Annotated in this window: 69 protein-coding genes, 2 tRNA genes and 5 pseudogenes (2 of these 76 running past the window's edge); 43 read left to right on the forward strand and 33 right to left on the reverse strand. The window is 65.3% G+C overall.

The window, feature by feature from the left end:
• The 3 genes in view from KZO24_RS10900 to KZO24_RS10910 are tightly spaced (each overlapping or abutting the next) and all read right to left on the reverse strand, a layout consistent with a single transcriptional unit that may run on beyond the window.
• Window positions 1–554: the start of a DnaB-like helicase C-terminal domain-containing protein gene (locus KZO24_RS10900; protein WP_486487168.1), read on the reverse strand. Its footprint begins 709 nt before the window's first position; 554 of the gene's 1263 nt are visible here — the first part of the coding sequence; it begins with the start codon at window positions 552–554; its stop codon lies off the left edge, out of view.
• On the reverse strand, window positions 437–1411 hold the full coding sequence (locus KZO24_RS10905) for a replicative DNA helicase (RefSeq protein ID WP_486486190.1): 975 nt from the start codon (window positions 1409–1411) through the stop codon (window positions 437–439). The genes KZO24_RS10900 and KZO24_RS10905 overlap by 118 nt, the downstream gene beginning before the upstream one ends.
• Window positions 1408–1653, reverse strand: coding sequence for a carph-isopro domain-containing protein (locus KZO24_RS10910; protein WP_486486191.1), 246 nt, complete (start codon window positions 1651–1653; stop codon window positions 1408–1410). The genes KZO24_RS10905 and KZO24_RS10910 overlap by 4 nt, the downstream gene beginning before the upstream one ends.
• A 299-nt stretch (window positions 1654–1952) precedes the next feature.
• Between KZO24_RS10910 and KZO24_RS10915 the strand changes: the two genes are divergently transcribed.
• The 18 genes from KZO24_RS10915 to KZO24_RS11000 all read left to right on the forward strand — a co-directional run bounded on the left by KZO24_RS10915 (window position 1953) and on the right by KZO24_RS11000 (window position 10417).
• Window positions 1953–2594, forward strand: a complete 642-nt coding sequence (locus tag KZO24_RS10915; RefSeq protein WP_486486192.1) for a S24 family peptidase — start codon at window positions 1953–1955, stop codon at window positions 2592–2594.
• A gap of 182 nt (window positions 2595–2776) precedes the next feature.
• Window positions 2777–3010, forward strand: coding sequence for a hypothetical protein (locus KZO24_RS10920; RefSeq protein WP_486486193.1), 234 nt, complete (start codon window positions 2777–2779; stop codon window positions 3008–3010).
• 3 nt (window positions 3011–3013) lie between these two features.
• Window positions 3014–3190 carry a hypothetical protein gene (locus tag KZO24_RS10925; protein ID WP_486486194.1) on the forward strand — a complete coding sequence of 59 codons (177 nt, stop codon included), beginning with the start codon at window positions 3014–3016 and terminating at the stop codon, window positions 3188–3190.
• Window positions 3191–3193: 3 nt separating this feature from the next.
• Complete coding sequence (locus tag KZO24_RS10930; RefSeq protein ID WP_486486195.1) at window positions 3194–3475, forward strand: hypothetical protein; 282 nt, start codon at window positions 3194–3196, stop codon at window positions 3473–3475.
• Window positions 3476–3477: 2 nt separating this feature from the next.
• A complete protein-coding gene (locus KZO24_RS10935; protein ID WP_486486196.1) occupies window positions 3478–3726 on the forward strand; it encodes a hypothetical protein in 249 nt (82 codons plus the stop codon).
• Between the two features lie 2 nt (window positions 3727–3728).
• Window positions 3729–4154, forward strand: coding sequence for a hypothetical protein (locus tag KZO24_RS10940; RefSeq protein WP_486486197.1), 426 nt, complete (start codon window positions 3729–3731; stop codon window positions 4152–4154).
• Entirely contained in the window at window positions 4151–4960 is an 810-nt protein-coding gene (locus KZO24_RS10945; RefSeq protein ID WP_486486198.1) for a hypothetical protein, read from the forward strand. The genes KZO24_RS10940 and KZO24_RS10945 overlap by 4 nt, the downstream gene beginning before the upstream one ends.
• Before the next feature lie 305 nt (window positions 4961–5265).
• On the forward strand, window positions 5266–5532 hold the full coding sequence (locus KZO24_RS10950) for a hypothetical protein (protein ID WP_486486199.1): 267 nt from the start codon (window positions 5266–5268) through the stop codon (window positions 5530–5532).
• Window positions 5533–5540: 8 nt separating this feature from the next.
• Window positions 5541–6353, forward strand: a complete 813-nt coding sequence (locus KZO24_RS10955) for a hypothetical protein (protein WP_486486200.1) — start codon at window positions 5541–5543, stop codon at window positions 6351–6353.
• Between the two features lie 1110 nt (window positions 6354–7463).
• On the forward strand, window positions 7464–7706 hold the full coding sequence (locus KZO24_RS10960; RefSeq protein WP_486486201.1) for a hypothetical protein: 243 nt from the start codon (window positions 7464–7466) through the stop codon (window positions 7704–7706).
• Window positions 7703–7903: a helix-turn-helix transcriptional regulator gene (locus KZO24_RS10965; RefSeq protein ID WP_486486202.1), complete on the forward strand. Its 201-nt coding sequence runs from the start codon at window positions 7703–7705 to the stop codon at window positions 7901–7903. Before KZO24_RS10960 ends, KZO24_RS10965 begins: the two co-directional genes overlap by 4 nt.
• Window positions 7904–8006: 103 nt before the next feature.
• Window positions 8007–8165, forward strand: a complete 159-nt coding sequence (locus tag KZO24_RS10970) for a helix-turn-helix transcriptional regulator (RefSeq protein WP_486486203.1) — start codon at window positions 8007–8009, stop codon at window positions 8163–8165.
• Between the two features lie 142 nt (window positions 8166–8307).
• A complete protein-coding gene (locus tag KZO24_RS10975; protein WP_486486204.1) occupies window positions 8308–8595 on the forward strand; it encodes a hypothetical protein in 288 nt (95 codons plus the stop codon).
• A gap of 3 nt (window positions 8596–8598) precedes the next feature.
• Window positions 8599–8856 carry a helix-turn-helix transcriptional regulator gene (locus KZO24_RS10980; protein WP_486486205.1) on the forward strand — a complete coding sequence of 86 codons (258 nt, stop codon included), beginning with the start codon at window positions 8599–8601 and terminating at the stop codon, window positions 8854–8856.
• Window positions 8857–9396: 540 nt separating this feature from the next.
• The gene (locus KZO24_RS10985) at window positions 9397–9513 is read left to right on the forward strand and encodes a helix-turn-helix transcriptional regulator (RefSeq protein WP_486487169.1); all 117 of its coding nucleotides are present in this window, start codon (window positions 9397–9399) and stop codon (window positions 9511–9513) included.
• Window positions 9489–9869, forward strand: a complete 381-nt coding sequence (locus tag KZO24_RS10990; RefSeq protein ID WP_486486206.1) for a hypothetical protein — start codon at window positions 9489–9491, stop codon at window positions 9867–9869. Before KZO24_RS10985 ends, KZO24_RS10990 begins: the two co-directional genes overlap by 25 nt.
• Entirely contained in the window at window positions 9870–10154 is a 285-nt protein-coding gene (locus KZO24_RS10995) for a hypothetical protein (RefSeq protein WP_486486207.1), read from the forward strand.
• Window positions 10154–10417: a hypothetical protein gene (locus KZO24_RS11000; protein WP_486486208.1), complete on the forward strand. Its 264-nt coding sequence runs from the start codon at window positions 10154–10156 to the stop codon at window positions 10415–10417. Before KZO24_RS10995 ends, KZO24_RS11000 begins: the two co-directional genes overlap by 1 nt.
• Here the strand turns inward: KZO24_RS11000 and KZO24_RS11005 are convergent.
• From KZO24_RS11005 to KZO24_RS11020, 4 genes are all read right to left on the reverse strand, one after another.
• Window positions 10401–10592, reverse strand: a complete 192-nt coding sequence (locus tag KZO24_RS11005; protein ID WP_486486209.1) for a hypothetical protein — start codon at window positions 10590–10592, stop codon at window positions 10401–10403. The genes KZO24_RS11000 and KZO24_RS11005 overlap by 17 nt on opposite strands.
• Window positions 10561–11496, reverse strand: a complete 936-nt coding sequence (locus tag KZO24_RS11010; protein ID WP_486486210.1) for a tyrosine-type recombinase/integrase — start codon at window positions 11494–11496, stop codon at window positions 10561–10563. The genes KZO24_RS11005 and KZO24_RS11010 overlap by 32 nt, the downstream gene beginning before the upstream one ends.
• A 14-nt stretch (window positions 11497–11510) precedes the next feature.
• Window positions 11511–11855, reverse strand: coding sequence for an Arm DNA-binding domain-containing protein (locus KZO24_RS11015; RefSeq protein ID WP_486486211.1), 345 nt, complete (start codon window positions 11853–11855; stop codon window positions 11511–11513).
• A 163-nt stretch (window positions 11856–12018) separates the two neighbouring features.
• Window positions 12019–12108 (reverse strand) — tRNA-Ser (locus KZO24_RS11020).
• Window positions 12109–12263: 155 nt separating this feature from the next.
• Here KZO24_RS11020 and hspQ point away from each other — a divergent pair.
• A complete protein-coding gene (hspQ, locus tag KZO24_RS11025; protein WP_008832682.1) occupies window positions 12264–12644 on the forward strand; it encodes a heat shock protein HspQ in 381 nt (126 codons plus the stop codon).
• Window positions 12645–12663: 19 nt separating this feature from the next.
• On the opposite strand, the gene KZO24_RS11030 is transcribed toward hspQ, so the two are convergent.
• From KZO24_RS11030 to KZO24_RS11040, 3 genes are all read right to left on the reverse strand, one after another.
• Window positions 12664–13329, reverse strand: coding sequence for an EAL domain-containing protein (locus tag KZO24_RS11030; RefSeq protein WP_486487170.1), 666 nt, complete (start codon window positions 13327–13329; stop codon window positions 12664–12666).
• Window positions 13238–14878 carry a diguanylate cyclase domain-containing protein gene (locus KZO24_RS11035; RefSeq protein ID WP_486486212.1) on the reverse strand — a complete coding sequence of 547 codons (1641 nt, stop codon included), beginning with the start codon at window positions 14876–14878 and terminating at the stop codon, window positions 13238–13240. Before KZO24_RS11035 ends, KZO24_RS11030 begins: the two co-directional genes overlap by 92 nt.
• Window positions 14879–14981: 103 nt before the next feature.
• A complete protein-coding gene (locus KZO24_RS11040) occupies window positions 14982–15884 on the reverse strand; it encodes an ABC transporter permease (protein WP_271181897.1) in 903 nt (300 codons plus the stop codon).
• Between the two features lie 93 nt (window positions 15885–15977).
• Here KZO24_RS11040 and KZO24_RS11045 point away from each other — a divergent pair, with 93 nt between their 5' ends.
• Together KZO24_RS11045 and KZO24_RS11050 are read left to right on the forward strand one after the other, a co-directional pair.
• Window positions 15978–16676, forward strand: coding sequence for a GcrA family cell cycle regulator (locus KZO24_RS11045; protein WP_271181898.1), 699 nt, complete (start codon window positions 15978–15980; stop codon window positions 16674–16676).
• Window positions 16677–16705: 29 nt separating this feature from the next.
• Window positions 16706–17370: pseudogene (locus KZO24_RS11050) on the forward strand (peptidylprolyl isomerase).
• A 16-nt stretch (window positions 17371–17386) separates the two neighbouring features.
• On the opposite strand, the gene KZO24_RS11055 reads toward KZO24_RS11050, so the two are convergent.
• The 8 genes and pseudogenes from KZO24_RS11055 to KZO24_RS11090 form a co-directional block, all read right to left on the reverse strand.
• Window positions 17387–17944, reverse strand: a complete 558-nt coding sequence (locus tag KZO24_RS11055) for an SIMPL domain-containing protein (protein WP_486486213.1) — start codon at window positions 17942–17944, stop codon at window positions 17387–17389.
• Window positions 17945–17961: 17 nt separating this feature from the next.
• Entirely contained in the window at window positions 17962–18147 is a 186-nt protein-coding gene (locus KZO24_RS11060; RefSeq protein WP_486486214.1) for a hypothetical protein, read from the reverse strand.
• A gap of 145 nt (window positions 18148–18292) precedes the next feature.
• The gene (pnp, locus tag KZO24_RS11065) at window positions 18293–20596 is read right to left on the reverse strand and encodes a polyribonucleotide nucleotidyltransferase (RefSeq protein WP_271181901.1); all 2304 of its coding nucleotides are present in this window, start codon (window positions 20594–20596) and stop codon (window positions 18293–18295) included.
• Between the two features lie 205 nt (window positions 20597–20801).
• A complete protein-coding gene (gene rpsO / locus KZO24_RS11070; protein WP_271181902.1) occupies window positions 20802–21071 on the reverse strand; it encodes a 30S ribosomal protein S15 in 270 nt (89 codons plus the stop codon).
• Window positions 21072–21076: 5 nt separating this feature from the next.
• Window positions 21077–21982, reverse strand: a complete 906-nt coding sequence (truB, locus tag KZO24_RS11075; protein WP_271181903.1) for a tRNA pseudouridine(55) synthase TruB — start codon at window positions 21980–21982, stop codon at window positions 21077–21079.
• Window positions 21982–22485, reverse strand: a complete 504-nt coding sequence (locus tag KZO24_RS11080) for a DUF2239 family protein (protein ID WP_036530221.1) — start codon at window positions 22483–22485, stop codon at window positions 21982–21984. Before KZO24_RS11080 ends, truB begins: the two co-directional genes overlap by 1 nt.
• 259 nt (window positions 22486–22744) lie before the next feature.
• A pseudogene (locus tag KZO24_RS11085) lies at window positions 22745–23336 on the reverse strand (thymidine kinase).
• Between the two features lie 73 nt (window positions 23337–23409).
• Complete coding sequence (locus tag KZO24_RS11090; RefSeq protein WP_486486215.1) at window positions 23410–23733, reverse strand: hypothetical protein; 324 nt, start codon at window positions 23731–23733, stop codon at window positions 23410–23412.
• A gap of 164 nt (window positions 23734–23897) precedes the next feature.
• On the opposite strand from KZO24_RS11090, the gene KZO24_RS11095 reads away from it, so the two are divergent.
• On the forward strand, window positions 23898–25058 hold the full coding sequence (locus KZO24_RS11095) for a DUF1963 domain-containing protein (RefSeq protein WP_486486216.1): 1161 nt from the start codon (window positions 23898–23900) through the stop codon (window positions 25056–25058).
• A gap of 12 nt (window positions 25059–25070) precedes the next feature.
• On the opposite strand, the gene KZO24_RS11100 is transcribed toward KZO24_RS11095, so the two are convergent.
• Together KZO24_RS11100 and rbfA are read right to left on the reverse strand one after the other, a co-directional pair.
• Window positions 25071–25799 carry an alpha/beta fold hydrolase gene (locus KZO24_RS11100; protein ID WP_271181906.1) on the reverse strand — a complete coding sequence of 243 codons (729 nt, stop codon included), beginning with the start codon at window positions 25797–25799 and terminating at the stop codon, window positions 25071–25073.
• A 96-nt stretch (window positions 25800–25895) separates the two neighbouring features.
• Entirely contained in the window at window positions 25896–26288 is a 393-nt protein-coding gene (rbfA, locus tag KZO24_RS11105; protein ID WP_271181907.1) for a 30S ribosome-binding factor RbfA, read from the reverse strand.
• Between the two features lie 111 nt (window positions 26289–26399).
• Here rbfA and KZO24_RS11110 point away from each other — a divergent pair, with 111 nt between their 5' ends.
• On the forward strand, window positions 26400–26747 hold the full coding sequence (locus KZO24_RS11110; protein WP_271181908.1) for an RcnB family protein: 348 nt from the start codon (window positions 26400–26402) through the stop codon (window positions 26745–26747).
• A gap of 49 nt (window positions 26748–26796) precedes the next feature.
• On the opposite strand, the gene KZO24_RS11115 is transcribed toward KZO24_RS11110, so the two are convergent.
• The 7 genes and pseudogenes from KZO24_RS11115 to pspF form a co-directional block, all read right to left on the reverse strand.
• The gene (locus tag KZO24_RS11115) at window positions 26797–27333 is read right to left on the reverse strand and encodes a DUF1697 domain-containing protein (RefSeq protein WP_271181909.1); all 537 of its coding nucleotides are present in this window, start codon (window positions 27331–27333) and stop codon (window positions 26797–26799) included.
• Between the two features lie 505 nt (window positions 27334–27838).
• Complete coding sequence (infB, locus tag KZO24_RS11120) at window positions 27839–30613, reverse strand: translation initiation factor IF-2 (protein ID WP_486486217.1); 2775 nt, start codon at window positions 30611–30613, stop codon at window positions 27839–27841.
• Between the two features lie 22 nt (window positions 30614–30635).
• Entirely contained in the window at window positions 30636–31394 is a 759-nt protein-coding gene (locus KZO24_RS11125) for a DUF448 domain-containing protein (RefSeq protein WP_271181911.1), read from the reverse strand.
• Window positions 31375–32997 carry a transcription termination factor NusA gene (gene nusA / locus KZO24_RS11130; RefSeq protein WP_271181912.1) on the reverse strand — a complete coding sequence of 541 codons (1623 nt, stop codon included), beginning with the start codon at window positions 32995–32997 and terminating at the stop codon, window positions 31375–31377. Before nusA ends, KZO24_RS11125 begins: the two co-directional genes overlap by 20 nt.
• Window positions 32998–33000: 3 nt before the next feature.
• On the reverse strand, window positions 33001–33573 hold the full coding sequence (gene rimP, locus KZO24_RS11135; RefSeq protein ID WP_008830680.1) for a ribosome maturation protein RimP: 573 nt from the start codon (window positions 33571–33573) through the stop codon (window positions 33001–33003).
• A gap of 184 nt (window positions 33574–33757) precedes the next feature.
• The gene (locus tag KZO24_RS11140; protein WP_271182153.1) at window positions 33758–34645 is read right to left on the reverse strand and encodes a hypothetical protein; all 888 of its coding nucleotides are present in this window, start codon (window positions 34643–34645) and stop codon (window positions 33758–33760) included.
• Window positions 34606–35634 (reverse strand): annotated as a pseudogene (pspF, locus tag KZO24_RS11145) (phage shock protein operon transcriptional activator). Before pspF ends, KZO24_RS11140 begins: the two are co-directional and overlap by 40 nt.
• 160 nt (window positions 35635–35794) lie before the next feature.
• Between pspF and KZO24_RS11150 the strand changes: the two are divergent.
• From KZO24_RS11150 to KZO24_RS11180, 7 genes and pseudogenes are all read left to right on the forward strand, one after another.
• A complete protein-coding gene (locus tag KZO24_RS11150; protein WP_271181914.1) occupies window positions 35795–35998 on the forward strand; it encodes a hypothetical protein in 204 nt (67 codons plus the stop codon).
• Entirely contained in the window at window positions 35995–36825 is an 831-nt protein-coding gene (pspA, locus tag KZO24_RS11155; RefSeq protein WP_271181915.1) for a phage shock protein PspA, read from the forward strand. The genes KZO24_RS11150 and pspA overlap by 4 nt, the downstream gene beginning before the upstream one ends.
• Before the next feature lie 27 nt (window positions 36826–36852).
• A pseudogene (locus KZO24_RS11160) lies at window positions 36853–37265 on the forward strand (PspC domain-containing protein).
• Window positions 37266–37313: 48 nt separating this feature from the next.
• Window positions 37314–37595: a hypothetical protein gene (locus KZO24_RS11165; RefSeq protein WP_008830687.1), complete on the forward strand. Its 282-nt coding sequence runs from the start codon at window positions 37314–37316 to the stop codon at window positions 37593–37595.
• Window positions 37596–37605: 10 nt separating this feature from the next.
• Complete coding sequence (locus KZO24_RS11170; protein ID WP_271181917.1) at window positions 37606–37914, forward strand: hypothetical protein; 309 nt, start codon at window positions 37606–37608, stop codon at window positions 37912–37914.
• Window positions 37911–38219 (forward strand): hypothetical protein, encoded by a 309-nt coding sequence (locus KZO24_RS11175; RefSeq protein ID WP_271181918.1) that lies wholly within the window; start codon window positions 37911–37913, stop codon window positions 38217–38219. The genes KZO24_RS11170 and KZO24_RS11175 overlap by 4 nt, the downstream gene beginning before the upstream one ends.
• Complete coding sequence (locus tag KZO24_RS11180) at window positions 38216–38467, forward strand: hypothetical protein (protein ID WP_271181919.1); 252 nt, start codon at window positions 38216–38218, stop codon at window positions 38465–38467. The genes KZO24_RS11175 and KZO24_RS11180 overlap by 4 nt, the downstream gene beginning before the upstream one ends.
• A 624-nt stretch (window positions 38468–39091) precedes the next feature.
• Here the strand turns inward: KZO24_RS11180 and KZO24_RS11185 are convergent.
• Window positions 39092–41146, reverse strand: a pseudogene (locus KZO24_RS11185) (NAD(+) synthase).
• 205 nt (window positions 41147–41351) lie between these two features.
• Here KZO24_RS11185 and KZO24_RS11190 point away from each other — a divergent pair.
• Together KZO24_RS11190 and KZO24_RS11195 are read left to right on the forward strand one after the other, a co-directional pair.
• Window positions 41352–41762 (forward strand): SufE family protein, encoded by a 411-nt coding sequence (locus KZO24_RS11190; RefSeq protein ID WP_271181921.1) that lies wholly within the window; start codon window positions 41352–41354, stop codon window positions 41760–41762.
• Window positions 41749–42108: a YbaN family protein gene (locus KZO24_RS11195; RefSeq protein ID WP_069709069.1), complete on the forward strand. Its 360-nt coding sequence runs from the start codon at window positions 41749–41751 to the stop codon at window positions 42106–42108. Before KZO24_RS11190 ends, KZO24_RS11195 begins: the two co-directional genes overlap by 14 nt.
• A gap of 123 nt (window positions 42109–42231) precedes the next feature.
• On the opposite strand, the gene KZO24_RS11200 is transcribed toward KZO24_RS11195, so the two are convergent.
• Window positions 42232–42747 (reverse strand): sterol desaturase family protein, encoded by a 516-nt coding sequence (locus KZO24_RS11200; RefSeq protein ID WP_271181922.1) that lies wholly within the window; start codon window positions 42745–42747, stop codon window positions 42232–42234.
• A 214-nt stretch (window positions 42748–42961) separates the two neighbouring features.
• Between KZO24_RS11200 and KZO24_RS11205 the strand changes: the two genes are divergently transcribed.
• The 9 genes from KZO24_RS11205 to KZO24_RS11245 all read left to right on the forward strand — a co-directional run bounded on the left by KZO24_RS11205 (window position 42962) and on the right by KZO24_RS11245 (window position 48542).
• Window positions 42962–43324, forward strand: coding sequence for a hypothetical protein (locus KZO24_RS11205; RefSeq protein WP_008832915.1), 363 nt, complete (start codon window positions 42962–42964; stop codon window positions 43322–43324).
• Between the two features lie 101 nt (window positions 43325–43425).
• Window positions 43426–43689 carry a hypothetical protein gene (locus KZO24_RS11210; protein ID WP_008832914.1) on the forward strand — a complete coding sequence of 88 codons (264 nt, stop codon included), beginning with the start codon at window positions 43426–43428 and terminating at the stop codon, window positions 43687–43689.
• Window positions 43690–43904: 215 nt separating this feature from the next.
• On the forward strand, window positions 43905–45353 hold the full coding sequence (leuC, locus tag KZO24_RS11215) for a 3-isopropylmalate dehydratase large subunit (protein ID WP_271181923.1): 1449 nt from the start codon (window positions 43905–43907) through the stop codon (window positions 45351–45353).
• A gap of 18 nt (window positions 45354–45371) precedes the next feature.
• Window positions 45372–45554 carry a hypothetical protein gene (locus KZO24_RS11220; RefSeq protein ID WP_036530245.1) on the forward strand — a complete coding sequence of 61 codons (183 nt, stop codon included), beginning with the start codon at window positions 45372–45374 and terminating at the stop codon, window positions 45552–45554.
• A complete protein-coding gene (gene leuD / locus KZO24_RS11225) occupies window positions 45554–46153 on the forward strand; it encodes a 3-isopropylmalate dehydratase small subunit (protein WP_271181924.1) in 600 nt (199 codons plus the stop codon). Before KZO24_RS11220 ends, leuD begins: the two co-directional genes overlap by 1 nt.
• Before the next feature lie 230 nt (window positions 46154–46383).
• Window positions 46384–46701, forward strand: coding sequence for a DUF1476 domain-containing protein (locus tag KZO24_RS11230; protein WP_036529513.1), 318 nt, complete (start codon window positions 46384–46386; stop codon window positions 46699–46701).
• Window positions 46702–46711: 10 nt separating this feature from the next.
• Entirely contained in the window at window positions 46712–46945 is a 234-nt protein-coding gene (locus tag KZO24_RS11235) for a BolA/IbaG family iron-sulfur metabolism protein (RefSeq protein ID WP_008832123.1), read from the forward strand.
• Between the two features lie 31 nt (window positions 46946–46976).
• Window positions 46977–47306 carry a Grx4 family monothiol glutaredoxin gene (gene grxD / locus KZO24_RS11240; RefSeq protein WP_271181925.1) on the forward strand — a complete coding sequence of 110 codons (330 nt, stop codon included), beginning with the start codon at window positions 46977–46979 and terminating at the stop codon, window positions 47304–47306.
• A 441-nt stretch (window positions 47307–47747) separates the two neighbouring features.
• Entirely contained in the window at window positions 47748–48542 is a 795-nt protein-coding gene (locus tag KZO24_RS11245; protein ID WP_486486218.1) for an NUDIX hydrolase, read from the forward strand.
• 1 nt (window position 48543) lies between these two features.
• Here KZO24_RS11245 and KZO24_RS11250 read toward each other — a convergent pair whose 3' ends face one another.
• The 3 genes from KZO24_RS11250 to KZO24_RS11260 form a co-directional block, all read right to left on the reverse strand.
• A complete protein-coding gene (locus KZO24_RS11250; RefSeq protein ID WP_271181927.1) occupies window positions 48544–49797 on the reverse strand; it encodes an MFS transporter in 1254 nt (417 codons plus the stop codon).
• A gap of 148 nt (window positions 49798–49945) precedes the next feature.
• A complete protein-coding gene (locus KZO24_RS11255; RefSeq protein WP_486486219.1) occupies window positions 49946–50260 on the reverse strand; it encodes a PilZ domain-containing protein in 315 nt (104 codons plus the stop codon).
• A 111-nt stretch (window positions 50261–50371) separates the two neighbouring features.
• Window positions 50372–50448 (reverse strand) — tRNA-Arg (locus KZO24_RS11260).
• Window positions 50449–50546: 98 nt separating this feature from the next.
• Here KZO24_RS11260 and KZO24_RS11265 point away from each other — a divergent pair.
• Window positions 50547–51299 carry a queuosine precursor transporter gene (locus KZO24_RS11265; RefSeq protein WP_008832128.1) on the forward strand — a complete coding sequence of 251 codons (753 nt, stop codon included), beginning with the start codon at window positions 50547–50549 and terminating at the stop codon, window positions 51297–51299.
• A 105-nt stretch (window positions 51300–51404) separates the two neighbouring features.
• On the forward strand, window positions 51405–52505 hold the full coding sequence (gene recF, locus KZO24_RS11270; RefSeq protein ID WP_486486220.1) for a DNA replication/repair protein RecF: 1101 nt from the start codon (window positions 51405–51407) through the stop codon (window positions 52503–52505).
• Between the two features lie 102 nt (window positions 52506–52607).
• On the opposite strand, the gene KZO24_RS11275 is transcribed toward recF, so the two are convergent.
• Window positions 52608–52749: the 3' portion of an arylesterase gene (locus tag KZO24_RS11275; protein ID WP_211149776.1), read on the reverse strand. The gene runs 554 nt beyond the window's last position; only the last 142 of its 696 coding nucleotides appear in the window; its start codon lies beyond the right edge, outside the window; it ends in the stop codon at window positions 52608–52610.

The following is a 52749-nucleotide window of genomic DNA, read 5'->3' on the forward strand; positions in this document are numbered from 1 at the left end:
GGGAGCGCGTCAGGCATAAGCCCCCCGTTCGGGTAGAAGTCGCTGTTACGTACAGCTTGGTTTCGGCCGAAGAACCACGGCTTGCGGCGGCAGAGCGGCGCCTGCCGGTTCTTCGCGGAGTAGATCTCCATGCGGTCCTTTGCGGCCGCCATGTCCTGCTCCCACGTCTCGCGGTTCTTGTGCGCAAGATCCGGTTCGGCGCGTTCCAGATAGTACTGGTCGCGGTAGACGAAGATGACGATGTCGGCGTCCTGCTCGAGCGAGCCGCTGTCGCGGAGGTCGGAAAGCTGGGGGCGCTTGTCCTCGCGCTGCTCGACGCTGCGGCTCAGCTGGGACAGGACGATGATAGGGATGCCGGTGCTGCGGGTCGCCGTCTTGATGGCGCGGCTGATCGCCGTAACCTCTTCGTTCCGGCTGGCGGACGGCGGTGGGTCGATCAGGCCCAGATAGTCGATGATGACGAGGTCGAGCTTGTGGCCGCGCCTCGCGAACTGGCGCGCCTGCTGCCGGATGACGAGGTTGATCTGATCCGCACCGAATGTTTCCGGGTCAATGATGACGAGGGGCCAGCCGCGCACCTCGTGCTCGATCTCGCGCAGAAGAGCCATATCTTGGGGGAGAGACGTCCGTCGCGGATGTCCTGCATTCCGCCGTCACCGCGAGCCTCGGCGAGAAGATCCGCCTGGATGCGAGGCATCAACTCGACGATGTCCATTTCGCGGCTGATGTAGAGGACGCCGTGCCCGCGCTGGGCGGCGCGCCGAGCGACGCTGAGGGTAATCGCGGTTTTCCCCATGCTGGGACGCCCGCCGACCAGGATGTAGGTGCCCGGGCGGATGCCCTTGGTGATGTCGTCCCAGTCCTGAAGGCCGTGCAGGTGCACCCCCGCCTTGATCTTTCCAGCCGCAATGTCGTCGATGCGGTCGTTGGCCGCCGCGAAGGCCTGACCGAGCGTGTAAGTTCGAGAGTTGATGCCCGGCGTCGCTTCGGGCGGAACCTCGCCCTGCGCAGCCACCGCATCTATAGAGAGGGACAGATCGGCGCATGCGCCCGCCGCCGATGCGAACCGCGCCTGCATGCGCCGCCGCGCGGCTAGGTCGGCAATCTGGTCCGCCAGCTCGCGAGGCGCCAGCAGGCCCTGGCCGTCAGCGGTCAGCCTCGCCAGATACCCGACGCCGCCAAGCGGCCTCAGCCCTTGGTCGTCGGCGAAGCGCGGCTTCAGAAGGACGGGCGTGGCCGGGCGGCCCGCAGCATGCAGATCGGCGATCGCGTGGTAGATGCGCTGATGCGCCGGTTCGTAGAAATCTGCCGCCGTGAGGCGCTGGGCGACGATATCGATGACATCGGGCCCGCCCTGCATGAGCGCGCCAAGGATCGCAGCCTCGGCCTCCACGTTCTGCAGTTCTGTCATTTAGGAGTGCCGACCGTCACATTGGGACCATCGAGCTGCGATGGTGGCATCACGGGAATGATTTCATCTGGAGAGACGGGACGCCCAAGCGCCTGCGCAAGCTCCAGCACCGCCCTTTGTCGGTGAGCGGGGATGATTTCCCGATCCCACCAACCTTGAACGGTGGTTACATTCCGGTGGCCGAGCCCGCGAGCGACAACGCTGATGCCGCCAAGCTTAGTGATGACGTTTCGGATAGACATGGTGAGGCTTTGTTTACGTTCAAAACGTAAGCGCTGTCAACGTATCAAACGTAACTCACATATGAGAGCTATGACGCATGACAGACACGATTGGATCAAGATTGAGCGCGCTCCGACAGCGCTCTGGGCTTTCACTCGCCGCTGTGGCGAAGGAAGCTGGATTTGCAGGGCCGTCCAGCGTCCAAACGTACTTCCGTGACGATTATGACACCCCGTTACGCGCCGCGCTCGCAACCAAGTTCGCCTCAGCCATGGTCGGACGAGGGACACCCCCGATAGGGGTAAAGGAATTCTTCTCCTTGAGCGATATCGGCGAGTTGCTCGCGACATCGCAGCACTCCGGCCAAGATCAGGGCATGGAGGAATGGAGCGATGTTTATGAAGTATTCCGTCCAGCGCTAAAGCGATCACGGGAGATGAAACGGTCGGAAGGATTAACAAAGTTAGATGCGGTTAATGCGCAATTGGATCGAGCAGAGAGCTCAGTCCCGGTCTATTCAAGCGATCTTCTACCTGGCCTGCCAGTTTCTCTGAGCGACGATACAGAGGGAGATGCAGAGATGTTTTGGGTGCGCCGCAAGCCGGTGAGCTATGCGCCCTATCCGCCTGCGATCCAGAATAATCGCGACCTCTATATGATTTTCGTGTCTGGCAGCGCGATGGCGCCTCGATTCCGCTACGGGGAGCCAATGTTCGTAGACCCGACGCGGCCGCCGGCCATCGGAGAGGATGTCCTGGTCAGAGTTGGGCCTGGCGACGAGACACCCGAAGGATTCCGTTTGGATGAGGAAGGGCCAACAGTTCTCGGGACGCTAATCCGGCGCACCTCATTAGGGGTCGAGATTGAACAATATCAGCCAGCGCGCAAGTTCACGATTTCCTCAGGAATGATCGTAGCGGTACACCGGGTGGTTCCTTGGCGAGAGTGCTTTGGTCAATAATTTACGTTTTGAACGTAATATACGCTTGACGCGTAAAAACATTTTATTCACTTTTAGGGCATCGGAGACGATCGCCCTCGGGCCGCTGACCCTCCGATACGCAGGTAGGGAAACGCGCTCGGCCGCCTAGGGACTTGGGGCCAGCATCCGTTGATCTCCTGCGCAAATCCGCAGGAGGGTTCATGCCTAAGCTTCACATCATCGTGCCGCTCGTCGGCTTCTCCGTCATCGGAGCAGCGTCGCTGCACGCAGCAAACACCTGGGGGCCGGTCGAGCCGGACTACCGGCTCGTTCTGCACTATCGCACCGATGCGCTCGTCATTGACCATGGCCTGACGGCTTCGGAATGCAGCGATGCTCTCCCTTTCGGTGATGAGCTCAAGCACGTCCATTTCGCATGCGAACGGGAGGTCTGAGCCGTGGAGAAGCGTCAACCCGACGTCATCAACGTCCACCGCCATTGGACCGCATGGGTCGGTAGCCGCAGGCATGGCTACAGCGTCGGTGTGGTGCAGCACGCTGAACGCCATCTCGCGTTGCGAGCGGCGCGCGCCAAATGGCCGGAGATGCGCATCACCTTCGTGACGGAGGTCTGAACCATGCCCGCAAAGCCTGTCACCCCTCTGGAATCGCTCTCAGCCTTTCGTCTGAACGACACCTCTCCCTTCTTCGGGGAGCCCCATGAGGTCGCATTCGACCTGCTGGTTGAAGCGCACGCGCTGACCCTGACGCTGACATCCCTCGTCACCGATGCGTCGGACGAAGGTCGAAACACCATCTCGGTGCGGCCGACCCATCTCGCTGGCTCGATCGAGGCGATTGGTTCGCTCATCGCGCTGTCCGCGTGGATTTCCGAGACCTCAGAAACGAGGGGAGCATAACCATGTCGCTCATCAAGCGCTTCATCGCGGCGATCGAGCCCTGGTACGACTGGAGCCGGAAGGAAGTCTCGCGGCTCGACGCCAAGTGCCGCCACTTCACGGACGAAAGCTGGGGCGAGGTCCGCCGCTTCGAAGTCCAGTTCCTCGGCATCCACTTCGCGATCGAGCTGGGCAGAACGCCGCCGAAGGTCTCGGAGGTGGAGGCTGCGGCGCGGCGCGAGCGGTATGACCGCCTGCGCGGGAGGGCCTGAGCATGGCTCCGGAAGTACTCATCTGGGGTCAGGCCCTTGCAAGGTACCGCGCCACCGTCGCGGCGGAGCATGCCTACGATCAGTCCCACTGGTCCCCGGCATACATTGCGTACAGCGAGGCCGCGAGCGCTGCGGAGGCTGCTGGGCACCCCTGCACGGCGCGCATCCCAGCCGACGTCGACGATCACATGGAAGTGCTGGGCAACGTCCGCAGCGATGCCGAGGATGTCTTGCTCGCCACGCCCGCCCCGTCGCTCGCGGAGTTCGCGATCAAGTACCTCATCTGCTTCGACTTCGGTCGGGTTCTTGACGTCATGCACGAACCGCTCGCCGCCGAGGCCCGGCGTCTGCTCGGCGTGTCGATCGAGGCGGATGCCACCGAACTCGCCGGGCGCCTTCTGACTATCGACAAGGGGATCTCGCAGTGAGCCTTCCTTATATCGTGGAGAAGGCGCTCGGCCGCCAACCGGGCGATAGCTACCTTCCCTACCCCGCATTCGATCCTGACCATCCGGACGAAATCTTGCTTGACGCCTTCGAGAACCTCCGGGCCTCGTACAGCTGGCAGGCGCAACAGTGGGAAGCTGGCAATCGTGAATTACCGGCGGCCTTCAGCGAGGCCGTTGCAACCGAGTGCGCCGAAGCCCGTAAGATAATCGCAGGGGAGTGGGCGTTCACACCGGCGGGCATAGCGGCGCGCGTGACGGTCGCGATGGTCGAGCTTAGCGAAGATACCCTTGTCGAGGGCATTGCCATGACGAACGGGCTGGCGAAGGTCTACGCGGCTCGCAAAGACTTCAAGGATCTCCGCATCCAGCAGCTTGCTGAGGCTGCTTACGAGCTGATCAATTTCGACTGGCGACAGACGGTCGAGGAGTATCGACGCGCCGCCTCGGATTACAAGATGGCGCGGGCTTTGACGCAGGCGGCGGAGACGCTCGAAGCGTCCGGTGCTGGCGCTGAGCAGGTCGCAGCGATCAAGGCTCTCGTCGCCTCCAACGAGGCGCGGGCCGGCCATCAGAAGCAGCTTCGTGCGCTGATGATGACGGTGACGCCTGACGCCGAAGACCTGCAAACAAAAACCCAGATCCTTTGCGATGAGGGTGTCGGCAACGAGGCGCTGCCTTGGCTGGCGCGCGATCTGGCGTTCATCACTGGCTGGATCGACGGGACGAGCAAGCGAGCGGAGCCGTTCGACTTCTCAGCCGCTGTCGCCGAGCCCGAGGCGGCATGATGGCCGCGCCAATGAGTTATCCCGCCGTCCCCCTGGGCGGGAGTGTCGGCGACGGCGGGGTTTATTACCCCCGGCCCCGCCGTCGCTGGCCGATAAATGGTGGCAAGACTGGGGCAGCGTCGGCGGCTTCCTGACCATCGACATGGACGGTCGCCTTAACCCGTGGTTCGCCCCGGAGCACGGCTGCTCCGACGAGGCGCGGGCCGACCAGCTCATTACCGAATTGTGCGGCACGCCCGGCCTTCCAGCCGCCGTGCGCATCTTGATCTCGGAGCTGGTCCGCTCCGGCAAACGAAGGGTTTCCCATGGTGAATAAGAAGCAAACCCGCCTGTTCCTCTCGGAACTTCGGGGCGGATCAGATCTCGAGACGGCTGCCTGCGTAGCTGACATCTCAATGCCGGAAGCTGAGCGCTTGGCGGCAACTGAACGGCGCGGCGGATTTCGGCACGAGATCGTGGAAGCGCCCGCGATCGTCGTTCGCGGGAATGCGCTGTCGATCGCGCTGGGCGGCGGGTTCTCTCGCGTCGATGTCGAGTGTGATCTGTCCGCCGATCGGTCTGCAAAGGACTGAGCAGCGCCGTGGCACTCCTCGAGAAATATCGCGCGAAACCGCACGGCATCAATGACGATGGCATACGAGAGATTGCCAGGCGCATCCGCGCTGGCGAGAACGTTCGTCAGGTGGCGGACGCGATCGGCTGGTCGCCCTCATCTACGAGGAGGCAGGTTAATCGCCTCCGATCGATCCTTGGAATTCCGTCCCCAGCCGATGTGCGTGAAGAACGCTACGATGCGTTCGCCGCGCTGATGGACGAGGGCGTGTCCGGGCGTGAGATCGGACGGCGGCTGGGTATGACCGAAAATCAGGTCCGTCACATGCGGGAACGCCTCGGGCTGACGTTGTGGCGCACAAGAGTTACCAGCGAGGCCGAACGCGCAGAGATTGCCCGGCGCTACGCGGCTGGCGAGCGGCTTTCGGAAATCGCCCGCTCAATGAGCCTCTGCATCAGCACTGTTCGAGAGTGCGCCAAGCGATCAGGCGCGGCTCCCGAAAAGAGCCAGTCCTGCGGATGCGGCCGGGAGTGGAATCATCGCGGCGCATGCGGTATTTCGCAGTCGAAGCTGGAGATATGCGAGCGACGCCTTCGAGACGGCGTTCCTATCCGCGAGATCGCGTCGGAAGTCGGATACTCCAAAGGAGGACTGATGCTTGCCATCAAGCCTCTTATAGCGGCGCTCCGCGAGGCAGAACGTACAGTGCCGGTGCGGAAAGATAGTCATCCACGTCGGCGCATGCCGGAACGGCCAACGGATACAGCCCTCTGCCTCGGAGGTCGAAGCCATCGAGCGGTCGTTGCAGGCTGGCATGTCGCGGCTGGCAATCGCCTCTGAGACCGGATACGATTTCGGAGTCATATCGCGCGTCTGCCAGCCGATACTCGACAAGTGGGCCGCTGAAGGAAGAATCTGCCCCTGCGGCCAGCCGATCAACCATCGAGGCCGCTGCGGCGGCTGGACTAACCCAGCCGCTCGAGGTTTGCAGCGCAGGGCGCATATTGTGTTCTGCGCTACGTCGAAGAGGCTGACCGGAAAGCAGCGCAGGAGCATTCGGCGGATGGCCGAGCGAGGCCGATCAGACGCCCACATCGCATCTGTGCTCGACCTTTCGCGGCACTTCGTTTCCAGCGTAGTCGCCGACCTCGTGGCGAGCGGCATCTCATTCAGGCCGTGCCGGTGCGGTAAAGAGCGCAACCATCTTGGAATGTGCCGACAGCCGACGCCACAGCGCCCAGCGAGACCAGCCGCTGCCCCGCTGCACAATGTCCCTAAGGCAACGAGACTGAGTATCTACGGCATGATGAAGGCCGGAACGTCCGCCGAGAAAATGGCGCGGCGGACCGGGATTAGCATCGACCGGATCCGCGCGCACATCCGCAAGCGCATATCTGATCGAAAGCACCCCCTGCCGCCATGCGCATGCGGCCGGGAGGCCTACCATGCCGGGGGTTGCTCGAAAACGACACCTGGCGCGCTCTCAGCAAGAGAAATCCGGAAAGTCGAGGAAATGGTCATGAACGGCAGGACGATCGGCGAGATTGCCGATGATCTTCGCATCACGTTCCGGGTTGCATCAAAGCATGCCATGCCCCACCGCGAGCGGCAGGCCGCCGCAGGGATCACCTGCGCATGCGGGAGGCCTGTAGGCCACAGGGGTGTTTGCTCAGCCAATTGGGAGGCATCGGGTCGCGCGCGCGGCAAGGTGCCAATCCCGAAAGCGCTGACACGACGTGTCCGCACGGCGCTTCTCAGAGGTGACAGCCCCAAGGATGCCGCAGCGGGAACTGGCGCTACGCGCAATCAGGTGCTGCGAGTTCGAGCCGAGCTCGATTGCGCTGATCGCGCTGCACGGTCCGCGGTAATCCGTCGGCGCGCGCTTTACCAGACCAGCGAACAGGAATGCATGAGGTTGCTGGAAAAGGTGCGGAAGGCCGTCCCCCTTGGGTGGACAAAGCCAGCCGCAAAGAGATCGAGAACGATCTGTATGTGGCGGTCGCCGAAGGGCGCATCGAGGAAGACCAGCTTCAAAAGGCTGCGAAATCGATCGCCATCGGCAACACGAGGCACGGCCGGAGCTTGGATGCCCCGCTCGGCACCGAAGGTGATTTCTCCCTTCACGATCTCGTCAGTGACATGACCACCGCTGCCCAGATCGAAGCAATGACTATCGGCGGAGACCACGCATGAAAACCGACACGAACCAGAGCCGCCTGATCCAGTTGCCGGAGGTTGTGGCCCTGACGGGCATCTCCAAGTCGATGATATATCGCCTGATCCGGCAGGAGCGCTTCCCGCGCCAGTTCAAGCCGGGCGGCTATGCCAGCCGCTGGAGCGAGGCGGAGGTGCTTGCCTGGGTAGAGCAGCAGCGCGGGGAAGCTGCCTGATTGGCGAGGCCCTGCCGCTCGTGTAGGATCGGCTGCGAGCATGGCTGCGTTCTCTGTATCAGGCGGAAGTTGCCGGTGGACGCGCAACAGGAGCATAGATTGGATGGCCGTCGATCGACGCCGCGACAACTTGCTCCGGTTCGCCGACGTTCGCCGCCGCACTGGTCTGTCGCGCACCACGATTTACAAACGGATGCAGGCCGGTACGTTCCCGGCATCGCTTCGGATTAGCGTCGGCCTCATAGCTTGGTACAGAATCTGACATCGACGCTTGGATAGCGGACCCCATGGGATGGAGATCCGCGCCGTGACGAATGCGATGAGACCGTGAGATCGGGCCCGTCGATGACCCTTGCGCAATGATGGTCCGAGTATGAAGATCGTGCAGACGGAGGCGCCAGACAATGACCGCCCATCAAATTGCAACGAAGTTCCGCCGAGCCCTTCGCAACGGTACTGGCGCTACCTTCACGTTCGACCAGTTGAGAGAATTCGCCAGCTATGGGTTCCTGGAGCAAATCTCCAAACTTGAGGCCGACGAGCTGTGCTCGGCAGCGAACCGCCATCTCTCGGAGATTCTGCCATCTGCCGCCGAACAAAATGGGCGGCCTGTCTCTGCCGCCGATAGACCTCGTAAAATGACCCCGGAAGAGGGCCGGAGGTTCGTCGCGGAGCTGTCTCGGGACCTCTAGTAGATGACAGCTCTACCTGCACGCCTGCTCACCAAAGAGAATATCTGCGCCTACTTGGGCGACATCAGCCCGGCGACATACGATAAATGGCAAGCGAAAGGCATCGTGCCCGGTCCCGTCCGCGGCACAAACCGATATGATATCAAGGCGCACGATGCCGCACTTGATCGGCTGGCGGGGATCGATAGGACACCTTCGCCTACCATCTCTCAGGACCCGCTTGAGAGCTTTCTTGGCATCCGGATTGGGGAGATCGATTGACCTGCCGGATCGTGTTGTGCCGCCGTTCGGCGGTTGATGCCCACCCGAAAGCCGCGCCAAGTCGGCATTAACAGATTCGGCGGCCTCGGAGAGAAGATTTGGTAATCGACCTCTCGGAAGGCGCACACCGAACGCAACGTCGTTGCAGGATTATGAAGTAAAAACAACCTTTTAGATGAAAGTCCGATTGTGTCCCAACGGGTATCATGTTGTGTCCCAACGGGTTCACACACCATTACCGTGGTATTACAACTATATAGGTGGGACTTATTGGGACACGCATTTTAGCAAGATCCCCTAAAACTTGCATTTAGTTCGATTTTGCAATATCCAACTCGCACTTTACGCAAGCCCACCAGCCTCCCTGCTAGGAGGTCGGTTTTGAAACATTCGGCACAACTTCAATTCGGCTTTGGTGATGCCGAGGTGCTCGGTCGCTCAGTAAGTAAGCCATCGGCATCAAAAGCGGGCCAAGAGCCAAAGTCTGATCGCTTGCTCCGTATGAGCGAAGTGACTGCGATCACAGGCCTCAGCCGGCGAATGATTTACCGTCTCATCAGCCAACAGCGTTTTCCCCAGCAGTACAAGCCAGGAGGCTGGTCTAGTCGCTGGAGTGAGTGTGAGATCATGGCTTGGCGCAGATCGCAGCGCGCATAGGGATTACCTGTGAAAGACCAACCCTAGGAGATGAGCGTGCACGATATCGCACTGGCAGAAGCCCAAGTGATCTGGGGAAACAACGATATCGGCGAAGCCCTCCGGTCAAGGTGGTGGGCGGTGTCGCGAAGGACGACAACAATTATCCGTCCTCATGGGGCGCCTGCAATCAGGACTTTGCCGAGGCCGATGATGCGACGAAGTTGAGCATGCTCCTCACCCAGAGCATCTACCTCACGCTGATCAGATCGATCGATCCGACCTTCGTCCACGATGCTTTCATGGTCATCCCCGAGTACCGCGCCGCGCTGCGCTCCCAAGGTGTAATTCCGCCTGGCGACGACGAGGATTATTGAATGGCGCCCCTCGAACGCGCTGCACGCGCCCTCTGTTCGATCGATGGTCAGGATCCGGACCAGCCAGCAATGGCGAGGGCATTCCAGACGAGCGTCCGAAGCGAAATTCGCCGACCCGGCGAAGGCCCTTTCGCTTGGCAGGGTTACCTTCATAAGGCGCGCGCGGTCTTGCAGGCCATCCGGGAGCCGAGCGAAGCTATGGATCGCGCGGCGGCCGAATGCGAAAGCAGCATCGTGGCCGACGTCTATCGCGCCATGATCGACGCAGCTTTGGAGGAAGGGTGATGGCGATCCACTGGCGCGATCTCGGCGACATGCCCGATGACCGCAAGGACGGGCGCACGCTCCTATTCTGCCGGAAGAACACGCTGGGCACCGATTACGGCGGTGACGGCGAGAAGCTAAACCCCGAAATGCCCTACCTTTACGACCTCGCCTGCTGGGAGCGCGGGAAGTGGATCACCGACATGGACGACGGTACGGGCGGCGCGGCGACAATGGAGCCTTACGAGCCTGACTGGTGGGCGGACGTCAACCCGCCCGCCTGATCCGTTCCGGCCCATTATGCGCATACCGGATCGGCTGCCCCAGATGGATCTCGGGCTCCCAGAAATCCGCCGTCAGCAGATCGGCCCATTCCTGCGCCAGTTCGCGCCGTCGCTCCAGATAGCCCGCGCGGTTATATGCTCCCTCAACCTTGTTGTCCTGCACATGGGCAAGCATCAGGTCGATGATCGCGCGGTCCGGTGACGCGCCCCCGTGGCCGCCCGCGCGCCACTCTCGGTCCGCGCGTTCGTTCATGATCGTCGAGAAGGCGGCACGGAAACCGTGAGGCACATGGCGCCCGCCGTACCCGCCGCGAGATCAGCAACGCCCGCAATGTGTTCTCGGACATCGGCTTGAAAGGGTTGCGCTCGCTGGGGAAGATCAGAGGAAAATGACCCGTGACCTGCCGCGCTGCCTCCAGCACCTCCAGCACCTGCCGTGAGAGCGGCACGATATGATCGCCGTCCTCCTCGGACTTGCGATCCTCATCACCCTTCATGCGGGCGGCCGGGATGACCCAGCGAGGGTCTTTTCCGTCGAGGTCGTGCAACTCATCCCAGCGCGCGCCGTGGACCTCGTTCGGGCGGACGGCAGTCAGGGCGATGAAGCGCAGCGCAAACTTCGTGGAGGCCCGGCAGCGCTCGGCCTCGCAATCGACCAGCATCTGGCGCACCGCCGCGATCTGATCCTCCAGCGCACGCTTGCCGTCGACGATGGACGGCTGCTTGCGCGCCTTGGGCCGGTCCTTCAGGTTCGCGCGTAGGCCAGCCGCCGGGTTCGTCTCGCATAGCCCGCCGCCAATGCCGTAGGCGAATACGCCCTCGCAGCGCTGGCGCAGCCGCTGGGCCGTCTCAATCGCGCCGCGCTTCTCGACCTTCTGCAGAACCTGCAGCAGCTTCGGCGCCTTGATCGAGGTGATCGGCAGGTTACCGATCTCCGGATAGATATCCCGCTCCATGCTCTGCAGCACGTCGGCGCTATGGACGGGAGACCACGGCGCACGGTGCGCGGTCCAGTGGCGAGAGGTCCGGTGCGACCACTTCCCCTCCCGCTCGTCACGATAGGCGTTCAGCTTCTCCAACGACCAGCCGCTGTTCAACTCGAACCAGCGATCGGCGACGAGTCGAAGGTGTTCTCGGCTTCAAGCGTCTTGGCCTTGGCGGCAACCAACTTCTCGACGGCGGGATCGCGGCCTTCAGCCAGCATGCCCTTCGCCTCATCGCGCTTGGCGCGAGCCTGAACCAGCGTCATCACTGGGTAGGTGCCGAAGGTAAGCGTCTTCTGGTTGGGCTTGCCGACGGCGTTCCGGCCAAAGGTGTAATTCATTCGCCAGGACCGCACGCCCGTCGTGCTCACATTGAGATAGAGCGAACCAGCATCCGCAATCTTGTAGGCTTTGTCCCTAGCCTTGGCCGCCTTCACCTTCGCGTCGTTCAGCATGATTCCCGATACCATGGATCGACAGGCCCGATACCATGTCGAATGCCATGGTATTGAGTGCACGCCTATGCACAACCCGACACCATGACTGGCACGATGGAGCACAAAAACGGCGGATTTTCAAGGGTTCTGACACGTCCATGCACTGCTGTGCATGGTCAAGTGGCGGAGAGGGTGGGATTCGAACCCACGGTACGGTTTCCCGTACACTGCATTTCGAGTGCAGCGCATTCGACCACTCTGCCACCTCTCCGCTAGAAGATTTAGGCGGTGAAACCAAGTTCCACCGGGTCGGGAAGCGCGCCGTTAGCGGACCTGATCGCGCTTGCCAAGCCCTCATTTCAAATTTTCGGGAACAGCCCCGCATGCTCGCTTGTTTGAAATGCGCATGAAACCTATATCTCGGCCATGAACAGAGCGTCATTCTTCTCGCCCCAGGCCGGGCGTGTCATCGACGCACCGCTGCGGACGCGGGCACGATTCGCCATCGGCGATGTCGTGCGCCACAGACTCCACGACTTTCGCGGCGTCGTCTTCGACATCGACCCCGTCTTCGCCAACAGCGAGGAATGGTACCAGGCAATCCCTGCCGAAGTGCGCCCCAAGCGCGACCAGCCCTTCTACCACCTCCTCGCAGAGAGTGACGATTCCAGCTACGTCGCCTACGTCAGCCAGCAGAACCTGACCGGGGACGCCGATGGCGGGCCGGTCGATCATCCCTCGCTGTCGCAGATGTTCGACGATTACGACAACGGCCGCTACCAGCTGCGCCCCGGCCTGGCGCACTGATTTCTCCCGTCGATACGGCTCAGAGCGCTGCGGAGGACCGGTCGCCCTCGCCCGCCCGCTTCGTCAGCAGCCGGGCGATCGCCGAGGCGGGGACAGGCCGCGAGAACAGGTAGCCCTGCACTTCGTGGCAGCCGACCCGCTCCAGGAACTCGAGCTGTTCGGGGGTTTCCACGCCCTCCGCGGTAAGGCGCAGGCCGTTGGCGCGCGCCAGACCGACGATCGCTTCCACCAATGCCGCCCCGGGCACCGTATCGACTGCATTGACGAACGAACGGTCGATCTTGATCCGGTCCACCGCGATGTCACGGATATGGCTGAGCGAGGAGTAGCCGGTCCCGAAATCATCCAGCGCGCAGTGCACGCCAAGCCCGCGCAGGTCCGCAAGCGAGCGGGCGACTTCGCCGGAAGCCGCCATGAGCGCCGTCTCCGTCAGTTCCAGTTCCAGCCGCTCGGCGGTCACGCCGCCCTGCCCTAGCACCTCGCGCACGATCTCGACGAACTTGCGGCTGCGCAGCTGGATCGGCGAGACGTTGACGGCAACGCGCAGACCCGGCCAGGCGCGCGCATCCTGCACGGCGCGGCGCAGCACCCATTCACCCAGCACCGTGATGAGACCGCTCTCCTCGGCCGAGCGGATGAAAGCGCCTGGGGCGACGAGGCCCTGCTCGGGATGCTGCCAGCGCAGCGAGCGCCTCCACGCCGACCATGCGGCGGTCTTCCAGCGACCAGATGGGCTGGTAGTGCAGTTCCAGTTGACGGTCGCAGTCCGCCAGCGCCAGTCGCAGCTCCCGGTAGGTCTCCTCGCGCGAGCGGACGTCGTGGTCCATGTCCTGCGTGAAGAAGACGTAGCGGCTGCGGCCGTCGGTCTTCGCCTTGTAGAGAGCGATGTCGGCCTTGCGGGTCAGTTCGGTACGGTCGAGGCCATCCACCGGGGAGACCGCCACGCCGATGCTGGCGCCGATGAACGCCTGCGAGCCGGCCAGGTCGAAGGGGCGCTCCAGTTCCGCGACGATGCGTGCGCAGATGCCTTCGATCGAGGCCCGCCCCTCCGGCTCGCCGATGAGAATGGCGAATTCGTCGCCGCCCAGCCTGGCGACGATGTCGTAGCCGCGCACTTCGGCGACCAGCCGCCGCGCCACCTGCCGGATCAGCGCATCGCCCGCCGGATGGCCCAGCGTGTCGTTGACCTGCTTGAAACGATCGAGGTCGATGTAGAGCAATGCCAGCAGCGTGCGGTGGCGGCGCGAGCGGGCAAGCGCCTCGTCGAGCCGCTGCTCGAACATCGCCCGGTTGCCGAGCCCCGTCAGGTCGTCGTGCATGGCGCGGTGCTGCGCGTGAAGGCGGCTTTCCTCGAGGTCGTGCGTCCGGCGGGCCAGACGGCTCGCCAGCATAAAGAGGACTACGGTGATCAGCAGCAGGACGATCGCCAGCGCCGGAGCCAGTGCCGCGATGACCTGGCTGCCGGGCGCGAAAGGTTGCCACACGAGGTAGCCCACGACGCGCGAGGCGCGGTCGTGGAGCGCTACCGAGCGCTGCCCGTTATTAGCGGGCGGTGCGAGGGCGAAATGCGCTCCCGCAAGGCCGTACTGCTCGGCCACGCCGCCGAAGAACTGGTTGTCGAGATAGACCACTGCGACATGCAGGGCTTCCGCTCCCGGCTTTTGCCGGAGCGTTCCGCTGTCGGTGACGATCGGCTTGATGCTGATGATCGCCGGGCGCCCGCGGACGATGGCGATGTCGGCTTGTCCGGGCGAGAGCATCGCCACGTCGGCTTCCGTGCGCTTACGGATGGTGGGCGCGCGGCGCAGGCCTGACAGCAGCGGCCGCGTCGCGTCTTCCACCGCGATGTAGCTTTCCGGACGCGCGCGCTTGCCTGCCCGCATCGCGTAGATCGGCGCGCCCTGCGGGTCGAGCAGATAGACCTCGTCGATCCCGGCATAGTCCTCGAACCAGACGCCGAGGTTCAGGTCGAGCCAGCGCTCGTCCAGCGGGCGCTTGCGCGCCTCACGGACGGCCTCGTCCCATACGGTCGAGGACTCCTGCGCATGGGCGACGCGCTCCATGCTCTGCGCCAGCACCAGCGAGACGATGGCGTGATCGCGGTTGCGGGCGATGCGATCGACTTCGTGACCCGACCATTCCAGCAGGCCGAGCATGAGGGCGAGCAGGCACAACGCCGCCGCCACGATCGGAGCCGTAAACCGACCGACCATCCGCTTGCGATTTTCGCCCAAGGCCAATCGTGATGTCACACACGACTGCCTGCACCAGAGCGAATAACTTTTCCTTAACGAAAGCCTGTCGTCCGATGTGAATATTTACGGATAACGGGCCTTTTCAGCCCTTAAGCTTCCAACCTGACCGCAGGACGAAGAACAGCACCGTCGCCAGCGCCGCATCCAGCACACCGACGCCCAGTGCACTGTGCAGCACGGCCATGTTGGTGTCGCCGATGTCGCTCTGACCAAGGAAGCCGAAGCGGAAGCCCGAGATCACGTAGAAGAACGGATTCACGCGGCTGATCGCCTGGAAAGCGGGCGCCAGGTTGTCGATCACGTAGAAGGTGCCCGACAGCAGCGAGAGCGGCGCGATGACGAAGTTGGTGACGGCCGCGTTATGGTCGAACTTCTCTGCCCACACCGAGGAGAGCAGGCCCAACAGCGCCAGGAAGGCCGATCCCGCAAGGCCGAACCATACGACCGCCCACGGATGCGCCATCGACAGGCTCACGCCCGGCCACAGCAGCATCGCCAGCGTCAGGGCGAGGCCCACCAGCACCGCGCGGGTGACGGCCGCGCCGATCATGGCGACCATCAACTCCGCCTCGGTCAGCGGCGGCATGAGGTAATCGACGATCGTGCCCTGCACCTTGCCCGCCAGGAACGAGAAGCTGGAATTGGCGAAGGCGTTCTGCATCATGCCCATGACGATCAGCCCCGGCGCCACGAAGGTCGCGAAGTTGACGCCCAGCACCTGACGGTCGCCGCGCCCCAATGCCACGGTGAATATCACCAGGAACAGCATGGTGGTGATCGCGGGCGCCCAGATCGTCTGGGTCTGGACCTTGAAGAAGCGCCTGACCTCCTTCATATAGAGCGTCTTGAGCCCCTCCCAGTTCACCTGGTGGATCAGGGGTTCTCCCTTTGCCGGAAAACGGCGAGTCGCGTTGCCGTTGGTGCCGTCGGGGTTCAGGATCCCGGAGGTGCCGGGCAGCTCAGTCGAATGGGGTTGATCGGCCATGCACCGGCGACTATCGGCTGATGCCTTCCGAGGCAAGCGGCGCCTGGAAATCAGGGGCGATTCTCTCGTCCCGCATGAAGTGATGGAACTGGAATGAGCTGGACTGACGAGCGGATCGAGAAGCTGACCAAGATGTGGGAGGGCGGTTCCACCGCCAGCCAGATCGCGGACGAACTCGGCGGCGTCAGCCGCAATGCGGTGATCGGCAAGGCGCATCGCCTCGGCCTCAAGGCGCGCCCTTCCCCGGTGAAGGCGAACGAGAAGCCCGCGCGCCCCGCGCCCGCTCCGAAGAAGCCCAAGCCCGAAGTCACCGCCGCGCCCGAACCGGCTCCCGCCCCCGCGCCGCGAGTCGAAGCACCGGTCGCCCGCGCCGCCGCCCCCGCGCCGCAGCCGCCCGTGCAGCGTGCAGAGCCCTCGTCGGCGCCCGCTGTCGATGCTCCGGCCGCGCCGCCGCAGCCGCGCATCGTCTCGGTCGGTCCCGGCGGCTTCCTGCGCCAGGGGCCCGGTGATCAGCAGCAGCCGATCCCGCCCGCGCCCCCGCGCCGTCTCGTACCCGCGAAGCCGAGCCCGGAAATCGCCGGCAAGACCAGCCTGCTCGACCTCAGCGACCGCATTTGCCGCTGGCCGATGGGCCACCCCGGTGAGCCGGACTTCCACTTTTGCGGCGACAAGGTGAACCCCGGGTTCCCCTACTGCGTCGAGCATTGCGGCCGCGCCTATCAGGCCCAGCTGCCGCGCGGTGCGCGCCGTGCGCCCCCGCCGCTGCCGTTCGGTGGCCCCCGTGTTCGCTGATCGGGTCCGCTGATCGGATGGGTTCGGGGATGAAGCTCCGGGCGGCGCTCGCTCTTCTCGCGGCGCCGCTGGCGCTGTCCCCGGCCCTCGCGCAGGACGCCGTGCCGGTTGCACCGGCTGCGGCACCTGCTCCAGTCCCGGCCGAGTACGTCTACGTCGCGCTGACGGTGCCGCAGGGTGTCATCACCCTCGCGCTCGACAAGACCCATGCGCCGCTGACGACCGCCAACTTCCTCAAATACGTCGATACGAAGAAGATGGATGGCGCCGTGTTCTACCGCGCCATGCATCTCGATCACGACCCTGAACAGGGCCTGCTGCAAGGCGGCGTGCGCAACGGCGCCAACCTGCTGCCCCCGGTCGCGCACGAGCCCAATAGCAAGACCGGGATCAAGCATGTCGCCGGCGCCATCTCGATGGCTCGCTTCGCGCCGGGCTCGGCCCAGGCCGACTTCCTGATCCTGCTCTCCGACATGCCCTCGCTCGACGCCGACCCCGGCAATGACGGCAAGGACCCCGGCGCGGGCTTCGCCGCCTTCGGCCATGTCGCGGCGGGTATGGACGTAGTGAAGGCGCTCTGGAACCTCCCCGCTCCGCCACCAAGGGCGAAGGCGTGATGAAAGGGCAGATCCTTGCGCAGGACGTGAAGATCATCACCGCCCGCCGGACCAAGGCTCCACCCGCAGGCAATTGACCCTTCCGGTCGCCCTTCAGTTTCCGATCGAATAGGCGACCATCAGGCGCACCGTGGTCTCGATCGGCCGGGGCGCCAGTTCGACCTGCACGGGCGGCGGTGGCGGAGCGGGCGGCGGCGGCGCAGATGCGCGGGAACCTGCTGCCTGCACGATTTCCGGCTCCATCGCGATTTCACGATAGTCCAGATCCTGCACGCGCAGGATTGGCCCCAAACGGGTGCCGGAACCTTCGGCTATGAGCTTTGCCTTGCCTTGTGCGTTCGCCAGAGCGGCCTGCATCGCCTGATCGCGGGCAGCGGCGTCGTCGCGCAGCCAGAAGCGCTGCAGCGAGGCATCTAGGCCGCCCATGTGGCCGATCAGGCTCACCAGCGTGCCCGCATCCTTCGGCCGCGAGGTATCGACCGACACCGGCAACGTCGCGATGTAGCCGATGATCGCGCAGGCCCCGGTCGAGAGCCGCTGTTGCCCATAGGGGCTGGCATCGCACTCCTTGGAGCGCACTTGTGCGAGCGAGAAATTGGATGAACGGAAATCCGCCGCCTTGGGCAGCAGGCCATTGATCGCCGCGCTCATCGCCGCAGCCTGATCCTTCAGCTTGGTGGCCGCCTCATCGGAGGTCGTACCCTCCCCCGCAGCGTGAAGTTGATCGTCGCCATGTCGGGCGCCGTCTTCGCTGTGCCGCTGGCCGAGACGAGGATCTGCGGCGCCTGCTGTGCTTGCGCCATGGCCACGGAACCCGGTGCGGCTGCCAGTATCGCTAGTGCAAGAACCCGCATTCCCCGTCTCCGTGCAAAATTCGATAGCCTGTTCATCAGCTTATCGAATGGTCCGGTGCTCGCAAGCAGCTTTCGTGCTGGTCACAAAGCAAAAAGGGCCGCGCTTTCGCGCGACCCTTTTTGCGTCCTAAGCGGAGTGTGCCGATCAGTCTTCCTTGAGGAAGGCCGGCATGTGGTTCGGATTGCCACCCTCGCCGCCACCGTCACGGCGCGGACCACGGGGACCGCGATCGCCACCGCGACCACCGCCGTCACGGCGCGGGCCACGACGGTCACCGCCGCGATCGCCGCCACCACGCGGGCCACGGTCGCCGCCTTCACGCGGTTCGCGGGGCGGACGGGTGTCTTCCAGCTCGGCGCCGGTTTCCTGATCGACGACGCGCATCGACAGGCGGACCTTGCCGCGCTGGTCGATCTCGAGGACCTTGACGTAGACCTCCTGGCCTTCCTTGACGACGTCGGTGGGCTTTTCCACGCGCTCGTTCTTCATTTCGGAAACGTGGACGAGACCGTCCTTGCCGCCCATGAAGTTCACGAAGGCGCCGAAGTCGACGATGTTGACGACCTTGCCCTGGTAGACCTTGCCGACTTCCGCTTCCTCGACGATGCCGAGGATCCACTTCTTGGCGGCCTCGATCTGCGCGGTGTCCGAGGACGAGATCTTGATGACGCCTTCGTCGTCGATGTCGACCTTGGCGCCGGTCTCGGCGACGATCTCGCGGATGACCTTGCCGCCGGTGCCGATGACGTCACGGATCTTCGACTTGTCGATCTGGATCGTCTCGATGCGCGGGGCGTGCGCCGACAGTTCGGTGCGCGACGAGCCGAGGGCCTTGGTCATCTCGCCCAGGATGTGGGCGCGGCCAGCCTTGGCCTGCTCCAGAGCCTTGGCCATGATCTCGCGCGTGATGCCCGCGATCTTGATGTCCATCTGCATCGTGGTGATGCCGATTTCGGTGCCCGCGACCTTGAAGTCCATGTCGCCGAGGTGATCTTCGTCACCCAGGATGTCGGACAGGACCGCGAAATCCTTGCCTTCCAGGATCAGGCCCATGGCAATGCCCGAGACCGGGCGGACCAGCGGCACGCCGGCGTCCATCATCGACAGCGAACCGCCGCATACGGTGGCCATCGAGGACGAACCGTTCGACTCGGTGATGTCCGAGAGAACGCGGATCGTGTAGGGGAAGTCTTCCTTGGCGGGCAGCACCGGGTGCAGCGCGCGCCATGCCAGCTTGCCGTGGCCGACTTCGCGGCGGCCCGGCGCGCCGAAGCGGCCCACTTCACCGACCGAGTAGGGCGGGAAGTTGTAGTGCAGCATGAACGACGAGTACGACAGGCCTTCGAGGCCGTCGATCATCTGCTCGGCGTCCTTGGTGCCCAGCGTGGTGGTGCAGATCGACTGCGTTTCACCGCGGGTGAACAGCGCCGAACCGTGGGTACGCGGCAGGAAGCCGACGATCGCCTCGATCGGGCGGACCTGCTCCAGCGTACGACCGTCGATGCGCTTGCCGTCCTTGAGGATGGCGCCGCGAACGATGTCCGCTTCCAGCTTCTTCATGGTCTTGATCGCGACCATCTGGAGCTGCGGGGTTTCACCCGAGAACGCTTCCTTGGCCTTGGCGCGCGCGGCGTTGAGGGCGTTGGAGCGGGCCGACTTGTCGGTCAGCTTGTAGGCTGCGGTGACGTCCTTGCCGACGGCCTTCTTGAGCTTCGCCTTGATGTCGGCAGTGTTGTCCGACAGGTCGATGTCCCAGGGCTCCTTGGCGGCCTTTTCCGCCAGGTCGATGATGAGGTTGACGACCTTCTTGATCTCGTCATGCGCGAACACGACGGCACCCAGCATCTCTTCCTCGGTCAGCTCCTTGGCTTCCGATTCCACCATCATCACGGCGTCGCCGGTGGCGGCGACGACGAGATCGAGGCGGCCGTCGGTGAGAGCAGCGGTCTGCTTCGGGTTCAGCGTGTATTCGCCGTCGACGAAGCCGACGCGCGCGGCGCCGATCGGGCCCATGAAGGGCACGCCCGAGATGGTCAGCGCGGCCGAAGCGGCGATCATCGCGACGATGTCGGCCTCGGTCTCGCCGTCATAGCTCAGGACCTGGGCGATGACGTTGATTTCGTTATAGAAGCCCTCGGGGAACAGCGGGCGGACCGGACGGTCGATCAGGCGGCTGGTCAGCGTTTCCTTTTCGGTCGCGCCGCGCTCACGCTTGAAGAAGCCACCGGGGATGCGGCCTGCGGCCGAATACTTTTCCTGGTAGTGGACGGTCAGCGGGAAGAAGTCCTGGCCTTCCTTCACCGACTTGGCGGCGGTCACGGCGCAGAGCACCACGGTCTCGCCGTAGGTTGCGAGGACGGCGCCGTCGGCCTGACGGGCGATGCGGCCGGTTTCGAGGGTGAGGGTCTTGCCGCCCCACTCCATGCTTACGGTCTTTACGTCGAACATTTTCGATTTCCTTGACCCGCGCGGCCCTATTGCCATGCGGGGCTTACTGCCGGGGATACCGTCCCGGTCCGGTGCGGGGCTTTTTCGTCGCCCCTGGGCTGCCTGCGCCGAATTGCGAGGTTGCCCGGAAATTTTGCTGGCGCGCTTTACCACGCCTCATGCTTCAAATGCAAAACGGCCCGCCGAAGCGGGCCGTAGCTTGATCTTACTTACGCAGACCGAGCTTCTGGATGAGCGAGTTGTAACGCGCCACATCCTTCTTCTTCAGATAGTCCAGCAGCGAGCGGCGCTTGTTGACCATGGCCAGCAGACCGCGACGCGAGTGGTTATCCTTGTGGTGAGCCTTGAAGTGCTCGGTCAGGTTGCGGATGCGCTCCGTAAGGATCGCGACCTGGACTTCCGGGCTGCCCGTGTCGCCAGCGACGCGAGCGTTGTCCGTGATGATGTCCTGCTTCTTTTCAGCGGTAACCGACATTTCATTTACTCCGCGACATCGGATAGATTGAACCCCCGAACGACGCGGACCTCGCGGTCCGTAAGCTGTACCAAAGCGACGGGGACGGTGCCCTCGTACGCGCAGTATAGCCCGTCTTCATGGGGCATTCCGGTAAGAACGCGGCCCTGACGGACCGCCCTTGCCTGCTCCGGGTCGAGGTCGATGGCCGGGATGTCGTCCAGCCCCGCCTCCAGCGGCAAGAGTATCTGCTCAAGAGGCGCGCCCTTACCGAATTCGTTCAATTTGTCCAGCGAAATCGCGTGGGACAGGTCGAACGGCCCCGCCTTGGTCCGGCGCAGCATCGTGACCGTGCCGCAACTTCCCAGCGCCTGCGCAATGTCCCGCGCGAGGCTGCGGATATACGTGCCCTTGGAAACCGTGGCCAGCAGTGTCGCGCCCGCTTCGGGATCGAAATTCAGCAGTTGCAGGTCGAACACGGTCACGCTGCGCGTCTTAAGCTGCACATCCACCCCGGCCCGGGCAAGGTCATAGGCGCGTTCGCCATCGACCTTGAGCGCCGAGTAGGCAGGCGGCACCTGCTCGATCGGCCCGGTAAAGCGCGGCAGCACCGCCTCCACATCCCCGCGCGAGGGGCGCACGTCGCTGGTCGCGATCACCGCGCCTTCGAGGTCGAGCGTGTCGGTTTCCTCGCCGAACTTCACGGTGAACTCATAAGCCTTGGTGGCATCGAGCATCCGGCCCGCCAGCTTGGTCGCCTCGCCCAGCGCCACCGGGAGAATCCCCGTCGCCAGCGGGTCGAGCGTGCCGCCGTGGCCCACCTTCACCTTCTTGCCGTACCCGGCCTCGCGCAAATTGCGCTTCACCGCCGCCACGGCTTGCGTCGAACCGAGGCCCAGCGGCTTGTCGAGAATGATCCATCCGTGCGGCATCATGCTTCCTTGGGCCATGCGAGCAACCGCGCATGATCGGCGATCGGGGTGGGCCAGAGCACGCACAAGGCGTCGAAATTCTCCCGGTCCCCCGAATAGAGCGCGCGGATCGCCTCTTCGTAGCCCGGACGGTCGCCCGCCATGACGGTGAGGAAGCGGCAGGCGGCGTCGAGACACTCGCGCTCGCTGCGCCCGGCCCGCATCGCCGCCTCCACCAGCTTGCGCAAGGTGACCGAGGCGCCGCCGGGCTGGCCGGCCAGCCATTCCCAATGGCGCGGCAGCAACGTGACCTCGCGCGCCTCCACGCCGAGCGAAGGCCGCCCGCGCGGACGCGGTGCGGCGGGTTCGGTCAGGTCGAGATCGACCTGCCGCCCGGTATCGTCGTCGAAGGCGAGCAGATCGCTGCTGCGGGCGAGCGGACCGAGATCGCGTAGCGCCTGGGTGAAATCCCCCGGCTGTCCGCGCGCGATCACGTCGTCCTTGTAGAATACGGTGACGGCCATGGGCACTTCCTTTCGGACAGCGCCGCTACATTAACCCGGATGAAATTGTCAATATACCCGGATTAAAATTGATCTAGGCACGCTTTTGACGGGAAGCGGCCGTGTTATCCTCCCTGTTCCGAAGGAATGGGGAGGTGGCAGCCCGCAGGGCTGACGGAGGGGTTTGCCCCTCCACCACCGACTGCGTCGGCGTCCCCCTCCCCATCGCTGCGCGACGAGGAGGATCAGGCAATGTCCGCAATGGGCAGTCCGAATAGCCCTACCGCCCCAGCGCCTCGCTGAAATGGCGGCGACACAGCGCCACGTAGCGGTCGTTGCCGCCGATCTCAGTCTGCGCGCCCTCGCTGACGGCCCGGCCGCCATCATCCACGCGCAAGTTCATCGACGCCTTGCGCCCACAGTGGCACACCGCCTTGAGCTCGATGAGCGAGATCCGCGATCCCCAGCAGGATCGCCGCTCCGGGGAACAGATCGCCGCGAAAATCGGTGCGCAGGCCGTAGCAGAGGACCGGAATGCCCACCTTGTCGGCGATGTCCGCGCATTGCCACGCCTGCGCAGCGGTGAGGAACTGCGCTTCGTCCACCAGCACGCAGGACAGCGGCTCCACCGCGTGGGCGGCGCGCACTTGTTCGCACAAGTCGGTCAACGGGCCGAACCGGTGCGCCGAGGCATGCAGGCCGATGCGGCTTTCGATCGCGTGATCGGCGCCCATATCGGCACTGCGATCGTCTATCGCGGCGGTCCACAGCATCGTCTTCATACCACGCTCACGGTAGTTGAAGGCCGCCTGCAACAGCGTCGTCGATTTGCCCGCGTTCATGCTGGCGTAGTAGAAATAGAGCTTGGCCATCGGTTGCTGGGGATAACACCGCCCCGAATGCGGCGCACGGTCTTTCCCGGGCTTCTCCCCGGGTCAATTGCCCTTAACAATCAAGATCGAAGTCCAAGGGAGTGCCGGATGAGGCCGTGGTCATGAAGAAGCCGGGCGCATGAAGAAACTGATCGCCGCGCTGGCGGCCTTTGCGCTGCCCGCGCTCCTTGCTGCCTGGCTGGCGCTCGCGCCGCTGGGCGGGCAGTATGCCTCGCTCGATCCGCTCGCCGAGCGCGTGATCGGCATGCAGGGGCGCAATGCGGCCGTCTTCGCGCTGCTGATGGCCGGGATCGGCCTTGCCGTGCTGGCCGCGCTGGCGGTGCGCGGCAAACCTGCGGAACGACTGACGTATCAACCGCAAGTCGCACCGCAGCAATTCGGCCGCCGCCGCCGCAAGCTCACCGCCGAACCGGAGCCGGTTGACGAAGAAAGCCCCGAAGAAGACGCCCTCCCGTTCGAGGAGCCTGTCACCGAAGAGCCTGCGGACGACCCGGAAGCCCCCGCCCTCCCCCGCAGCCGACCGTCGCGGCCGCGCCCGTCGTGCTCGTGCGCAAGCAGCGGGAGCGGCGGCGCGACTGGTTCGGCGATGCCAGCTGGCTCGGCGGCCTGCCGCGCCTCGGCAATGCCGAATGGCCGCGCGACGAAGCGGGGACGCCGCTGCCCTTCGCGGCGCAGATCGACTTGTCCGAACTCGCCGCCGCCCGCCCGGACATGCCGCTGCCGCGCAGTGGATCGCTGGCGTTCTTCCTCGGCGCGGGTGCAGTCGTCGCCGTGCCGGAGGGCATCCACGACTTCACAGACCCGCCCGCCGACCTGCCGCCCGCCTATGACGAGGGAGGGCTGCCCTTCCCCACCCGCCATACCCGCCTGACCCGCTGGTTCTTCCCGTTCTGGCCGGTGAGCCCGGTGGCGCTCGACCCGACCGGCCCGCAGAGCGACGCGGCGCTCGCCGTCCGCCTCGGCGCGGCCTTGCGTGATCATACCTTCTACGCGGCGGGCGTCGGCGCTCCGGTCGAGGCCCTGTGGTGGCATGCGGTGATCCATTTGTCCGACCGCCTGCACGAGGCGCTCGACGAGGCGCCGCGCCTGCTTTCCCGCCGCCGTGACGAGATGGCGCGCCAGAACGCGGAAATCGCCCGCCTGCGCACCGATGCGGCCGCGATCCCCTACGCACTGGAAGATGCGCAGGAGATCGCCGAGCAGATCGAGGGCGAATACGCGCTGCTTCAGGACCAATGCGCCGCGCTGCCCGCTATGGTCGCCGCGCTCGACCAGTTCATCGCCGGGCGCGAGCCGATGAAGCGCCTGACCACAGACGAACTCGCGGTGGTCGGCGACATCCTCGCCGAGCTGCACGAGAGGTACGGCGAAGTGGTGCAGGCGCACCTGCCCGGCACGCTTGCCGACCTCGCGACGATCTCGCTGCGCACGATGGTGTCCGGCCCACCCGAAACCCTCGCCGCCGTGCCGGACGCCGTGCTCTCACGGATCAACCGCGAATACCGCATGCCGCCCGTCCATCACCACCGGATGCTCGACGCCGAAACCGACGGCAGCGAAGTCCTGCTGCTGCAACTCGGCTACGACGACCTGATGGAGTGGGCATGGGAGGAAACCGGCGCCTGGCGTTTCCGCATCGGCGCCCAGGCCCTGCTTACCAGAGACTGGCAGGCAGCGACGCTGGCGTTCGAGACGGACTGACAGGCCGGCCGGTCAGGACCGCGCCTCGGCCAGCAGCACTTCGGCGAGCGCTTCGGGACGGGTATTCATGACCTGATGCCCGGCATCGATGCGGTGCAGTCGGCGCGCATGAAGCCGGTCGGCGAAGCGCTCCTGCCACGAAGCCGGCAAGGCCATGTCGCGCAAGGCGACGACGTAGCAGGCCGGGATCGCGCGCAAGTGGTCGTAGCGCCATTCGCTGTAGGCATAGGCGCTCGCCGGCCATCCGTCGTGGCCGAGCTTTCCGAGGAAGGCTGCCGCCTCGCCCTCCTCCATGTCGTTGCAGAACATGGTTGCGTAGCGCTCGGCTTCGGACCCGGATGGATAGCCGACTTCCTCGACACTCGACCCGCGCGGCCCGCGCCCCATCTGATCGAGCGTCGTCAGGCCCGGCAGGGGCGCCGAACAGGTGACGTAGGCCAGCTTGCCGATGAGGCCGCCGGGCGCAAGGTCAGCCATGTGCGGGATCGTCATGCCTGCCTGTGAATGGCCCACCAGCATGACCCCGCGCAGCCCGGAGGCGAGGATGTCGCCGATCAGTTCGCGCGTTGTGTCGGCGAAGGCATAGGCGGCGTTATCCACGCCGCGCTTCGCGCCGCAACCGGGTGCATCCAGCGCAAGGCAGCGCACTGCCCCGCCAGACTGACGCCCGACCGCCGCGATCGTCTCCTCCCAGACCCAGCCGCCCTGTCCGCCGCCATGGAGGAACACCATGTCGCGCATACCTGCTCTCCCGATCATCGAATTGCGATCAGGGTAGCGGGCCGGGTGAGCGTAGGAAGAGGCAGCGCCGGGTGATCGTCCCGGCGGTGCGGACTATCAGCCCTCGAGGTCGCGCTTCACGCGCGGGTCGTTGAGCAGTGCGTCGATGCGGCGCGCCTCGTCGAACGTCTGGTCGGAGCGGAACTGGATCTTGGCCGCGAACTTCAGCTTGAGCCGCTGAGCGACCTCGCGCTGGAAATAGGCGGTGTTGGTTCGCAGCGCCTTGAGCACTTCCTCCTCGTGCTCGCCCAGCAAGGGCTTCACGAAGACGCTGGCCTGCCGCAGATCGGGCGTCATGCGCACTTCGGTGACGGAGACGGTATGCGCGCTCAGCGTTTCGTCGTGGACCTGCTGACGGGCGAGGATCTCGGAAATGACGTGCCGCACCTGCTCACCCACCTTGAGGAGGCGGACGGAGTGCTGTTCGGGAGTTGTCTGGTTTTTTGCCATCTTGATGCGTCCATGTGGGCCGGGCGCGACAATTTGCAACAAACTGTTACGCCTCCTTGCCCGGTTCCTGGCGTTATCCCGGATGAAACGTGCCGTCAAAGGAGTCGCACCATGAAAAAGTTCACCGCCGCCCTGCTCAGCGCCGCGCTGCTGGTCCCCAGCATCGCCGCAGCGCCTGCCATGGCGCAGCCCGCCCACCACGACGATCGTGGAAATCGCGACGATCGCGGCCCGCACAAGACCGTCGTGACGCAGAAGACGACCTACAAGTCCTTCCGCAAGGGCCAGAAGTTCGATCGGCGCTATGCGCGCAACTATCAGGTCATCGACTATCGCAAGTACCGCAACGTAAAGGCGCCGCCGCGCGGCTACCACTACGTACGCTCGGGCAACGACATGCTGCTCGTGGGCATCACAAGCGGTATCGTCGCCTCGGTGCTGGCGGGCCAGTTCCGCTAAGGCCGACTGGCGGGATCAGAGGGCGGGCCGCTCGCGCGGCCCGCCATTTTCATGCCATCTTCGCGGCGATCCGCGCGAGCGAGCGCACGTTGCGCGCGGTGCCCCGGCAGCCGAGACGCCGCTCGATGAAGGCATTGGTGAGCTTGGACTGGCCCGCGCCGTCCACGTAATCGATGTAGAGGCAGCGCGGCCCCATCGCGATCTTCTCCGGCCCGCGCCCGGCATGGTCGGCCACCAGCTTTTCGAATGCCGACTGATCGGCGTCGCGTTCCAGGAACAGGGTGTGGACGTAATGGTCCTGTCCGATTCCGGTGAACGGATTGTCCTCCACCGCCGAGCGTACTTCCCCGGCGTTGCGCACGGCGGCGAAGGTGTTCATGTCGAAGCGGTCGAGCATCATGTGCGCGAACAGGTCTTCCAGGCCATCGGTGGGCCGCTCGTCGAAATCGAACAGGACGTTGCCGCTGGCGACGACGGTTTCGACGTTCTCGAACTCCTCGCGCTCGAAGGCATAGCGCAAGTCCGCCATGGTCAGGCGGTTACCGCCCACGTTGATCGAGGCGAAGAAGGCGCAGTAGCGGGTCATCTTGAATGTTTCCGAAGATTGATGAAGGCCGACCTCGCCTACCACGATTGATGCACCCGGTTAAAGTTCCGCAAGGCCCGGAAGGCGCGCCCTTGCAAGGGCGCGTGGAGCGATGTAATTTGTGCCCATCACCACGGTTTGAATGTTCATTCAACCTGCCGAGCCCGGATGTTCCAGCATCCGGGCTCTTTCCATAAGAACGCCTGACCATATCGGAGGTCGGCGTTCCAGCGCCGACCTCCTCTACCGGCTACTTGCGGCCCAGTTCGATCAGCTTGATCGTCAGGGTTACCAGCGCGACGATCAAGCTCGCCACGCCAAGCACCAGCATCACCACGACTTGTGTGTCCATCCACATCACCTGCCTTTCCGCCGCCAGTTGCGACCGGCGAGGTATAGGCGCGATGCGCATCCGTTCCCGATTAAATCCCGGCAAACGAAAGCGGCCACCGCCGGGTCTCCCCGACGATGGCCGCATTCATCAGCGTTGGTGTAAGATCGAGCCTTAGCCGACGGTACGCTCGCGGTGGCTGACTTCGAAGACTTCGAGGTGGTCGCCCGCCTTGATGTCGTTCGTATCGGCCAGCACGACGCCGCATTCCAGGCCGGCGCGCACTTCGTCAACGTCGTCCTTGAAACGGCGCAGCGAGGAGATCGTCGTCGCCGAAACGATGACGTCGTTGCGGGTGAGACGCGCGCTGAGACCCTTGCGGATGTAGCCCTCGACCACCAGCAGACCCGCTGCCTTGTCGCGCTTGCCGGCCGGGAAGACCTGCTTGACCTCGGCGCGGCCGACGACGGTTTCGATGCGCTCCGGACCCCAGATGCCCGCCATCTGCTTGGCGACCTCTGCGGTCAGTTCGTAGATGACGTCGTAGTACATCATCGGCGTCTTGGTACGCTCGACCAGTTCGCGGGCCTTGGCGTTCGGACGGACGTTGAAGCCGACGATCGGCGCGCCCGAAGCTGCGGCAAGCGTCACGTCGGTCTCAGTGATCGCACCGACGCCCGAGTTCAGGACGCGAACCTTGATCTCGTCGTTCGAAAGGGCGTGGAGCGCGGCGTTGATCGCCTCGACCGAACCCTGCACGTCCGCCTTGATGACCACCGGGTACTCGATGACCTTCTGCTTGTCGGCGAGCGCCGAGAACATCGTGTCGAGGCTGGCGGGCGCCATCGCGGTGCGCTTGGCAGTCGCCTGCTCCTGACGCCAGGACGAAACCTCGCGGGCGCGCTGCTCGCTCTCAACCACGGTGAGCATGTCACCGGCCATCGGAACGCCGCCAATGCCCAGCACTTCGACCGGCATTGCCGGCAGGGCGACCTTGATCTGGCGGCCCTTGTCGTCGAGCATGGCGCGCACGCGGCCGCTCTCGGTGCCGACAACGAGGATGTCGCCGACCTTGAGCGTACCACGGTTGACCAGCACCGTCGCGAGCGGCCCCTTGCCCTTGTCGAGCTTGGCTTCGATCACGGTGGCTTCGGCCATGCGGTCCGGGTTGGCCTTCAGTTCCATCAGTTCGGCCTGGAGCAGGATCTTCTCGATCAGCTCGTCCAGACCCTTACCGGTCTTGGCCGAGACTTCGACGTCCTGCACGTCACCCGACATGTCCTCGACCACGATCGAGTGTTCGAGCAGACGCTCGCGCACCTTCTGCGGATTGGCTTCGGGCTTGTCGCACTTGTTGATCGCGACGATCATCGGCACGCCGGCGGCCTTGGTGTGATTGATGGCTTCGACCGTCTGCGGCATGATGCCATCGTCGGCCGCGACCACCAGCACCACGATGTCCGTGACGTTGGCACCGCGCATACGCATCTGCGTGAAGGCGGCGTGACCCGGGGTGTCGAGGAAGGTGACGAAGTCGCCGCCCTTGGTCTTGATCTGGTAGGCGCCCATATGCTGGGTGATGCCGCCCGCCTCGCCGCGCACGACGTCGGTGCCGCGCAGCGCGTCGAGCAGCGAGGTCTTGCCGTGATCGACGTGGCCCATGATCGTGACGACCGGCGGACGCGCCTTCAGCGTGTCCTCGGGATCGACGTCCACGGTGTGGTCGATGTCGATGTCGCTTTCCGACACGCGCTGGACGTTGTGGCCGAATTCCTCGACCAGCAGCTCCGCGGTGTCCTGGTCGATCGTCTGGTTGACGGTGACCATCATGCCCATCTTGAACATCGACTTGACAAGGTCCGCCGCCTTTTCGGCCATGCGGTTCGCCAGTTCGGCGACGGTGATCGCCTCCGGCACGATGACATCGCGAACCTGCTTTTCACGTGGCTGCGAACGGCCGCTGTAGCTGGAACGACGCTCCTTCTCACGCGCACGCTTGAGCGCGGCGAGCGAGCGGGCGCGGGCCCCCTCGTCGTCGTTGAGCGCGCGGTTGACGGTCAGCTTGCCGGCCTGGCGACGATCGCCGCCCTTGGCGTTCCGGTCGGTCTGCTGGCTCGGCGCGGGACGGGCCGGGGTCGCCGGCCCCTTCTTGGCGCCGAGCGGAGCGCGGGGTGCGGTGGCACCGGCGCTACTCCCGTTACCGGCATTGCCACCACCCGCAGTCGGGGCCGCCGCAGGTGCGGTCGGCTCGGGACGGCGCGGCTCGGGGCGCTGCACCGGAGTGAAGCGGCGTGCGGCCGGAACCGGCGTCGCTACAGGTGCGGGAGCCGGGGCAGGTGCAGCAGCCTTGGCGACCGGAGCCGCCGCAGGTGCAGGAGTCTCGGCAACAGCCGGAGTTTCCACGACCGCCGGTGCCTCAGCGGCCACAGGGGCAACCTCGGGCGCTGGTGCGGGTTCGGGCGCAGCGACAGGCTCGGGAGCCTTGACGGGTTCGGCCGGGGCAGCGGCGGCAGCAGCCGCTTCCTCTTCGGCGCGGCGATTGGCTTCGACGCGCTGCTTCTCTTCGTCGATCGCACGCTGGCGCTGTTCCTGCTCGCGGCGGGTCGCCTCCTCGAGCATCTGCATGCGGGCTTCTTCAGCCTCACGCTGCATGCGGGCGACGCGCTCCTGCGGGGTTTCGTTCGAGGGCGCAGGGCGACGGACGGGCGGCGGGGGCGGAGCCGCAGGACGCGGTGCCGCAGCCTGCGGAGCAGGTGCGGCAGCGGCAGGCGCCGGAGTCACCTCGCCTTCGGGCTTGCCGCCGGGCATCAGTTTGCGGCGCTTCACCTCGACCACCACCTTGTTGGTGCGGCCGTGGCTGAAGGTCTGCTTGACCTCACCCGCTTCCACTGAGCGCTTAAGCCCAAGCGGCTTGCGGCCCAGGGTCGGTTTGTTGTCGGTCTCGCTCATATTTCTCGTCTTCGCCCTTCGCTCAATTCGTCGTCACGGAGTCGGCCTGGGCCGCTCCGTCAGTGTCATCCATGCTGGGCCTGTGTAAGTCACTTTGGCCGTCGTCCCCGTTCGAGGCCTCCCGGCTGATGACCTGCCCTTGGAAATGCAGGAGGCGCTTTAGCAGCGTTTCGACTCGGTCAGCCGCTCCGCGATCGTTCAGCGCCAGGTGAACGACGTTGTCGCGGCCCAATGCCACAGACAACGTGTCCCGGTCCAGAGGCAAGGTGACGCCTCGCAGACCAGTTCCTTCCGCCTCGGACCCGACCCGCCAGGCCTGGTCCAGCTTGCGCGATCCGTCTTCACGCGCATCGGCGGCATGGGCAAGCCATTCGACCCGCCCCTCACGCGCGTTCTGCGCGATGCGGTCCGAGCCCATGAGCAGCCTGCCCGATTTCAGTTCAAGGCCCAGCCGGTCGGTCAGCGCGCGGCACAGCGCAGCCTCGATCCGATCCGCTAGGTCGTCGGGGATGGTAATGGCCGCGCCCTTGTAGGCCCGTGCCAGTGCTCCCTTAAGTTTGTTCTTCGACACCGCAATTTCAAGGTCTGCGCGAGAAACGCCGATCCACGCGCCGCGCCCGGGGGCACGCGCGTGGACGTCGGGGAGCACCAGACCGTCCGGCGAGATCGCCAGACGGATGAACTCCCCGCGCACAGCCTTCTCGCCGGAGAGGATGCAGGTCCTCTCCGGCGAATTGCCGTCAATGTCGGAGCTTACGCGCTCATTGCGAGGATTCCGCATCGGCGGCCTCCTCAGCTTGCGGTTCGTCTTCGAACCAGTGGGCGCGCGCGGCCATGATGATTTCGTTGCCCTGCTCTTCGGTCAGGCCGTACTCGCCGAGCACGCCGCCCTTATCCTCGTCGCGACCAGCGCGCTTGTTCACCGAACCGTCGCGGCGACGCTGTTCGGTGCGCTTCTTGGCGATGAGTTCGTCAGTCGCAAGGTCGGCGAGGTCGTCGAGCGTCTTGATGCCGCCCTTGCCGAGCACGACCAGCATCGCTTCGGTGAGGTGCGGCAGTTCGGCCAGCGCATCCTCGACGCCCAGCGCACGGCGGGCTTCGCGGTTGGCTTCCTCGCGGCGATCGAGCGCTTCCTGCGCACGGTTCTGCAGTTCTTCGGCCAGCTCTTCGTCGAAGCCTTCGATGTTCGCCAGTTCGGCGGCATCGATATAGGCGACTTCTTCCAGCTCGCTGAAGCCTTCGGCGACCAGCAGCTGCGAGAGCGTCTCGTCGACGTCCAGCTCCTCCTCGAACATCTTCGAGCGCTCGACGAATTCCTTCTGGCGCTTCTCCGAGGATTCCGCCTCGGTCATGATGTCGATCTGCGAGCCGGTCAGCTGCGAGGCCAGACGCACGTTCTGGCCGCGACGGCCGATCGCGAGGCTGAGCTGATCGTCAGGCACCACGACTTCGATGCGGCTTTCTTCCTCGTCGATGACGACGCGGCTGACGGTCGCGGGCTGCAGCGCGTTGACCACGAACGTCGCGGTGTCCTCGCTCCAGGGGATGATGTCGATCTTCTCGCCCTGCATTTCCTGCACGACCGCCTGCACACGGCTACCCTTCATGCCGACGCAGGCGCCGACCGGATCGATCGAGCTGTCGTTGCTGATCACACCGATCTTGGCGCGCGAACCCGGATCGCGGGCGGCTGCCTTGATCTCGATGACGCCGTCGTAGATCTCGGGCACTTCCTGCGCGAACAGGCGCTTCATGAAGTCCGGGTGCGCGCGGCTGAGGAAGATCTGCGGGCCGCGGTTCTGGCGCTCGACGCGCAGGACCAGCGCCCGCACGCGCTCGCCGACACGGGCGGCTTCGCGGGGGATCTGCTGGTCGCGGCGGATCACGCCCTCGGCGCGGCCAAGGTTGACGATCACGTGGCCGAACTCGACCGACTTGATGACGCCGGTGATGACTTCGCCGGCGCGGTCCTTGAACTCTTCGTACTGACGGTCACGCTCGGCGTCGCGGACCTTCTGGAAGATCACCTGCTTGGCCGACTGCGCGTCGATGCGGCCGAGGTCCACCGGGGGTAGCGGGTCGACGATGAAGTCGCCCAGCGCAGCGCCCTTCTGGAGCTTCTCGGCCTGCTTGAGGTCGACCTGCTTGAAGTAGTCCTCAACCTCTTCCACGACTTCGACGACGCGCCACAGGCGCAAGTCGCCGGTACGCGGATCGAGCTTCGCGCGGATGTCGTTCTCGGCGCCGTAGCGGTTGCGGGCCGACTTCTGGATGGCTTCTTCCATCGCCTCGATGACGATCGACTTGTCGATCATCTTTTCCGAAGCAACGGAGTTCGCAATCGCGATCAGCTCGGCGCGGTTGGCGGAAATCGCACTGGCCATGGCTTAGTCTTCCTGTTCCTCAAGAATGTCGTCCGCGCCGCTGGTATCCTGCGGGCGGCTTGCTGCGATGAGCCTGTCGGTAAGGATCAGCCTTGCCGACTGAACGTCTGCGAGCGGGAAGGACACGCGGCCGGACTTCTTGTCCTCCAGCGTGACCACTTCGCTTCCTGCCTCACCCTCGATGCCGACGAGGTCGCCGTGCAGGCCCTTGCGGTTGCCTTCGACGGGATTGATCAGGTTGATCTTCGCCTCATGGCCCGCCCAGTTGGCGTAGTCCTTGATGCGGGTGAGCGGACGGTCGATGCCCGGCGAGCTGACTTCGAGGCGATAGGCCTCCTCGATCAGCGTCTCGCCCGCTTCCTCGAGCGCATCCATGCGATCGGAGATGCGGTGCGACAGCGCCGCGCAGTCGTCGAGCACAAGCTGGCCGGTCTTCGGGTCCTCGGCCATGATCTGGAGCGCAATCTCGTCGTCACCGACTTCGCTCTTGCCGAAAATGCGCACGCGCACGAGATCGAAGCCCAGGGCGGCGACCTCCGGCTCGATGACTTCGGTAAGGCGTGCGATATCGACCAATCTGGCTTCCGTTTCGTTTGTGCTTGCCGTGCGATGAGCAACGCGGTTTCGCGCCGGCCCCTACCGGCGCCAGCCCGTTCGTTGTTTCACCAATTACGGGATGACGGCCAGATAGTCGCGATTCTGGAAAAATGCAAGGGGCGGCGGACCATCATCGGGATCGAAAGGCTCAAAACCGGAGCTACTACTTCTTTTCCAGCTCACGAAGGTACGTGATGCGCCCATCGACGACACCCCACAGAAGCTTGTTGTCGGTTGTGGCAATGACCAGTGGAAAGCCGATGTTGAGGCTCACAAAAGAATGGATTTCCGTCGGCTGTCTGTCGAGGTGATGCGTCAGGAACATCACTTCCGCCTTCTCCCGCCGCATCTTGCCGACTTCCACCGGGAAACACGTCGCCATGAAACGGCGCTCGGCCATCAACTTTCCGTCCTGCGCCACATCGAACCGGTAGTGGCCGCCGGCAGGATAAACCTCTGCATCGGCGCTGGACGTGAGCACGTAGACGGCGACCGAGCCATCGGGACCGGGAGGCAGAACCAGCGCATTGGCCTGCGAAGCGGAACATAGCTCGTGACCCGGCCGCGATGCCCGATGCCAGGCAATCTCCCGCGCGGCAATCATCCGGAGCGCAAGCGGCGACATCGCCGAATCACCGCCATCAGCGACAATGCCACCCTCGATATGCCCGGCACTATCAACCGTGTACCGCGCCCGCGCCACTGCAGCAGCGCCCTCGCCACCATAGAACGAAACCAGCAGCGCATCGCCGCTGGTCGGCTCGACGATATATCCGGACAGCCTCAGTGCCGGGTCAGCAGGCGATTTTCCGATCCCACGCAGGTCCGCCTGAAAGCGATCGGTCGCGTGCCATGCTGCCTGATCGTAGAGGTACATCTGCAAGCCACGCTCCTGCGCCTTTTGCGCCGCAGCCAGTTCGCCTGCCTTGGGCGGCGCTGCATGACATGCTGCTCCGGGCGCCAGACCAAGCATAAGACCGGCCACTATACCCAGAATGCGCTTTATCACGTCTATCCCCCACTTGCCCGAAGCCCATGCTTTTTCAGACAATGTCGCAACTGATCGTACGTCAACCCCAAAGCGGCAGCAACTTTGCGCTGATTCCAGCGAAGCCTTTCAAGCGCGGACAGGATCAGCGCACGCTCATGCGCTTCGACGGATCTCGCGCAACGAGGCGATCTCAGCGGGAAGGGTAGTCACTACAGGCACCAGCACCTGTTCGGGCGCTTTTTTAGCAGGCACCACCTCCGCCATCGCGCGCAGCCCCCATGCACTGACGAAGGGATCGAACACCACTTCCGCGATCGGCGCAGCCTCATCCCCCAGCGGTAGACCGCGCGCTCGACCACATTGCGCAGTTCGCGCACGTTGCCGGGCCATTCGTGCGCCTCCAGCGCCTCCATCGCGGCGCCCGAGAAGCCGGGGAAGCGACCCCACTCCAGTTCGCTGGCCATGCGGCGGCCGTAGTAGTCGGCCAGTTCCGCGACGTCCCCTTCCCGCGCGCGCAGCGGCGGCAGGGTGATGACCTCGAAGCTCAGTCGGTCGAGCAGGTCGGCGCGAAAGGTGCCCTCGGCGGCCATGCGCGGCAGGTCGGCGTTGGTGGCGGCGACGATGCGCACGTCCACCGTCACCGCGCGCGAGGAACCGATGCGCACGACCTCGCCATATTCGATCGCGCGCAGCAGACGCTCCTGCGCCGCCATCGACAGGTTGCCCAGTTCGTCGAGAAACAGGGTGCCGCGATCCGCCTCCTCGAACCGCCCTGCCCTGGCCCGTGTGGCCCCGGTGAACGCGCCCGCCTCGTGGCCGAACAGTTCGGCCTCTATCAGCGTCTCGGGCAGCGCCGCGCAGTTGAGGGTCACCAGGGGCTCGCCCCAGCGCGGCGAGAGATGGTGCAGGCGCTGGGCGATCAGTTCCTTGCCGGTCCCGCGCTCGCCGATGACGAGGACCGGACGGCGCACGGCGGCGGCGCGGCTGGCCCGCTCGACCGCATCGAGGAAGGCAGAGGACTGGCCGATGAAGTGGGTGTCGCGCTCCATTCCTGAAAGTTAGCGAAATTTCCCATTCATTGGCAATTCATTTTACGCGCACTTTCGCACGGAGAAACCGAAATCCCGCAAATCCGCCATTCGCGCAGTTTGGCACGGGGGTTGCTATTACCTCGGCAAGACCAAGTTCAGGACTAGAGGAAACTTCGACATGCTCCCGATCACTGCGAACAGCACCGGCCAGGGACGCTCCACCACCCCGCGTTCGACACTGGCCCGCACCAAGCTCGACTGGGCGATCATCGTCAGCATGCTGGCGATGGGCGCACTCAATCTCGTGGCGCTGGCCGACAAGGTCGCGGTGCCCGAGGCGCATGCCTCCTCGGTGCATTCGTGCGGAGCGCCGCTCGCATGAGCAGGCTCGACGCGGAGATCGAAGTGCTCCAGAATCCCGCCCCGAACGCACACTTCAATCCGGGGCGCGCCTACCGCTTCGACGCCGATGACATCCGGGCCACGACGGGTACTTTCACCTCGGGCCGCAGCTTCACCACAGGAACCACCGCCATGGGCATCTTCTCCCGCACCCGCGACATCATCGCCGCCAACTTCAACGACCTGCTCGACAAGGCCGAAGACCCGGCCAAGATGATCCGCCTGATCATCCTCGAGATGGAGGAGACGCTGGTGGAAGTGCGCACAAGTTCGGCCCGCACGATCGCGGACCAGAAGGAACTGCGCCGCCACGTGGGCAAGCTGGACAAGCTGCAGGCCGACTGGAACGACAAGGCGCAGCTGGCGCTGTCCAAGGACCGCGAGGACCTTGCCCGCGCCGCGCTGATGGAGCGCAAGAAGGCCGCCGACATGGCCGAGCAGCTCTCGGCCGAGATCCTGGTGCTCGACGACGCGCTGCGCGCCTACGAGGCCGACATCGAGAAGCTGCAGACCCGCCTGCGCGAGGCCCGCAGCCGCCAGTCGTCCATCGCGGCCCGCTTGCAGAGCGCGGAAAACAGGGTCAAGCTGCGCACGCTGCTGGCGAACGAGCGCGTGGACGAAGCCATGGCCCGGTTCGACCAGCTGGAGCGCCGCGTCGACTACGCGGAAGGCCGCGCCGAGGCCATGAGCCTCTCCGATCGCCGCCAGCCGACGCTCGCCGAGGAAATCGCGGCCTTGGCCGATGGCGACTCGATCGACGAGGAACTCGCGGAGATGAAGCGCCAGATGGCCGACAAGCAACAGTAAGACATTCGAGGGAAGGGAAAACAGGCAATGTCTCGCGGACAATTCTATCTCGACAAGTCGAACGCCAAGATTTCGGGCGTGTGCTCAGGGATCGCGGATTACACCGGCGTCGATGCGCTGTGGATCCGGCTGGGCGCCGTGCTGCTGCTGTTCGCCGGGTTTCCGATCGTGATCGCCATCTACTTCGGCGTGGCCTGGCTGGCAGACAGCCGCCCGATGGGCCTCTATTCCGAGGACGAGGAAATGCGCCTGCTGCGCCGCATGGAACGCCGCCGCGCCCGCAAGGGGCTGACGAGCGGGGGCTGAATTTCAGCCAGCCGTCCACCTCCAGCCGCCTGCGCACCGACTTGTCCGACATGGACCGCCGGATCGCGGACATGGAGGCACACTATTCCAACAGCAACTCGCGCCTTGCGGCCGAGATCGACTCGCTGCGCTGACACGCAGCCATCCGGGCAACGCCATCCGGGCAACAGGGACACGACGACATGGAAGACGCAATCTGGGTGCTGATCCCGCTCGCACCGTTCATCATGGGCGGCTTCGCGATCTGGACCAAGCACCAGCGCAAGCTCGCCGAACTGCAGATCGAGGCGACCGCCGAAAAGGCCGCGCAATACGCCTCGCACAGCCGCGAACTCGAAGAGCGCGTGCGGGTGCTGGAGCGGATCATCACCGACGGCGGCTATGACACCGCCCTCCAGATCGAGGCGCTGCGGGACCGGCGCGAGGTCGAAAGCGCCCGCACGGCCGAGCCCAAGATCAACTGAGGAGACCGCCATGCAATGGGGTGGACCGGACTTCGTCCTCGTCATCGTCGGCATCTGTACCGGCGGCTGGGTGCTCAACAACTGGATCCGCGCGCGCCACGGCTATGCGCTGGAGGACGAATGGGGCGGCAAGACCGAGCGTGCGGATCACGCTGCTGGGGCGCGACTGGCTGAGGAAAACGCGCAGCTGCGCGCCCGGCTGGAAGCGCTGGAGAGCCGCACCGCCAGCCTCGAAACCATCGTCACCGATACCGGATACACGACCGCCGCGCAGATAGAGAGCCTGCGCGCGCCGCTTCAGAAGGCAGCATCGCAATGAGCCCCGGCGATTTCCTCGGCCTTTGCGCCGTCCTCATCACCATCATCTCTGTCTTCGCGATCCTGATGGGCGCCTACAAGCGCCGCCTGGCCTTCCTCGAGCGCAAGCTGGAGATCACCGTCGGCGCGACCGCCGAAAAGGCCGCACAGTACGCAGCGCAAAACAGCACGCTTGAAAATCGCGTGCGGGTGCTGGAAAGAATCATCACCGACGGCGGCAGCGGCCACGACATCGCGCTCCAGATCGAAGCGCTTCGAGTCGAGGACGCGCACGACGGCGATAGGGTGAAGGTGACCAAGCAATGAGTTTCTGGACTGCCGTAGTCGTTCTTTTCGCCATCGGCTGCGTGACCTGGCTCAAGTCCCAGCGCTACCGCGCGCTGGGCGACAAGCGGGACCGCGAGGCCGGCGGCTACGATCACACCGCCCGCGAACACGAACTGGAGCGCGAGGTCGAGACCATGCGCAAGCGCATCGCTGTGCTGGAACGCATCGCCACCGACGAACGGCGCGGCAAGGACCTTGCCCGCGAGATCGACGCCCTGCGGGATTGACATTTATCGCCAAATAGGTTATATAGCCCAGCATCCGATCCGGCGATGATCACGCCGGAGAGGTGTATCGGGTCGGCGTCGTGGGCCGGGATGCGGTTTTAGCCGCGATCGCGCAAACCACGCGTCCATCGAAGACCCGGACTGTCTCTGCGCTACCGGAAACGCCGTCCATACGTTTCTGCGACACACGGCAGGACTTGGGACGGCCATCCCCGGATAGCCTTCGGCCGATAACGATGCGAACCCTAACGACGGCCACATGGGACTTTCCGATGGAATACAGGTCGAGCCGGGCTGCACCGTGATTACCCGGCCGCTCGCCAGAGCTTCACGGAAAACAAAACACCGCGTCCCGGTGAGGACGCTCCCGACGCCGACCCGATGTTCTCGGTATTCGCGTTGATTTCCCCTGGCGTAACGGCCCGCACTCGCCAGCGGGCGTTTCCGCGTGCGCTGACTGCACGCACGGCGTCGTCATCCCAGCGAAGGCTGGGACCGCTGGCCGCGCAAAGCCCAACCCTCGGCAGGGCGTTTGAACGTTGGCTCGCCGTAACAGGCCAGCGGTCCCAGCCTTCGCTGGGATGACGGGGTTAGGCGCACGTCCTCCCCGTTCCGGGGAGGAAGTTACGGCACCCGTTTCTCCAGTTCCGCCAGCCATACCGCTGCGCTGGCGTCGGACGGTGCGCGCCAGTCGCCCCGGGGCTGAGGGCTCCGGCGGTGGACACTTTCGGGCCATTGGGAATGGCCGAGCGCTTGAACTGGCTGAACGCGAAGAAGCGCGTCACGAACTTCTCCAGCCATGAACGGATGACCGGCAGTTCGTAGGCGTTCTTCTTGGCTTCCGGGAAGGCGTGCGGCCATGCCCCCGCCGCCGTGTCGCGCCAGGCGTGCCAGGCGAGGAACGCGACCTTCGACGGCTTCTGCCCGAAGCGCATGACGTGGTGGAGGAAGAAGTCGTTGAGTTCGTAAGGCCCGATCTTCGCCTCGGTGCTCTGGATCGCGCCGTCGGCCCCGGCGGGCACCAGTTCGGGCGAAATCTCCGTCGCGAGGATCGCCAGCAGGATCTCCTCGGTCGAGGCGCTGAACTGGTCGGTCGTGGCGCACCAGCGGATCAGGTACTGGATCAGCGTCTTGGGCACGCCCGCGTTGACCGCGTAGTGGCTCATCTGGTCGCCGACGCCGTAAGTACACCAGCCCAGCGCCAGTTCCGACAAGTCGCCGGTGCCCACCACGAAGCCGCCGTGCTGGCTGGCGAGGCGGAACAGATAGTCGGTGCGCAGCCCCGCCTGGACGTTCTCGAACGTCACGTCGTAGACCGGCTCACCATTGGCGAAGGCATGGCCGATGTCATGGAGCATCGTCGTCGCGGCGGGCCGGATGTCGATCTCCTGCGCGGTGATGCCGACGGCGTCCATCAGCTTCCACGCGTTGGACTTCGTGCCGTCGCTCGTCCCGAAGCCGGGCATCGTGTAACCGCGGATGAACTCACGCGGCAGGCCGAGCCGGTCGCAGGCGCGCGCGGCGACGATCAGCGCGTGGGTCAGATCGAGGCCGCCCGAGATGCCGATCACCAGCGACTTCGCATGGGTCGATCTCGATCCGCCGCATCAGGCCGTCGACCTGGATGTTGAACGCCTCGTAGCAGTCGGCGTCCAGCCTGTCGGCGCGCGAGGGGACGAACGGGAAGCGGCTGACCGGGCGCACGAGGCCGATGTCGCCGCCGGCCGGGGCGTGGCGGAAGGGGACGGTGCGGAATGTTTCCTCCGGCTTGCCCGCGACGTCCGCCGCGTCATTGAACGTGGGCGAGCGCAGGCGGTCCATGACGATGCGGTCGCAGTCCACGTCGGCCACGCACAGTTCCGCTTCCAGCGAGAAACGCTCCGATTCCGCCAGCAGGTCGCCGAGTTCGTAGACGATGCCCTGCCCGTCCCATGCGAGATCGGTCGTGCTTTCGCCGTGTCCCGCCGCGCAGTAGATATAGGCCGCCATCGCGCGCGCCGATTGGGCCCGGCACAGCATGTGGCGCTCGTCCGACTTGCCGATGACGATGTTGGAGGCGGACAGGTTGGCGAGGATCGTCGCCCCCGCGATCGCGCCCAGCGAGGACGGCGGCGTCGGCGCCCAGAAGTCCTCGCAAATCTCGACGAAGAAGCGGAAGTTTTTCAGCACCTCGGACGCGAAGACGAGATCGACGCCGAACGGCACCTCCTGCCCGTTCACGGTGATGGTGGAGCCCCGGACGGTCTTGCCGCTGGCGAACCAGCGCTTCTCGTAGAACTCGCGGTAGTTGGGCAGGTAGGACTTGGGCACCACGCCGAGCAGGCGGCCCTGCGCGATGACCAGCGCACAGTTGTAGAGCCGCCCCTTGCGCTCCAGCGCGGCGCCGACCAGCAGCACCGGCGAAAGGTCGGCGCTGGCCTTGACGATATCGGCCACCGCGGCCTCGACCGCCTCGATCATCGCGCCCTGCAGGTGCAAGTCGTCGATGGCGTAGGAGGACAGGCTGAGTTCGGGGAAGACCAGCAGGTCGACATGCGCCGCATGGGCCCGGCGCGCTTCGGCAAGGATCGCATCGCGGTTGGCGGCGACGTCGGCGGTCTTCACGCGCGGGGTCGAGGTGGCGACGCGGACGAAGCCATGCTCGTGCATGGAGAAGAACGGGTGGCTGGTGTCGGTCATCGGCATTCCTCGAATTCGTCGTCCCGGACTTGATCCGGGACCGCTGGCCGTGAACAGCCGTCCTCTCGGCAGGGCGCCCTGCACGATGAAGCTCACCTAAAGACCGCCAGCGGTCCCGGATCAAGTCCGGGACGACGGTTGGCCTTTGCGAAATGTTCGCAATATCCTCTTGCCCTCGCCGCCCCCGCCTCTAAATGCCGGGTCTATGCGTGACCTGGACGATATCCGCGAAGAGTATGAATTCCTCGATGGCGACGAACGCTATCGCCTCCTGATCGAACTGGGGCGCGAGCTGGACGATATGCCCGAGGCGCTCAAGACCGACGCCACCAAAGTGCGCGGCTGCTCCGCCAGCGTCTGGGTCTATCCCATGGCGCGCGAGGACGGCACCCTGCACTTCCTGGCGGACAGCAACGCGGCGATCACCAAGGGCATCGTCTCGCTGGTGATCTCGGCGGTGCAGGACAAGCCTGCCGCGACGGTGGCCGCGACCGACATTGCGGCGGCGCTCGAACCGTTCGACTTGCGCAACCAGCTCTCGTCCAACCGGACGCAGGGCGTGCCCAACATGATCGCGCTGATCCGGGAAACTGCCGCGCGATATGCCCAGGGCTAGGAAATATCTCTGGATCACGGCGGGGGTAATCCTCGTCGGGATCGGCACGCTGGGCATCTTCCTGCCGCTGCTGCCGACGACGATCTTCTGGATTCTCGCCGCCGGGTGTTTCTCGAAGAGCCACCCGGAATGGGCTGAGCGGCTCTATCGACACCCGAAGTACGGCCGCCACTTGCGCGAATGGCGCGACCGGCGGGCGATCAGCCGCAAGGGCAAGATCGCGGCGATCTCCACCATGGGCCTGAGCGTCGCGATCGTATGGTTCACCGCAGGCGAAATGTGGGCGCTGATCCCTCTAGCGGTGCTGGCGACGATCGGGACGTGGATCTGGACGCGGGCGGAATAAATCCTCCCTGCGCTTGCTCGGGGAGGGGGACCGCCGACGCAGTCGGTGGTGGAGGGGAGAAGACCCCTCCGTCAGCCCTGCGGGCTGCCACCTCCCCATTCCTTCGGAACAGGGAGGATAGACCTAGTCCACCGCCTCGCGCAGCACGGCGATGCCCTGTTCGCGCTGCGCCCGCAGTTCCCGCTTGAGCACCGCCGGATCGCGCGCGACGACGAAGCCGAAGCTGACGCCGCCTTCCTTGCCGATGGTCGCATGGTGCAGCTTGTGGGCCTGCACCAGCCACTTGGCATAGCCGCGCTTGGGCACCCACCGGAAATAGCGCTGGTGGACGAGGCCGTCGTGGATCAGCGTGTAGATCACGCCGTAGACCAGCACGCCGAGACCGATCCACGTCCCCGGCCACCACGCTCGCTCCCCCATCACCAGCGGCGAGCCCAGCGCGAACATGGAAATGCTGATCGCCGCCCCGAACACGGCGTAGAGGTCGTTCTTCTCCAGCATTTTGTCATGCGGCTCGTGGTGGTCGCGGTGCCAGGCCCAGCCGAAGCCATGCATGATGTACTTGTGGCTCGACCACGCGACGAACTCCATCGCGGCGGCGGAGGCAAGGACGATCAGGACGGCGGCAAGGGCGGACATGGCCTTGCCCTTATACTGCCAACGCCTCTCTTCACACACAAAATCCCGTCATCCCCGCGCAGGCGGAGATGACGCGACTGAAGCTGCGACACTCTCTTACAATTGCACACACCCTTGCGACGGGCCGTCTAGCTGACGTTCAGTTTCACAAGCCTAATCCTGAATGCATCGGAAGCGACCTTCCGAAAACAGTTTCCAGCAAGGAGTGCGACCCATGCGCCAGTTCACCAAGTTCATCGCCCCCGCCCTGATCGCCGTCACCGGCCTCGGCGCCATCGCCCCCGGCATCGCCGAGGCCGCGCCGAACCGCCACGTCCAGGCCGCCCGCCACTACGACATTCGCTCCGACATCCAGGGCCTGCGCGCCAACATCGACCGCGCCGCCGCCCGCCGGACGATCTCGCAGCGCGAAGCCTCGGGCCTGCGCCGCGATGTCGTCGATATCCAGCGTCTCTACGGCCAGTACTCGCGCGGCGGCCTCTCCGCGCAGGAGACCCGCATCCTCGGCAACCGCGTGAACAAGGTCTACGCCTCGCTGCGGATGGAGCGCCACGATTACGACCGCCGCCGCGGCTGATCGGCGACCGGGAACCCCAAGTCGCGGAATAATCCGGCAGCCTTTGCCGTAGCCCGCAGTTTCCCTCCCGGCAGAACAATCCCCCCACACAGGAATCCCCCATGAACAAGCTGACCAAGATCATCGCCCCCGCCCTCGTCGCGCTGCTCGGCGGCGCCTCGCTGGCCCCTGCCGTCGCCGAGGCCGCACCCTACCACCACGACCAGCGCGACCATGCGCGCCGTGGCCACCACGCCCCGCCGCGCTACGTGAAGCATCACCGCGCTTCGAAGCACTACTGGCGCAATGACCGCCGCCACCACGACGACCGCCGCTATCGTTCGCGCTACGATCGCCATGACCGTTACGATCGTCGCCACCACTGATCGACCGGGCCGGTAACCCTGAATTCCGGCCCGCACACTCCTAACGCGCCCGGCCGCAAGGACCGGGCGCGTTTTACATGGCGGTGCGAGCGCCTCGCAACAGCAACGATCGATCGTCAGGTCAATTCGGATTGAATGAAAATTTCATTCGAGGGGCGCAGCGAATCGCCCTGCCCCTTGAATTTCGCAAGGGCGGGGCCTAATCGCGCCTGATCATGACAACCGCACCGCGCACCCTCTACCAGAAGATCTGGGACGCCCACGTCGTCGACCAACGGGACGACGGCACCTGCCTCATCTATATCGACCGGCACATCGTCCATGAAGTGACGAGCCCGCAGGCTTTCGAGAGCCTTCGCGCCGCCGGTCGCCCGGTGCGTCGCCCCGATCTTACGCTCGCGGTGCCTGACCATAACCTGCCCACCACCGCGCGCCGCGACGCGAACGGCAACCGCGTGCCGATCGCCGATCCGCAGAGCGCCCAGCAGCTCGACATGCTGGAGAAGAATGCGCCTTCGTTCGGCATCCGCTACATCGGCGACGCCGATCCGGAACAAGGCATCGTCCACGTCGTCGGCCCCGAGCAGGGCTTCTCGCTGCCCGGCGCCACCATCGTCTGCGGCGACAGCCACACAGCCTGCAACGGCGGCCTGGGCGCGCTGGCCTTCGGCATCGGCACGTCCGAGGTCGAGCACGTGCTGGCCACCCAGACGCTGCTGCTCAAGCAGTCGAAGACCTTCGAGGTCCGGGTCGAGGGCACGCTCGGCGCCGGGGTCACCCCGAAGGACGTGATCCTGCACGTCATCGGCGTCATCGGCACTGCCGGCGGCACCGGCTACGTGATCGAGTACACCGGCAACGTCTTCCGCGAGATGTCGGTCGAAGGCCGCCTGACGGTATCGAACATGTCGATCGAGGGCGGCGCCCGCGCCGGTCTGGTCGCACCGGACGAGACGACTTTCGCCTACGTCAAGGGCCGCCCCTATGCGCCCAAGGGCGCGGACTGGGACAAGGCCGTCGCCTGGTGGAAGAGCCTGGCGACCGACGAAGGCGCGACGTACGACAAGTCCGTGTTCATCCGCGCCGAGGACATCCAGCCCACCGTGACCTGGGGCACCAGCCCTGAGGACACCTCCGGCATCGGCGGCGTCGTCCCCGCGCCTGAGGACTTCGCCGACGCCTCCAAGCGCGACGCGGTCAAGCACAGCCTCGACTACATGGGCCTGACGCCCGGCACGAAGCTGACCGACGTGGAAGTGCAGAACGTCTTCATCGGGAGCTGCACCAACAGCCGCATCGAGGACATCCGCGCCGCCGCCGAAGTGCTCAAGGGGCGCCACAAGGCCGACAACGTGAAGTGGGCGATCGTCGTCCCCGGATCGGGTCTGGTCAAGGCGCAGGCCGAGGCCGAGGGTCTGGACAGGATCATCATCGATGCGGGTCTGGAATGGCGCGAGCCGGGCTGTTCGGCCTGCCTTGCCATGAACCCCGACAAGGTGCCTGCCGGAGAGCGCTGCGCCTCCACCAGCAACCGCAACTTCACCGGCCGCCAGGGTCCGGGTGCGCGCACCCACCTGATGAGCCCCGCCATGGCCGCCGCCGCCGCCGTCACCGGCAAGCTGACCGACGTGCGCGACCTCGCGCCAATGACTGAACCGGCCTAAGCTGATAGGATCTCCCCCATGTCCAACGATTCCGACAACTCGCTCGCAGGCCGCGCCGCCATCGCCGCCGGTGCCGCCATCGGTTCGGCCGCCATCGCCGCTGCCCTGCTCTTCGTGAAGCGCCGCAGCGACCGCAAGAAGGCCGACGCGCAGCCGCCGAAGACCAACACGGCTCCACACTTCCCGAGCGAGACGGACTGATGCAGGCGATCAACCACGTCGCCGGCAAGGCGATTCCGTTCGGCCGTAAGAACGTCGACACCGACGTCATCATCCCGGCGCACTGGCTCAAGACGATCACCCGCACAGGTCTCGGCAAGGGCGCGTTCGAATCGATCAAGCTGGAAGACGGCAACGTCTTCACCGACGAGCGCTGGGCCGGCGCGCCGATTCTCATCGCGGGTGACAACTTCGGCTGCGGCTCCAGCCGTGAGCACGCCGCCTGGGCGCTGCTCGACATGGGCGTGACTTGCGTGATCGCGCCGAGCTTCTCGGACATCTTCTCGGGCAACGCCTTCAAGAACGGCATCCTCACCGTGGCGCTGCCGCAGGAGGCGATCGACCGCCTGATGGAAGTGGCGCAGGACGAGACGATCGACATCGACCTCGACACGCAGTCGGTGACCACGCCGTTCCAGGATCGCTTCACGTTCGAGATCGATCCGTTCCGCAAGCACTGCCTGCTGAACGGCCTAGACGAAGTGGGCCTGACGATGGCGCAGGGCGAAACGATCTCGACCTACGAAGGCAAGGCACGCGAAACGCTGTCGTTCCTTGCCAGCCCGGTGCTGGCGGCCTGACCGCAAAATCCTCCCTGTTCCGAAGGAATGGGGAGGTGGCAGCCCGCAGGGCTGACGGAGGGGTCTTCTTCCTCCACCCCCGCCTGCGGCGGCGGTCCCCCTCCCCATCGCTTCGCGACAGGGAGGATTCTTCGCCTCTCGATCCATCGGTCGCTATTGCGAATCAAGGATTGCCCCGCAGCCCCGCGTTCCCTATCGGCATGGACAACGCTTTAACCCGAGGTTGTCCGATGACGAGTTTCCAGGACCGCGAGCGCGCCGAAGAAGCGAAGTTCGCTCACGACGCCGACACGCTGTTCCGCATCCAGGCCCGCCGCAACCGCCTCGTCGGTGAATGGGCGGCCGAACGCATGGACTTGTCGCAGGCCGAAACCGATGCCTATGCCAAGGCCGTCGTCCAGGCCGACTTCGAGGAAGCGGGCGACGAGGACGTCATCCGCAAGCTGCTGGGCGACCTGACCGCCGCCGGCGTCGATACCACCGAAGCGGAAGTGCGCGCCGCACTGGCCGCCAAGCAGGTCGAAGCGCGCCGCGCTTTCCTGGGCTGAGGACTATCCGATGGGCATGACCGCTACCGAAATCGAGACCATGATCCGCGCCGCGCTGCCGGACGCGGAAGTCACGATCACCGACCTCGCCGGGGACAACGACCACTACGCCGCGCACGTCGTCTCGGCCGCCTTCACGGGCCGCCCCCGCGTCGCGCAGCACAAGATGGTCTACGAAGCGCTGGGCGGCCGCATGGGCGGCGTCCTTCACGCCTTGCAACTCACCACCGCCGTCCCCAACTGACGCAAGCATACTACTCAAGGGTTTTACTGAAATGTCCGACGTCAATGCCCGTATCGGCGATATCGTAAAGAGCAACGACGTGGTCCTCTTCATGAAGGGCACCCCGCTGTTCCCGCAGTGCGGCTTCTCCAGCCGCGCGATCGCCATCCTCGAACACCTCGGCGTGCCTTACGAGACCGTCGATGTGCTACAGGACATGGAAATCCGCCAGGGCATCAAGTCCTACTCGGACTGGCCGACGATCCCCCAGCTCTACGTCAAGGGCGAGTTCCTCGGCGGCAGCGACATCATGATGGAGATGTACGAGGCCGGCGAACTGCACCAGCTCATGACCGACAGCGGGATCGCTGCGCAGGGCTGATCTGCCGACAGCACCGGATTACGAAGGCTCGGGAAGCGATTCCGGGCCTTTTCATCGCCCGTCATCGCGGACCTGATCCGGGATCGCTGGCCGTGAACAGCGGCGCCTGCGTCAAGGCGCCTCGCGGCCTGCACCGGGCTAAAGACAGCCACCGGTACCGGACAAAGCTGGGACGACGAATGCCTGGATGTATGGGGAACCCCGGGGAGGCGGGGCCGGGAGACTGTCCGGCCCCGCCTCTATCGAGACTGCTTCTCTCGGGGTACGATACTTCATAAGCATGGCCTGTGCCAGTTCTGATTTTTCCCGAAAATCAGCCATTTCTTCGGTTCACGTGTCAGCGCGTGCGTCATGCCTTGTAAATTCTGCCGACACTGCCACCTGAGTCGCCTGGCGCTTTTCCGCTTGCGTGCCCCTTCCCCAGCGGCAAGATCGGCGGCAATGATCCAGACCGCTCCCTCCGACCAGCCGATGCCGACAGACGGCCCCGCCGTCGTCCCTGCCGCCACCGTGGTGGTGTTCCGCCACGCCGCCGACGGCGGACCGCCCGAACTGCTGATGCTCCAGCGCTCGGACGGCATGCGCTTCGCGGGCGGAGCGGCGGTGTTTCCCGGCGGCCGCGTCGATCCCGCAGACCGCGAACTCGCCCGCCGCCTGCTGCCCGGCAGATCGGAGGAGATCGCCTCCGCCCGCATCGCCGCGATCCGCGAGACGCTGGAGGAAGCGGGCCTCATGATCGCCACCCGCGCCCCCGTCACCGCCCGCGAAGCCGCAGAAGCGCGGGCGATGCTGCTGGAGGTCGGCCGGCTCGACACCGTGCTGGAGCGCTTCGGCTGGGAACTGGACCCGCAGGCGCTGACCTTCTTCGCGCACTGGTGCCCCTTGTGGGAGAAGGCCTTCGACACGCGCTTCTTCGTCGCCGACATCGGCACCGGCGCGGTGGACGTCACGGTCGATGCCACCGAGAACTCGCGCCTGTTCTGGGCGAGCGCCGCCGATGCTCTGGCGATGGCCGATCGGGGCGAGATTTCGGTGATCTTTCCGACCCGCCGCAATCTCGACCGCCTTGCGCAGTACGCCGATCATACCGAAGCGCTGGCCGACATCGCCGCCCACCCCGTCGTCCGCATCCACCCCGAGTTGGAAATGCGCGAGGACGGCGAATGGCTCGTCATCCCTGCCGGGCTCGGTTATCCGGTGCTGGGCCAGCTCAAGGCGACGGTGCGGCGCGGTTAGGTCAGGCCGGTACGGCGGTCGGCTCCTGCCCTTTCGCACCACCCGCGGCGTAAAGACCGAGCGCGACCGCTGCCGCAAAGAACACGGCTATCGCCACGATCGCACCGTCGTAACTGCCGGTGACCGAATGGACCCGCGCCGCTCCCACGACGGCGACCGCGATGAACGGCAGCCCGATCAGCGTGTTGAGCCCAAAGCCCCGGCTGTAGCTCGCCTGTCCGAACGAATCGGTCAGCCCCTTGCCCAGCGTCGGGATCGCGCCCGCGCCGTGCATGCCGATGAGGCCGATCAACAGGGCCGCCATCCAGAACGGCGGGTGCTGCAACAGCAGAGTCCACAGCACTGCACAGTCGAAACCGATGAGCGCCAGCGCCCTCGCCCCGCCGATGCGGTCGGCGATCCAGCCGAACAGTATCGAGCCGGCAATCCCGACCAGCGACATGATCGACTGCAGCAGCGCCGCCTCGGGCCGGGTGAAGCCCCAGGAAAGCCCCATAGGCACCAGCAGCGAGCCCAGCAGCACCGAACTCGTCATGCTGGCCACCGCCGCCAGCGAGATCGCCCAGAAGCGCGGCCGCGCGAGCAGTTGCGCGACGCTGAACGATCCGTCGGCGGTGCGCTTCGCATCGGGTTCGGGCGCCAGCGTCTCGGTATGCCCCGGCGGGTGATCGATCGCCAGCAGCGCCAGCGGCAGCAGCAGCGCCGCCGCGATCAGGCCGATGGACAGGTAGATCACGCTGGGCGAGACGACGGAAAGCGCCCGCTCCAGTGTCCACGGCACCACCGCGATCACCACCGGCAAGTGGACGATACCCAGCGCCAACCCGCGATTGCGGTTGAACCAGCGTCCCACCAGCGTCGCCGGGCCGATCGATCCGGCGAGGCTCAGCGCAGGGCCGAAGCAAAGCCCGTAAGCCAGCAGGTAAAGCGCATAACTCTGCGTCCATGCCAGCGTGAGATAGCCCGCCACCGTCAGCAGCGCACCGACGAGCAACAACAGGCGGAGCGAAACCTTCGCGATCAGCACGCCCACGAAAGGCGCGAGCACCGACGAGCCCACCAGCACCAGCGGGATGCCCGCCGCCGCCTCTTCCGCACTGACGCCGAGGCGTTGCTCGACCGAGGCCAGCATCAGCCCGAACGAGCCCATGACGGTGCCGATCACCATGTTGTGCGACACGCCCGCGATCACGCCCATGCGTACCGCAAGCGGATGGTTGGGAGCATCGCTCCCCGTTCCGACAGGTGCTGCCAAGCGCTCTCTCCCGATGCCTGAACCCAATGTTCCTGGCGTGCCGGCGATTGCATGCCGGTCTGTTCGCAAGAGAGTGCGGGGCTGCCGCTCGGCTTGGCCAGAACTTTCCGGCCGGATGAACGAGAATTCGCCGGGGCGACGTTATCGCTCAGACGCTGGCGTGCGATCCGTGCGCTGCGGCGATGTGCTCGAGCACCGGGCCGTAGAGCGGACGGTCAAACTCGACCCCGGCAAGGTCGCTGCTGACCCAGCGCACCACGCCCGACATGCCTTCCATCCCCTTGGGCCGCACGATCAGGCGCGCGCCGACGCGGAAATAGATGCCGCGCATGCGCAGGCAGCAGCCCTCCACCGAGATGTCGGAAATCTCGCCGTCATCCCGCAGACCGCTCTGCGTGCGGCACTGAACGGCCAGCGCGACGGAGCGTCGCTGCGATCGCCGGGGAAGAACGGTGCGGGTCATGAGCGGGAGAATACAACCGATCGGTTTATGATCGCTTAAACTTCATCGCGCGCCCGTTCGAACACGGTTCGAACTCAATCCGGGAAGCAGGGCGACCATTTCCGAAGACAATGGCGCGCCCGACAGGGTTCGAACCTGTGACCCCAAGCTTAGAAGGCTCGTGCTCTATCCAGCTGAGCTACGGGCGCGCGCCGGATTTCCCATAGCGTGGTTACCGCGCGGCGCAAACCGCTGGCAGCGCAAACTTGTGCTTTGCGCTGCAGCAAAGCCACGTTACGCACAGGCAATGACCGCCGCTACCGACGCTCCATCGCCTCTGTCCCGCCCCTTGTCACGCATCGACGGCCTTACCGGCGCCCGTCGGCACTTCCGCTATTTCGACTACGTGATGGCGGCCTTCGTCGCGATCCTGCTGCTGTCGAACCTGATCGGTGCGTCCAAGCTGGCGAATATCGGCGGCGTGACGTTCGGCGCGGGCATCCTGTTCTTCCCCGTCAGCTACGTCATCGGCGACGTGCTGACCGAAGTGTACGGCTATGCCAATGCCCGCCGCTGCGTCTGGGCGGGCTTCTTCGCGATGATCTTCATGGCCTTCATGAGCTTCGTCGTCGTCGCCATGCCGCCGGATTCCGGCTGGACCGGACAGGCCGCCTACGAAGCGGTATTCGGCTCGACCTGGCGCATCGTCCTCGCCTCGCTGACCGCGTTCTGGGCGGGTGAGTTCGTCAATTCCTTCGTCCTCGCCAAGATGAAGCTGATGACCGGCGGCAAGCACTTGTGGATGCGTACCATCGGCTCGACGGTGGTGGGACAGGCCGCCGACAGCGCCCTGTTCTATCCCATCGCCTTCCTCGGCACCTGGACGCACGAGCAGGTGCTGACCGTCATGGTCACCAACTGGGGCATGAAGGTGCTGTGGGAAGCGGTGCTGACGCCGGTAACTTACGTCGTCGTCGGCTGGCTAAAGAAGCGCGAGGGCGTCGAGGTGTTCGACGACAATCTCGATTTCTCGCCTTTCGCCAAGGCAAAATCGGTCTGAACGTTGTGAGCAGGGCGCTGAGCCGCGCTTTTTACAGGGCTGCCGCATTTTCCGAGTCGTCAGCTGTTTCCACCTGACTTGAAAATGCTCTAGGCCGCGCCGACCATGCTCGACCGCATCCTCCTGTCCCGTTTCCGCAACCACCACGAGACCGCGGTGGAAGGCACGGCGCAGTTCAACCTGCTGGTCGGCGAGAACGGCGCCGGTAAAACCAACGTGCTGGAGGCGATCAGCCTGCTCGCGCCCGGACGCGGCCTCCGCCGGGCGCAGCTGGTGGACGTGCCCGCGCAGGACGGCGACGGCGGGTTCGCGGTGAACGCTGCACTGCGCATGCCCGGCCAAGGGGAAGGGAGCGAGCCCGTCCGCCTCGGCACCGGCGTCGCGGCGGAGCGTCCCGGGCGGCGGCTTGTGCAGGTGAACGGCGCGCAGGCATCCGCCCTGAGCCTGGCCGAGTGGCTCTCGATCGGCTGGCTGACCCCGGCGATGGACCGCCTTTTCGTCGAGAGCGCGGGCGCGCGGCGGCGGTTCCTCGACCGGCTGGTGCTGGCGATCGAGCCCGCCCATGCCGGCCATGCGGCGCGCCTGGAGACGGCACTGCGCGAGCGCAACCGCCTGCTGTCCGACGAACGTTCGCCCGATCCGCACTGGCTCGAGGCCATCGAGGTGCAGATCGCCGAGGCCGGGGCGCTGGTGGCGACGGCCCGCGCGCGCCTCGTCACCCGGCTGGAGGCGGCGCTGGCTCGGCTTCCCGACACGCCTTTCGCGCGCCCTTCGCTGACCTACCAGCCCGGCGGCCCGGTCGAGGCCGGTGCGCTTGCCATCGCCCTGCGCGACGGGCGGCCGCGCGAGCGGGCGGCCCAGCGCACCCTTACCGGCCCCCACCGCGACGAACTGGGGGTGACGATGGCGGGCAAAGGGCAAGCGGCAGCGGAATGCTCGACCGGCGAGCAGAAGGCGATGCTCATCGCCATCACTCTCGCGCATTCGCAGCTGCTGGAGGCAGATGGGGAGAACCGCCCGCGCCTGCTGCTGCTGGACGAGGTCGCCGCGCATCTCGACCCGCTGCGGCGCGAGGCGCTGTTCGACCGGCTGCGGGCAGGCTCCGCGCAAGTCTGGCTGACGGGGACCGAGATCGCCCCGTTCGAGGCAATCGCGGCGGAAGCGGCGGTATGGGAGGTCAGCGCGGGGACGGTGCGGCGGGTCTGACCACTCGGTTGTCATTGCGAGCGTAGCGAAGCAATCCAGGGCAGTCTTGAGCCGCCTTGGATTGCTTCGCTACGCTCGCAATGACGAAGTGAAGAGGGGACCTCACCTCTTCGGCAAAGCATCCGCCACATCGTCCACCGTCGCCGCCACGATCGCGTCTATGCCGATAGCCGTAGGATGCACGTGATCGCCCTGCATAAGATCCGGCTTGTCGATCACCGGCTGGAGGAAGAACGGCACCAGC

The sequence above is a fragment of the Novosphingobium sp. NFX11 genome (genome assembly GCF_057376415.1).

Excerpts from the sequence above, each read along its gene's own strand:
- KZO24_RS10905 (WP_486486190.1), bottom strand. The coding sequence starts at position 1,411 with ATGACAGAACTGCAGAACGTGGAGGCCGAGGCTGCGATCCTTGGCGCG.
- KZO24_RS10910 (WP_486486191.1), bottom strand. The coding sequence starts at position 1,653 with ATGTCTATCCGAAACGTCATCACTAAGCTTGGCGGCATCAGCGTTGTC.
- KZO24_RS10920 (WP_486486193.1), top strand. The coding sequence starts at position 2,777 with ATGCCTAAGCTTCACATCATCGTGCCGCTCGTCGGCTTCTCCGTCATC.
- KZO24_RS10930 (WP_486486195.1), top strand. The coding sequence starts at position 3,194 with ATGCCCGCAAAGCCTGTCACCCCTCTGGAATCGCTCTCAGCCTTTCGT.
- KZO24_RS10935 (WP_486486196.1), top strand. The coding sequence starts at position 3,478 with ATGTCGCTCATCAAGCGCTTCATCGCGGCGATCGAGCCCTGGTACGAC.
- KZO24_RS10940 (WP_486486197.1), top strand. The coding sequence starts at position 3,729 with ATGGCTCCGGAAGTACTCATCTGGGGTCAGGCCCTTGCAAGGTACCGC.
- KZO24_RS10950 (WP_486486199.1), top strand. The coding sequence starts at position 5,266 with ATGGTGAATAAGAAGCAAACCCGCCTGTTCCTCTCGGAACTTCGGGGC.
- KZO24_RS10965 (WP_486486202.1), top strand. The coding sequence starts at position 7,703 with ATGAAAACCGACACGAACCAGAGCCGCCTGATCCAGTTGCCGGAGGTT.
- KZO24_RS10970 (WP_486486203.1), top strand. The coding sequence starts at position 8,007 with ATGGCCGTCGATCGACGCCGCGACAACTTGCTCCGGTTCGCCGACGTT.
- KZO24_RS10975 (WP_486486204.1), top strand. The coding sequence starts at position 8,308 with ATGACCGCCCATCAAATTGCAACGAAGTTCCGCCGAGCCCTTCGCAAC.
- KZO24_RS10980 (WP_486486205.1), top strand. The coding sequence starts at position 8,599 with ATGACAGCTCTACCTGCACGCCTGCTCACCAAAGAGAATATCTGCGCC.
- KZO24_RS10985 (WP_486487169.1), top strand. The coding sequence starts at position 9,397 with ATGATTTACCGTCTCATCAGCCAACAGCGTTTTCCCCAGCAGTACAAG.
- KZO24_RS10995 (WP_486486207.1), top strand. The coding sequence starts at position 9,870 with ATGGCGCCCCTCGAACGCGCTGCACGCGCCCTCTGTTCGATCGATGGT.
- KZO24_RS11000 (WP_486486208.1), top strand. The coding sequence starts at position 10,154 with ATGGCGATCCACTGGCGCGATCTCGGCGACATGCCCGATGACCGCAAG.
- KZO24_RS11005 (WP_486486209.1), bottom strand. The coding sequence starts at position 10,592 with ATGCTTGCCCATGTGCAGGACAACAAGGTTGAGGGAGCATATAACCGC.
- KZO24_RS11015 (WP_486486211.1), bottom strand. The coding sequence starts at position 11,855 with ATGCTGAACGACGCGAAGGTGAAGGCGGCCAAGGCTAGGGACAAAGCC.
- hspQ (WP_008832682.1), top strand. The coding sequence starts at position 12,264 with ATGAACAGAGCGTCATTCTTCTCGCCCCAGGCCGGGCGTGTCATCGAC.
- KZO24_RS11040 (WP_271181897.1), bottom strand. The coding sequence starts at position 15,884 with ATGGCCGATCAACCCCATTCGACTGAGCTGCCCGGCACCTCCGGGATC.
- KZO24_RS11045 (WP_271181898.1), top strand. The coding sequence starts at position 15,978 with ATGAGCTGGACTGACGAGCGGATCGAGAAGCTGACCAAGATGTGGGAG.
- KZO24_RS11055 (WP_486486213.1), bottom strand. The coding sequence starts at position 17,944 with ATGAGCGCGGCGATCAATGGCCTGCTGCCCAAGGCGGCGGATTTCCGT.
- KZO24_RS11060 (WP_486486214.1), bottom strand. The coding sequence starts at position 18,147 with ATGCGGGTTCTTGCACTAGCGATACTGGCAGCCGCACCGGGTTCCGTG.
- pnp (WP_271181901.1), bottom strand. The coding sequence starts at position 20,596 with ATGTTCGACGTAAAGACCGTAAGCATGGAGTGGGGCGGCAAGACCCTC.
- rpsO (WP_271181902.1), bottom strand. The coding sequence starts at position 21,071 with ATGTCGGTTACCGCTGAAAAGAAGCAGGACATCATCACGGACAACGCT.
- truB (WP_271181903.1), bottom strand. The coding sequence starts at position 21,982 with ATGCCGCACGGATGGATCATTCTCGACAAGCCGCTGGGCCTCGGTTCG.
- KZO24_RS11080 (WP_036530221.1), bottom strand. The coding sequence starts at position 22,485 with ATGGCCGTCACCGTATTCTACAAGGACGACGTGATCGCGCGCGGACAG.
- KZO24_RS11100 (WP_271181906.1), bottom strand. The coding sequence starts at position 25,799 with ATGCGCGACATGGTGTTCCTCCATGGCGGCGGACAGGGCGGCTGGGTC.
- rbfA (WP_271181907.1), bottom strand. The coding sequence starts at position 26,288 with ATGGCAAAAAACCAGACAACTCCCGAACAGCACTCCGTCCGCCTCCTC.
- KZO24_RS11110 (WP_271181908.1), top strand. The coding sequence starts at position 26,400 with ATGAAAAAGTTCACCGCCGCCCTGCTCAGCGCCGCGCTGCTGGTCCCC.
- KZO24_RS11115 (WP_271181909.1), bottom strand. The coding sequence starts at position 27,333 with ATGACCCGCTACTGCGCCTTCTTCGCCTCGATCAACGTGGGCGGTAAC.
- infB (WP_486486217.1), bottom strand. The coding sequence starts at position 30,613 with ATGAGCGAGACCGACAACAAACCGACCCTGGGCCGCAAGCCGCTTGGG.
- KZO24_RS11125 (WP_271181911.1), bottom strand. The coding sequence starts at position 31,394 with ATGCGGAATCCTCGCAATGAGCGCGTAAGCTCCGACATTGACGGCAAT.
- nusA (WP_271181912.1), bottom strand. The coding sequence starts at position 32,997 with ATGGCCAGTGCGATTTCCGCCAACCGCGCCGAGCTGATCGCGATTGCG.
- KZO24_RS11150 (WP_271181914.1), top strand. The coding sequence starts at position 35,795 with ATGCTCCCGATCACTGCGAACAGCACCGGCCAGGGACGCTCCACCACC.
- pspA (WP_271181915.1), top strand. The coding sequence starts at position 35,995 with ATGAGCAGGCTCGACGCGGAGATCGAAGTGCTCCAGAATCCCGCCCCG.
- KZO24_RS11165 (WP_008830687.1), top strand. The coding sequence starts at position 37,314 with ATGGAAGACGCAATCTGGGTGCTGATCCCGCTCGCACCGTTCATCATG.
- KZO24_RS11170 (WP_271181917.1), top strand. The coding sequence starts at position 37,606 with ATGCAATGGGGTGGACCGGACTTCGTCCTCGTCATCGTCGGCATCTGT.
- KZO24_RS11175 (WP_271181918.1), top strand. The coding sequence starts at position 37,911 with ATGAGCCCCGGCGATTTCCTCGGCCTTTGCGCCGTCCTCATCACCATC.
- KZO24_RS11180 (WP_271181919.1), top strand. The coding sequence starts at position 38,216 with ATGAGTTTCTGGACTGCCGTAGTCGTTCTTTTCGCCATCGGCTGCGTG.
- KZO24_RS11190 (WP_271181921.1), top strand. The coding sequence starts at position 41,352 with ATGCGTGACCTGGACGATATCCGCGAAGAGTATGAATTCCTCGATGGC.
- KZO24_RS11195 (WP_069709069.1), top strand. The coding sequence starts at position 41,749 with ATGCCCAGGGCTAGGAAATATCTCTGGATCACGGCGGGGGTAATCCTC.
- KZO24_RS11200 (WP_271181922.1), bottom strand. The coding sequence starts at position 42,747 with ATGTCCGCCCTTGCCGCCGTCCTGATCGTCCTTGCCTCCGCCGCCGCG.
- KZO24_RS11205 (WP_008832915.1), top strand. The coding sequence starts at position 42,962 with ATGCGCCAGTTCACCAAGTTCATCGCCCCCGCCCTGATCGCCGTCACC.
- KZO24_RS11210 (WP_008832914.1), top strand. The coding sequence starts at position 43,426 with ATGAACAAGCTGACCAAGATCATCGCCCCCGCCCTCGTCGCGCTGCTC.
- leuC (WP_271181923.1), top strand. The coding sequence starts at position 43,905 with ATGACAACCGCACCGCGCACCCTCTACCAGAAGATCTGGGACGCCCAC.
- KZO24_RS11220 (WP_036530245.1), top strand. The coding sequence starts at position 45,372 with ATGTCCAACGATTCCGACAACTCGCTCGCAGGCCGCGCCGCCATCGCC.
- leuD (WP_271181924.1), top strand. The coding sequence starts at position 45,554 with ATGCAGGCGATCAACCACGTCGCCGGCAAGGCGATTCCGTTCGGCCGT.
- KZO24_RS11230 (WP_036529513.1), top strand. The coding sequence starts at position 46,384 with ATGACGAGTTTCCAGGACCGCGAGCGCGCCGAAGAAGCGAAGTTCGCT.
- KZO24_RS11235 (WP_008832123.1), top strand. The coding sequence starts at position 46,712 with ATGGGCATGACCGCTACCGAAATCGAGACCATGATCCGCGCCGCGCTG.
- grxD (WP_271181925.1), top strand. The coding sequence starts at position 46,977 with ATGTCCGACGTCAATGCCCGTATCGGCGATATCGTAAAGAGCAACGAC.
- KZO24_RS11245 (WP_486486218.1), top strand. The coding sequence starts at position 47,748 with ATGATCCAGACCGCTCCCTCCGACCAGCCGATGCCGACAGACGGCCCC.
- KZO24_RS11255 (WP_486486219.1), bottom strand. The coding sequence starts at position 50,260 with ATGACCCGCACCGTTCTTCCCCGGCGATCGCAGCGACGCTCCGTCGCG.
- KZO24_RS11265 (WP_008832128.1), top strand. The coding sequence starts at position 50,547 with ATGACCGCCGCTACCGACGCTCCATCGCCTCTGTCCCGCCCCTTGTCA.
- recF (WP_486486220.1), top strand. The coding sequence starts at position 51,405 with ATGCTCGACCGCATCCTCCTGTCCCGTTTCCGCAACCACCACGAGACC.